Source organism: Paeniglutamicibacter sp. NPDC091659 (assembly GCF_044756805.1).
Taxonomy (GTDB): domain Bacteria; phylum Actinomycetota; class Actinomycetes; order Actinomycetales; family Micrococcaceae; genus Paeniglutamicibacter.
This window is the reverse complement of record NZ_JBIVTO010000014.1, coordinates 1-56,018: the sequence shown is the minus strand read 5'-3', so window position 1 is coordinate 56,018 and position 56,018 is coordinate 1. Positions and strand designations below refer to the sequence as shown.

At 64.8% G+C, this 56,018-nt stretch carries 54 protein-coding genes, 4 tRNA genes and 2 pseudogenes (1 of these 60 running past the window's edge); 38 read left to right on the top strand and 22 right to left on the bottom strand.

Features of this window, described 5'->3' with window-relative positions; translation table 11 throughout:
- The 4 genes from pstA to ACIQLF_RS19770 form a co-directional block, all read left to right on the top strand.
- Positions 1 to 860 carry the 3' portion of a phosphate ABC transporter permease PstA gene (pstA, locus tag ACIQLF_RS19785; protein WP_400302446.1) on the top strand. 256 nt of this gene lie to the left of the window's left edge, so 860 of the gene's 1,116 nt are visible here — the last part of the coding sequence; its start codon lies beyond the left edge, outside the window; it ends in the stop codon at positions 858 to 860.
- A 50-nt stretch (positions 861 to 910) separates the two neighbouring features.
- Positions 911 to 1,690, top strand: coding sequence for a phosphate ABC transporter ATP-binding protein PstB (gene pstB, locus ACIQLF_RS19780; RefSeq protein WP_400302341.1), 780 nt, complete (start codon positions 911 to 913; stop codon positions 1,688 to 1,690).
- A gap of 272 nt (positions 1,691 to 1,962) precedes the next feature.
- Positions 1,963 to 2,322, top strand: coding sequence for a PadR family transcriptional regulator (locus ACIQLF_RS19775; RefSeq protein WP_400302338.1), 360 nt, complete (start codon positions 1,963 to 1,965; stop codon positions 2,320 to 2,322).
- Positions 2,322 to 3,524: a hypothetical protein gene (locus ACIQLF_RS19770; RefSeq protein ID WP_400302336.1), complete on the top strand. Its 1,203-nt coding sequence runs from the start codon at positions 2,322 to 2,324 to the stop codon at positions 3,522 to 3,524. The genes ACIQLF_RS19775 and ACIQLF_RS19770 overlap by 1 nt, the downstream gene beginning before the upstream one ends.
- A gap of 40 nt (positions 3,525 to 3,564) precedes the next feature.
- On the opposite strand, the gene ACIQLF_RS19765 is transcribed toward ACIQLF_RS19770, so the two are convergent.
- From ACIQLF_RS19765 to ACIQLF_RS19745, 5 genes are all read right to left on the bottom strand, one after another.
- On the bottom strand, positions 3,565 to 4,587 hold the full coding sequence (locus tag ACIQLF_RS19765) for an anion permease (protein ID WP_400302334.1): 1,023 nt from the start codon (positions 4,585 to 4,587) through the stop codon (positions 3,565 to 3,567).
- Positions 4,588 to 4,595: 8 nt separating this feature from the next.
- Positions 4,596 to 5,210, bottom strand: coding sequence for a hypothetical protein (locus ACIQLF_RS19760; RefSeq protein ID WP_400302332.1), 615 nt, complete (start codon positions 5,208 to 5,210; stop codon positions 4,596 to 4,598).
- A 70-nt stretch (positions 5,211 to 5,280) separates the two neighbouring features.
- Positions 5,281 to 6,999, bottom strand: coding sequence for a zinc ribbon domain-containing protein (locus ACIQLF_RS19755; RefSeq protein ID WP_400302331.1), 1,719 nt, complete (start codon positions 6,997 to 6,999; stop codon positions 5,281 to 5,283).
- Positions 7,000 to 7,722: 723 nt separating this feature from the next.
- On the bottom strand, positions 7,723 to 8,382 hold the full coding sequence (locus ACIQLF_RS19750) for a hypothetical protein (protein WP_400302329.1): 660 nt from the start codon (positions 8,380 to 8,382) through the stop codon (positions 7,723 to 7,725).
- Positions 8,383 to 8,401: 19 nt separating this feature from the next.
- Positions 8,402 to 8,620 carry an ABC transporter permease gene (locus ACIQLF_RS19745; RefSeq protein WP_400302444.1) on the bottom strand — a complete coding sequence of 73 codons (219 nt, stop codon included), beginning with the start codon at positions 8,618 to 8,620 and terminating at the stop codon, positions 8,402 to 8,404.
- A gap of 424 nt (positions 8,621 to 9,044) precedes the next feature.
- Here ACIQLF_RS19745 and ACIQLF_RS19740 point away from each other — a divergent pair.
- A tRNA-Lys gene (locus ACIQLF_RS19740) sits at positions 9,045 to 9,117 on the top strand.
- Positions 9,118 to 9,426: 309 nt separating this feature from the next.
- Here ACIQLF_RS19740 and ACIQLF_RS19735 read toward each other — a convergent pair.
- The gene (locus tag ACIQLF_RS19735; protein ID WP_400302328.1) at positions 9,427 to 9,822 is read right to left on the bottom strand and encodes a hypothetical protein; all 396 of its coding nucleotides are present in this window, start codon (positions 9,820 to 9,822) and stop codon (positions 9,427 to 9,429) included.
- An 891-nt stretch (positions 9,823 to 10,713) separates the two neighbouring features.
- Between ACIQLF_RS19735 and ACIQLF_RS19730 the strand changes: the two are divergent.
- The 4 genes and pseudogenes from ACIQLF_RS19730 to ACIQLF_RS19715 all read left to right on the top strand — a co-directional run.
- Positions 10,714 to 10,830, top strand: a pseudogene (locus ACIQLF_RS19730) (hypothetical protein); the annotation flags it as partial.
- A pseudogene (locus tag ACIQLF_RS19725) lies at positions 10,808 to 12,055 on the top strand (IS3 family transposase). The pseudogenes ACIQLF_RS19730 and ACIQLF_RS19725, both read left to right, overlap by 23 nt.
- 651 nt (positions 12,056 to 12,706) lie before the next feature.
- Positions 12,707 to 12,892 carry a hypothetical protein gene (locus tag ACIQLF_RS19720; protein WP_400302325.1) on the top strand — a complete coding sequence of 62 codons (186 nt, stop codon included), beginning with the start codon at positions 12,707 to 12,709 and terminating at the stop codon, positions 12,890 to 12,892.
- A 24-nt stretch (positions 12,893 to 12,916) separates the two neighbouring features.
- Complete coding sequence (locus tag ACIQLF_RS19715) at positions 12,917 to 13,291, top strand: hypothetical protein (RefSeq protein WP_400302323.1); 375 nt, start codon at positions 12,917 to 12,919, stop codon at positions 13,289 to 13,291.
- Between the two features lie 127 nt (positions 13,292 to 13,418).
- Here the strand turns inward: ACIQLF_RS19715 and helR are convergent, their stop codons facing one another.
- Entirely contained in the window at positions 13,419 to 15,620 is a 2,202-nt protein-coding gene (gene helR, locus ACIQLF_RS19710) for an RNA polymerase recycling motor ATPase HelR (RefSeq protein WP_400302321.1), read from the bottom strand.
- Between the two features lie 542 nt (positions 15,621 to 16,162).
- On the opposite strand from helR, the gene ACIQLF_RS19705 reads away from it, so the two are divergent.
- Both ACIQLF_RS19705 and ACIQLF_RS19700 read left to right on the top strand, forming a co-directional pair.
- Positions 16,163 to 17,827, top strand: coding sequence for a thiamine pyrophosphate-binding protein (locus tag ACIQLF_RS19705; protein WP_400302318.1), 1,665 nt, complete (start codon positions 16,163 to 16,165; stop codon positions 17,825 to 17,827).
- A gap of 139 nt (positions 17,828 to 17,966) precedes the next feature.
- Entirely contained in the window at positions 17,967 to 19,172 is a 1,206-nt protein-coding gene (locus ACIQLF_RS19700) for an endonuclease/exonuclease/phosphatase family protein (RefSeq protein ID WP_400302316.1), read from the top strand.
- Between the two features lie 94 nt (positions 19,173 to 19,266).
- Here ACIQLF_RS19700 and ACIQLF_RS19695 read toward each other — a convergent pair whose 3' ends face one another.
- The 5 genes from ACIQLF_RS19695 to ACIQLF_RS19675 form a co-directional block, all read right to left on the bottom strand.
- Entirely contained in the window at positions 19,267 to 20,709 is a 1,443-nt protein-coding gene (locus tag ACIQLF_RS19695; protein ID WP_400302314.1) for an amino acid permease, read from the bottom strand.
- Positions 20,702 to 21,781, bottom strand: coding sequence for a histidinol-phosphate transaminase (gene hisC / locus ACIQLF_RS19690; RefSeq protein ID WP_400302311.1), 1,080 nt, complete (start codon positions 21,779 to 21,781; stop codon positions 20,702 to 20,704). Before hisC ends, ACIQLF_RS19695 begins: the two co-directional genes overlap by 8 nt.
- Before the next feature lie 138 nt (positions 21,782 to 21,919).
- Positions 21,920 to 22,492 carry an Lrp/AsnC family transcriptional regulator gene (locus ACIQLF_RS19685; RefSeq protein WP_400302308.1) on the bottom strand — a complete coding sequence of 191 codons (573 nt, stop codon included), beginning with the start codon at positions 22,490 to 22,492 and terminating at the stop codon, positions 21,920 to 21,922.
- A 75-nt stretch (positions 22,493 to 22,567) separates the two neighbouring features.
- Positions 22,568 to 23,902: a D-arabinono-1,4-lactone oxidase gene (locus tag ACIQLF_RS19680; RefSeq protein ID WP_400302305.1), complete on the bottom strand. Its 1,335-nt coding sequence runs from the start codon at positions 23,900 to 23,902 to the stop codon at positions 22,568 to 22,570.
- A complete protein-coding gene (locus tag ACIQLF_RS19675) occupies positions 23,899 to 25,131 on the bottom strand; it encodes an alanine racemase (protein ID WP_400302303.1) in 1,233 nt (410 codons plus the stop codon). The genes ACIQLF_RS19680 and ACIQLF_RS19675 overlap by 4 nt, the downstream gene beginning before the upstream one ends.
- Before the next feature lie 114 nt (positions 25,132 to 25,245).
- Here ACIQLF_RS19675 and ACIQLF_RS19670 point away from each other — a divergent pair, with 114 nt between their 5' ends.
- From ACIQLF_RS19670 to ACIQLF_RS19655, 4 genes are all read left to right on the top strand, one after another.
- Positions 25,246 to 25,869 (top strand): alpha/beta hydrolase, encoded by a 624-nt coding sequence (locus ACIQLF_RS19670; protein ID WP_400302300.1) that lies wholly within the window; start codon positions 25,246 to 25,248, stop codon positions 25,867 to 25,869.
- Positions 25,870 to 26,043: 174 nt separating this feature from the next.
- Positions 26,044 to 26,490: a DUF2871 family protein gene (locus ACIQLF_RS19665; RefSeq protein ID WP_400302297.1), complete on the top strand. Its 447-nt coding sequence runs from the start codon at positions 26,044 to 26,046 to the stop codon at positions 26,488 to 26,490.
- A gap of 110 nt (positions 26,491 to 26,600) precedes the next feature.
- Entirely contained in the window at positions 26,601 to 26,786 is a 186-nt protein-coding gene (locus ACIQLF_RS19660; RefSeq protein WP_400302295.1) for a hypothetical protein, read from the top strand.
- On the top strand, positions 26,783 to 27,631 hold the full coding sequence (locus ACIQLF_RS19655; RefSeq protein WP_400302292.1) for a hypothetical protein: 849 nt from the start codon (positions 26,783 to 26,785) through the stop codon (positions 27,629 to 27,631). Before ACIQLF_RS19660 ends, ACIQLF_RS19655 begins: the two co-directional genes overlap by 4 nt.
- A 12-nt stretch (positions 27,632 to 27,643) precedes the next feature.
- On the opposite strand, the gene ACIQLF_RS19650 is transcribed toward ACIQLF_RS19655, so the two are convergent.
- Positions 27,644 to 28,915 carry a DUF445 domain-containing protein gene (locus tag ACIQLF_RS19650; RefSeq protein WP_400302290.1) on the bottom strand — a complete coding sequence of 424 codons (1,272 nt, stop codon included), beginning with the start codon at positions 28,913 to 28,915 and terminating at the stop codon, positions 27,644 to 27,646.
- Between the two features lie 114 nt (positions 28,916 to 29,029).
- Between ACIQLF_RS19650 and ACIQLF_RS19645 the strand changes: the two genes are divergently transcribed.
- The gene (locus tag ACIQLF_RS19645; RefSeq protein WP_400302287.1) at positions 29,030 to 29,890 is read left to right on the top strand and encodes a glycerophosphodiester phosphodiesterase; all 861 of its coding nucleotides are present in this window, start codon (positions 29,030 to 29,032) and stop codon (positions 29,888 to 29,890) included.
- A 52-nt stretch (positions 29,891 to 29,942) separates the two neighbouring features.
- Positions 29,943 to 30,617, top strand: a complete 675-nt coding sequence (locus tag ACIQLF_RS19640) for a hypothetical protein (protein ID WP_400302284.1) — start codon at positions 29,943 to 29,945, stop codon at positions 30,615 to 30,617.
- Between the two features lie 49 nt (positions 30,618 to 30,666).
- On the opposite strand, the gene ACIQLF_RS19635 is transcribed toward ACIQLF_RS19640, so the two are convergent.
- Positions 30,667 to 31,221 carry an HdeD family acid-resistance protein gene (locus tag ACIQLF_RS19635; protein WP_400302281.1) on the bottom strand — a complete coding sequence of 185 codons (555 nt, stop codon included), beginning with the start codon at positions 31,219 to 31,221 and terminating at the stop codon, positions 30,667 to 30,669.
- Between the two features lie 135 nt (positions 31,222 to 31,356).
- Here ACIQLF_RS19635 and ACIQLF_RS19630 point away from each other — a divergent pair, with 135 nt between their 5' ends.
- Together ACIQLF_RS19630 and ACIQLF_RS19625 are read left to right on the top strand one after the other, a co-directional pair.
- Complete coding sequence (locus ACIQLF_RS19630) at positions 31,357 to 32,067, top strand: AzlC family ABC transporter permease (protein ID WP_400302441.1); 711 nt, start codon at positions 31,357 to 31,359, stop codon at positions 32,065 to 32,067.
- On the top strand, positions 32,064 to 32,378 hold the full coding sequence (locus ACIQLF_RS19625; protein WP_400302279.1) for an AzlD domain-containing protein: 315 nt from the start codon (positions 32,064 to 32,066) through the stop codon (positions 32,376 to 32,378). Before ACIQLF_RS19630 ends, ACIQLF_RS19625 begins: the two co-directional genes overlap by 4 nt.
- A 27-nt stretch (positions 32,379 to 32,405) precedes the next feature.
- Here the strand turns inward: ACIQLF_RS19625 and ACIQLF_RS19620 are convergent, their stop codons facing one another.
- Positions 32,406 to 32,951: a hypothetical protein gene (locus tag ACIQLF_RS19620; RefSeq protein ID WP_400302276.1), complete on the bottom strand. Its 546-nt coding sequence runs from the start codon at positions 32,949 to 32,951 to the stop codon at positions 32,406 to 32,408.
- A gap of 126 nt (positions 32,952 to 33,077) precedes the next feature.
- Between ACIQLF_RS19620 and ACIQLF_RS19615 the strand changes: the two genes are divergently transcribed.
- From ACIQLF_RS19615 to ACIQLF_RS19595, 5 genes are all read left to right on the top strand, one after another.
- Positions 33,078 to 33,383, top strand: a complete 306-nt coding sequence (locus ACIQLF_RS19615) for an MTH1187 family thiamine-binding protein (RefSeq protein WP_400302274.1) — start codon at positions 33,078 to 33,080, stop codon at positions 33,381 to 33,383.
- A gap of 5 nt (positions 33,384 to 33,388) precedes the next feature.
- Entirely contained in the window at positions 33,389 to 34,078 is a 690-nt protein-coding gene (locus ACIQLF_RS19610) for an O-methyltransferase (protein WP_400302271.1), read from the top strand.
- Between the two features lie 78 nt (positions 34,079 to 34,156).
- The gene (locus tag ACIQLF_RS19605) at positions 34,157 to 34,678 is read left to right on the top strand and encodes a GNAT family N-acetyltransferase (protein WP_400302268.1); all 522 of its coding nucleotides are present in this window, start codon (positions 34,157 to 34,159) and stop codon (positions 34,676 to 34,678) included.
- Positions 34,671 to 35,546 (top strand): spermidine synthase, encoded by an 876-nt coding sequence (locus tag ACIQLF_RS19600; protein ID WP_400302265.1) that lies wholly within the window; start codon positions 34,671 to 34,673, stop codon positions 35,544 to 35,546. Before ACIQLF_RS19605 ends, ACIQLF_RS19600 begins: the two co-directional genes overlap by 8 nt.
- Before the next feature lie 183 nt (positions 35,547 to 35,729).
- Entirely contained in the window at positions 35,730 to 36,866 is a 1,137-nt protein-coding gene (locus ACIQLF_RS19595) for a methyltransferase (RefSeq protein WP_400302262.1), read from the top strand.
- A gap of 90 nt (positions 36,867 to 36,956) precedes the next feature.
- Here the strand turns inward: ACIQLF_RS19595 and ACIQLF_RS19590 are convergent, their stop codons facing one another.
- Positions 36,957 to 38,429, bottom strand: coding sequence for an NCS2 family permease (locus ACIQLF_RS19590; protein ID WP_400302259.1), 1,473 nt, complete (start codon positions 38,427 to 38,429; stop codon positions 36,957 to 36,959).
- 169 nt (positions 38,430 to 38,598) lie between these two features.
- Here ACIQLF_RS19590 and ACIQLF_RS19585 point away from each other — a divergent pair, with 169 nt between their 5' ends.
- Entirely contained in the window at positions 38,599 to 39,570 is a 972-nt protein-coding gene (locus ACIQLF_RS19585; RefSeq protein WP_400302256.1) for a universal stress protein, read from the top strand.
- A gap of 135 nt (positions 39,571 to 39,705) precedes the next feature.
- On the opposite strand, the gene ACIQLF_RS19580 is transcribed toward ACIQLF_RS19585, so the two are convergent.
- The 3 genes from ACIQLF_RS19580 to ACIQLF_RS19570 form a co-directional block, all read right to left on the bottom strand.
- Entirely contained in the window at positions 39,706 to 41,283 is a 1,578-nt protein-coding gene (locus tag ACIQLF_RS19580) for an NlpC/P60 family protein (protein ID WP_400302255.1), read from the bottom strand.
- 299 nt (positions 41,284 to 41,582) lie between these two features.
- Positions 41,583 to 42,689: a C40 family peptidase gene (locus tag ACIQLF_RS19575; protein ID WP_400302253.1), complete on the bottom strand. Its 1,107-nt coding sequence runs from the start codon at positions 42,687 to 42,689 to the stop codon at positions 41,583 to 41,585.
- A 348-nt stretch (positions 42,690 to 43,037) separates the two neighbouring features.
- Positions 43,038 to 43,409 carry a metallopeptidase family protein gene (locus tag ACIQLF_RS19570; protein WP_400302250.1) on the bottom strand — a complete coding sequence of 124 codons (372 nt, stop codon included), beginning with the start codon at positions 43,407 to 43,409 and terminating at the stop codon, positions 43,038 to 43,040.
- A gap of 185 nt (positions 43,410 to 43,594) precedes the next feature.
- Here ACIQLF_RS19570 and ACIQLF_RS19565 point away from each other — a divergent pair.
- The 7 genes from ACIQLF_RS19565 to ACIQLF_RS19535 all read left to right on the top strand — a co-directional run bounded on the left by ACIQLF_RS19565 (position 43,595) and on the right by ACIQLF_RS19535 (position 46,435).
- A tRNA-Glu gene (locus ACIQLF_RS19565) sits at positions 43,595 to 43,667 on the top strand.
- An 80-nt stretch (positions 43,668 to 43,747) separates the two neighbouring features.
- Positions 43,748 to 43,821: transfer RNA gene (locus ACIQLF_RS19560), tRNA-Asp, on the top strand.
- Positions 43,822 to 43,875: 54 nt separating this feature from the next.
- Positions 43,876 to 43,951, top strand: a tRNA-Phe gene (locus tag ACIQLF_RS19555).
- 298 nt (positions 43,952 to 44,249) lie between these two features.
- Positions 44,250 to 44,699, top strand: coding sequence for an Asp23/Gls24 family envelope stress response protein (locus ACIQLF_RS19550; RefSeq protein WP_400302248.1), 450 nt, complete (start codon positions 44,250 to 44,252; stop codon positions 44,697 to 44,699).
- 184 nt (positions 44,700 to 44,883) lie between these two features.
- Positions 44,884 to 45,249, top strand: a complete 366-nt coding sequence (locus ACIQLF_RS19545) for a hypothetical protein (protein WP_400302246.1) — start codon at positions 44,884 to 44,886, stop codon at positions 45,247 to 45,249.
- On the top strand, positions 45,246 to 45,824 hold the full coding sequence (locus tag ACIQLF_RS19540; RefSeq protein WP_400302244.1) for a hypothetical protein: 579 nt from the start codon (positions 45,246 to 45,248) through the stop codon (positions 45,822 to 45,824). Before ACIQLF_RS19545 ends, ACIQLF_RS19540 begins: the two co-directional genes overlap by 4 nt.
- Complete coding sequence (locus ACIQLF_RS19535) at positions 45,821 to 46,435, top strand: hypothetical protein (protein ID WP_400302241.1); 615 nt, start codon at positions 45,821 to 45,823, stop codon at positions 46,433 to 46,435. The genes ACIQLF_RS19540 and ACIQLF_RS19535 overlap by 4 nt, the downstream gene beginning before the upstream one ends.
- 33 nt (positions 46,436 to 46,468) lie before the next feature.
- Here ACIQLF_RS19535 and ACIQLF_RS19530 read toward each other — a convergent pair whose 3' ends face one another.
- Genes ACIQLF_RS19530 through ACIQLF_RS19520 form a run of 3 tightly spaced genes read right to left on the bottom strand, consistent with a single transcriptional unit; the run spans position 46,469 to position 49,178 of the window.
- A complete protein-coding gene (locus ACIQLF_RS19530; protein ID WP_400302238.1) occupies positions 46,469 to 47,467 on the bottom strand; it encodes a YdcF family protein in 999 nt (332 codons plus the stop codon).
- A gap of 53 nt (positions 47,468 to 47,520) precedes the next feature.
- Positions 47,521 to 48,372, bottom strand: coding sequence for a hypothetical protein (locus ACIQLF_RS19525; protein ID WP_400302235.1), 852 nt, complete (start codon positions 48,370 to 48,372; stop codon positions 47,521 to 47,523).
- A 2-nt stretch (positions 48,373 to 48,374) separates the two neighbouring features.
- The gene (locus ACIQLF_RS19520; RefSeq protein ID WP_400302233.1) at positions 48,375 to 49,178 is read right to left on the bottom strand and encodes an exodeoxyribonuclease III; all 804 of its coding nucleotides are present in this window, start codon (positions 49,176 to 49,178) and stop codon (positions 48,375 to 48,377) included.
- Positions 49,179 to 49,410: 232 nt separating this feature from the next.
- On the opposite strand from ACIQLF_RS19520, the gene ACIQLF_RS19515 reads away from it, so the two are divergent.
- The 6 genes from ACIQLF_RS19515 (at position 49,411) to ACIQLF_RS19490 (ending at position 55,927) form a co-directional block, all read left to right on the top strand.
- On the top strand, positions 49,411 to 50,910 hold the full coding sequence (locus ACIQLF_RS19515; RefSeq protein ID WP_400302230.1) for a CoA-acylating methylmalonate-semialdehyde dehydrogenase: 1,500 nt from the start codon (positions 49,411 to 49,413) through the stop codon (positions 50,908 to 50,910).
- Between the two features lie 8 nt (positions 50,911 to 50,918).
- Complete coding sequence (locus ACIQLF_RS19510; protein ID WP_400302227.1) at positions 50,919 to 51,992, top strand: enoyl-CoA hydratase/isomerase family protein; 1,074 nt, start codon at positions 50,919 to 50,921, stop codon at positions 51,990 to 51,992.
- A 14-nt stretch (positions 51,993 to 52,006) separates the two neighbouring features.
- Positions 52,007 to 52,933, top strand: a complete 927-nt coding sequence (mmsB, locus tag ACIQLF_RS19505) for a 3-hydroxyisobutyrate dehydrogenase (RefSeq protein WP_400302225.1) — start codon at positions 52,007 to 52,009, stop codon at positions 52,931 to 52,933.
- 229 nt (positions 52,934 to 53,162) lie between these two features.
- Positions 53,163 to 53,882, top strand: coding sequence for a hydrolase (locus ACIQLF_RS19500; protein WP_400302223.1), 720 nt, complete (start codon positions 53,163 to 53,165; stop codon positions 53,880 to 53,882).
- Positions 53,883 to 54,005: 123 nt separating this feature from the next.
- Entirely contained in the window at positions 54,006 to 55,121 is a 1,116-nt protein-coding gene (locus tag ACIQLF_RS19495) for an ABC transporter permease (RefSeq protein ID WP_400302220.1), read from the top strand.
- 68 nt (positions 55,122 to 55,189) lie between these two features.
- Positions 55,190 to 55,927: an ABC transporter ATP-binding protein gene (locus tag ACIQLF_RS19490; protein ID WP_400302218.1), complete on the top strand. Its 738-nt coding sequence runs from the start codon at positions 55,190 to 55,192 to the stop codon at positions 55,925 to 55,927.
- Positions 55,928 to 56,018 lie beyond the last annotated feature (91 nt).

Below are 56,018 nucleotides of genomic sequence, written 5' to 3'. Positions count from 1 at the left end.
TCTACGGCGCGTTCCTGCTGGCGCTGATCCCGCTTGCAAGCGTGCTGTTCACGGTTCTGCAAAAGGGCCTGCCGGGCATCAACATGCACTTCCTGTTCCACTCCATGAACGGGATCACCGGCGCCGTCGACAACGCCAGCGTCGAGAACGGCACCCCGGTGCTGGGCGGCGCGTACCACGCGGTCATCGGCACCCTGCTGATCACCCTGTGGGCAACGGTCATCTCCGTGCCGGTCGGCATGCTGACCGCCATCTACCTGGTCGAATACGGCAAGAACGGCCCGCTGGCCCGCGCCATCACCTTCTTCGTGGACGTCATGACCGGCATCCCGTCGATCGTCGCCGGCCTGTTCGCCACCGCGCTCTTCGCGGTGCTGCTTGGCCCGACCGCCCGTATGGGCATCGTCGCGGCGGTCGCGTTGAGCGTGCTGATGATCCCGACTGTGGTTCGCTCCACCGAGGAAATGCTCAAGATCGTCCCGAACGAGCTGCGCGAGGCTGCCTACGCGCTGGGCGTGCGCAAATGGCGCACCGTGGTGAAGGTTGTCATCCCGACCGCGATCTCCGGCATCGCCTCCGGCGTCACGCTGGCGATCGCCCGAGTCATCGGCGAGACGGCGCCGATCCTGGTGACCGCAGGCCTGGCCAACAACATCAACGTGAACGTGTTCGGCAACTGGATGGCCACGCTGCCGACCTTCATCTACTACCAGATCCTTGCACCGACCTCCCCGACAAACGTCGACCCGTCGATCCAGCGCGCCTGGGCCGCGGCCCTGCTGCTGATCGCCATGGTCATGGTGCTGAACCTGGGCGCCCGGCTGGTTGCCGGACTGTTCGCCCCCAAGAAGGGCCGTTGAGCACCCCGCTCCGGACCCGACACACACAAACTTTCTAAGGAATAACCACAATGTCCAAGCGCATCGACGTCAAAGACCTCAACGTCTACTACTCCAAGTTCCTGGCCGTGGAAGACGTGAACATCGAAATCGAAGCCAAGTCCGTGACGGCGTTCATCGGCCCGTCCGGCTGCGGCAAGTCCACCTTCCTGCGCACGCTGAACCGCATGCACGAGGTCATCCCGGGCGGCCGCGTCGAGGGCGAGGTGCTGCTCGACGGCGACAACCTCTACGAATCCGGCGTCGACCCGGTGACCGTGCGCAGCCAGATCGGCATGGTCTTCCAGCGCCCGAACCCGTTCCCGACCATGTCCATCAAGGACAACGTGCTCGCCGGGGTGAAGCTCAACGGCAAGAAGATCTCCCGTTCCGACGCCGATGACCTGGTGGAGAAGTCGCTGCGCGGCGCCAACCTCTGGAACGAGGTCAAGGACCGCCTGGACAAGCCGGGATCGGGCCTCTCCGGCGGCCAGCAGCAGCGCCTGTGCATCGCCCGCACCATCGCGGTGAAGCCCGAGGTGATCCTCATGGACGAGCCGTGCTCGGCCCTGGACCCGATTTCCACCCTGGCCATCGAGGACCTGATCAACGAGCTCAAGAGCGAGTACACCGTGGTGATCGTGACCCACAATATGCAGCAGGCCGCGCGCGTGAGCGACAAGACCGCGTTCTTCAACATCGCCGGAACCGGCAAGCCGGGCAAGCTGATCGAGTACGCGGAAACCGCGACGATCTTCTCCAACCCGTCGGTCAAGGCCACCGAGGACTACGTCTCGGGCCGCTTCGGATAACCCCGAGGCAACACAACAGCAGAGCTTCGCCCCGGGTCCAAGGACCGGGGGCGGTACCGGAAGGGGGATCTTCCGGGGATCCTGGAGGGGATCACAGCGGCGGGGCACAACGCGGAAATCTTGCGTTGGGCCCCGCCGCTGCCGTGTTTAACGGGTGCGGCCGGACGTTGCTGTGGACGGCGACGCTCCGCGCGACACGCCGGGATGCTGCCGCAATATGCACACTACTGTGCAAAGCGTAATACTGTGGTGTGCGGAGAAGGGAGTGCCCGGTGGACACCACGCAATTGCTCAAGGGAGTGCTGGACGTCGCGGTATTGGCCGTGGTCCGGGAGGAAGACGGCTACGGATACGACATCGTCAGGCGCCTGCGCGCCGCGGGACTCGCGGAGATCGGCGACGCCTCGGTGTACGGGACGTTGCGCCGGCTCTACGCCGCGGGGGCGCTTTCGACGTACGTGGTGCCCTCCGAGGGTGGGCCCAATCGCAAGTACTACGCCATCAAGGCGGAGGGAATCGCCATGCTCGATGAGCAGCGGGAAACCTGGAACGGGTTTGCCGCGGTGTTCTCCGCCTTGATCAACCAACAACCATCATCGGCAGCTGCCGCGAGTTCGAACGGATCCCACTGATGAACACGAACCACCAGAACACCGTCGGCGAGTTCGCGCGCTCCGTACGGGCCCAGCTGTCCGACCTTCCAGCCCTCGACGTCGAGGAGCTTACCGAGGACCTCGAGGCGGACCTGGCCGAACGCCTTGCCGAGGACGGCTCGGACCTCGGCGACCCGGTTGCCTACGCCGCCGAGTTGCGCGCATCTGCCGGCCTCGAGGCCAAGGCGCCGCTCCCGGCCGCAGTTCCCCTGCATCGGTCGCTGGCCCTCAAGGCGCGCGAAACCGTGGAGGCCCTGCGGCGGCATCCGTCGACGGCCTCGCTGATCGATTTCCTGACCGCCCTGCGCCCGGTGTGGTGGGTGCTGCGTGGTTGGATCGTTTTTGGCCTGCTCATAGTTCTGCTGAAGCAGGAATGGCCGTTCTTCCCCCGCAGCTTCTTCGAGTTCATCTTGTGGGTTGCCCTGATTGCAGTGAGCGTCCAATGGGGCCGTGGGCGCTGGCTGGGCACTGGCCGGATTGGCACGGCCTTCAAAGCCACCGCGAGCGTTGTTGCGGCGCTGTTGCTGTTGCCGCTCACGGTCATCTCCTTCGACTCGGTAAACCGCGCCCTCTCCGACCAGTCCTACGACTACGCATCCTCGGTTTCGCCGGTCCAGGAGGGCGTCGCCGTCGACGGGGACAACGTGTCGAATGTTTTCGCCTACGACTGCTCCGGCAAGCCGCTGCGCAATGTACAGCTGTTCGACCAGGACGGCAGGAAACTCTCCGTCAATCCGTTTGGCGACGGCTACTCCTCGTACTACGACCAGGAACGCGGAGAAGAAATCTTCGGCATGCCCAACAGATTCGCTTCCAAGGGCGAGGGCTGGAATGTTTTCCCCTTGGATGTCACTGAGGAAAGTCCTGACCAGGCTGCCGGAACCGACCTCGGGCGCCTTCGGGCACCCCTGCCGTTCGCAACCGTCCAGCCGCTGCTCAATGAGTGCACTCCGGAAGCGCCGAAGCAGGACGACGCCAGCCTGCCCACCACCATGCCGACTGCGCCGACTCTCGATCCGGAGGGAGTGAAGGCCACCGACGCCAAGGGCAACGAAAGCACCACGCCAACCTCAAGCCCCGATCCGGCTTCGCCGGAGCCCGGGGAATCGAAAACTCCAAAGGAATTGGCAAAGCCTGTCGACCAGTCAGGAGAGCCGTCTCCGACCCCGTCCGGGGGATAGGGGAAGGGCCTGCGGCGGTTTCGGCGGACGGGACCGTGCGTCAGGCGAGCAGCGGGTGCATGGCCAGGAACAAGACCCCGGCCAGCAATGCACAGACCACGGGGGTCGCGACCCAGTGCCGCGCCACCCGGTTCACGTGCCGCCAAATCACCGATTCGAAACGCTGGTTGGCGCCGGCTCCCACGATGGAGCTGGTCACCGCCTGCGTGGTGGACAGCGGCAGGTGGAAGACCATGGCGCCAAGGAACAGCATGCTTGCGGACACCGATTGGGCGATCATTCCGCGCAAAGGGTCAAGGCTCACCAGCCGGTAGGCGATGGTGTGGGCGATGCGCCAGCCGCCACAAAGCACGCCGGCGGCCAGGCACGTGGCGCCCAGCAGCTGCGTGCCGAGCATGATTGACCCGGGCTGGGCCGCATGAGCGGTCACCAGGGTCAGGGTGAGCATGGCGCCGGTGCGCTGCCCGTCCTGGATGCCGTGCCCCAGCGCCACCGCACAGGCAGCGACGGCCTGGCCGGCGCGCGAGACACCGTTGACGTCCGCGGCGCTCGAATGCCGCACCAGCCAGGTGGCAGGAACCACCAGCAGGTAGGAAATGGCAAAGGCGACCAGCGGGGTGAAAACCAGCGGGATCAATACGCCACCGAGCAGCATGCGCAGGGCATCGTGCACCCCGTCATTGCCCAGAAGCGCAGAGGCGCCGCTGGCCCCGGCCAGCGCGGAGATCAGTGCGTGGGTGGATGAGATGGGAAGCCCCCGCCACCAGCACAGCAGGCCCCACGCCCCGGCCGCGATCAGCGCCGCAAGCAACAGGGCAAGCCCGGGTGTTCCCTCCGGGACGTTGAGTTCAACCGCGGAAATCAGGTAGACACCAAAGCTGGTGGAGAGCATGGTGCCGACAAAGGTGAAGAACGCCGCGACCGTAACTGCGTAGGCAGGGGTCAATGCCCTGGTGCGGACGGCCGCCGCAACCGAATTCGAGGCGTCGCGGAACCCGTTGAGGAACGCAAAGCCGCAGGTGCACGCAAGGACCAGGAACATCATGAGGGTTTGGCCAGTCATCGTCGGGCTCAGGATTCCTTGACCAGGACGCGTCCCAAGTGGTCGGCCACGGCGCGCAGCGATTGCGCCGAGGCAAGGAATTGTTCGGCCACCGACCGGTGCCGAATGATGGTGCCGGCCTTGCTCAGCTCCCCGATTTCCCCGATCCAGGTGCGGTGCGTGCGGTGGGCGCGCTTGGAAATCCTGACCAGTTCAAGCCACAGGTCTTCGAGGTCGTCCATGCGCTGCAACTTGCCCAGCGCCTCGGTGGTGAGCTCTGCCTGGCGGCCGATGAGCTCGAGCTGCTCTGCCGCCCGGTTGGAGAGCTGCCTGTTCCCCAGATGGGCGATGAGGTCGCCGGCGCCGCTGAGCTGTTCGACGGCTTCGTGCAGCAACCGGGAGAAGGTGTAAATGTCCTCGCGTGGCAACGGGTTCACGTAGCTGGTGCGAAGGTGGGTGAGCACCGCGTAGTGGAGATCCGTGGTTTTCACTTCGGAAGCGTTCAGTGCGTCCAGGTGCTGTTGGCGGTCCTCGTCGGATCCCAGCATTTCGGAAAGAATGCCGACGCATTGGTGGACTTCGGTGGCCAGCTCGCGCAACAGCTCGAGGCCACGCGTATCCGAAGGGAAAAATCTAAACTTCACGATGTACCACCGGGTGCGAATGTATGGAAACAGGTCGTGCCCAGTTTACGGGGCAAAGGTTAACAAGCGTCTACGGATCCCTGCCACTCCCCGGCACCGGGGCGCCGGGGGTAGAGGTCCGTCGTTCACGGGTGCCTGGGGGCTGGTCCGTGTCCCACACCGACGCTTGAGGTGCAGGATAAGTGGCATTCGACGTTTTCACCGGGACCGGAGCCACGGAGCGCCGGACGCGTTTGTGGCGGGCCCTTCGCGGGGTGGGGGCGTTTTTGGGCCGTGGGACGCGCTTTACTGGGCTATGGGCAACCTTCCCGATGTGCTTGCGCCGGGTCTGGCGGTCGGTCTTGAGGCTTCCCTGCCCGGCGATGGCGCGCTTGCCCACGTTCACCGAGGCGACCTGGTCCCGGTTCCCCTCCAGCCCGCAGGGTCGGCACCGGGCGTGGTGGTAGCCGCCGGGGCGGGCGAGCTCCGCATCGCAGCCGGGGCAGTGGGCGCTGGTTCCCCGGGCCGGGACCTCGATGACCTCCAGCCCGGTGCGGGCTCCCAGATGGGTGGTGGCGTCCACGGCCTTGCGGCGCGCCGATTGGGCCACCCGGTTGTTGTTCGCCCGCCCGATGCCGCCGGCCGTGAGGGTGGAGAGATCCTCGATGGCGATGCTGGTGGCGCCGACCCGGTGGGCGTATCCGGTGGCCCATCCGGCGAAGTGGAAGGCCAACTCCCGGTTGACCCGGGAACGCTTGGCCCCGAGTTGGGTGCGCAACTCCTTCCAGACCGCGATCTTGGCTTCCAGCGCCGCGCGCAGGGGCGAGGAATCCTCAAGCCCGTCGGCCAGATGCCCGGTGCGGGCGATCTTCCCGGTCAGGATTTCTCCTTCCTGCTGGAGCCGGAAGAGTCTGGTGCCGAGCCCGCGGTCGTCGTACCGGTGACCCTCGAACGCGGAGACCAGGTTTCCGTCCGGGGTGGCGCGGGTGTGGGAGATGACTCCGAGCCCGACCGGCGACCAGTCGATGCCCACCACGGAGGTGATCGGCGTTTTGGGGTTGCGCATGGGAGGATCCGGCTCGGTGTACGCGAGGTGGAACCTTGCGATGCCCGGCTTGGTCGGGTGGATGGTGATGGTGGGCAGGTGCCACTTGGCGACAGGCCGGCCCCGGAGGTGCCGCGGGACGGGCAGGGTGATCTCGGCTGCCACCCAGTGCTTGCGGCCGGTCGGCCTGTCCACCGTGGGCAGGCGCAGGGCCAGGATCAGCGAGGTGCCGGGCGCGTCCAGTTCCATGGTAGCCAGTTGCCTGTCCACCGCGCCGAGGATCAGCCGGCGTCCGGGCGCCGGGGTGTCCGGGAGCATCGGCAGGCGCAGGGAAGCGATGGCGGCGCCGGGATGGCGTTTCAGGTGCCGGGTCACCTGGCTGCCCAGGTTTTTGGCGGTTCCCGCGCGGACCTTGGGGTGGGAGGCTACCAGGCACCCGGTACCGGTGAGGTGCTGCAGGGCGGTGTCGCGGTCGGCGAGGGTCCGCAGGACGGCGACGACGTTGGCCTGGATGAGGCGATCCACCCGGCTGGTCACATAGACGCCCTTCCGGTGCGTGGGGTTCAGCCCGAGCCTGGCGGCGGCCACGTGGGCGCTGGCCGGCAGCCGCCGGCCGGTGGCGTCGGTCCCGGCGGCGAGGCGGTCCAGGGTGGCGTGGGTGAAGCCCCGCCGCATGAGCCCGGCCGCGGCGGTGTCGGTGAGGGCGAACAGGCGGGCCAGGCCCGGGGTCATCGGGACGTTCACGGTGACGCCGGAGACAGTCACGGGGCACCACCACTCCCGGCCGCCGCATCTGCAGCACCACGGCCCCGGCGCAGGCCGGTTCCCCGCCCGGCGGCCGGGGAACCGGGGCCCTGCGCGAACTCGTCCATACACTCATTCTGCTCCCGGCCACCGACACTTCGGGCCCGCCGGCGCGCAGGTGTGTGGACGCAATGCCCCGGACCCTGGAACAAAGACCCGGTCCCCGAGGCATCACCACCGGCAGGACGGCGGGCAATACCAAGCGATGCTTCCAGGGCCTTTCGTGGTTCCCGCAGCCCGGAGACCCGGTCCCTGCGCGAAGGACCTCGCCCGCGGCGGAATCCCGCAAGTCTCCCTCCCGATCCCCGGGTGGGAACCCAGGTCTTCCGTGCGGAAAATCCGCCGGGCGGAGGCGACCTTGCGCGCGCCGACGACCGGCATGCCCATGCACTTGGCCGCCACATGCCACTGTCAACAAATGCCAATGCGTGCAGGAAAAATTGCCAACTGTTGACCAGTCTGGTCTCGTAAGCGGGGGAGTGCCTGAGGCAGGAATCCTGGAGCCAGAATTGGGAAGTATAGTGGTGCCGAACCGGGAGCGCCTCTCGGCGGAAGGCCGCTCGTAGCGGCTGAAAGTTGGAGCCCGGGGCTGCCGCGATCCGGCACCATAAATCAATTTTTCTCGTATCGGACCCCTGCTGTCAACACGGAAGGGGTCAATACGCGCTCAGCGTGAAGGAGCTCTCAGTCAAGTTCCCCGCGTCGCCACAACTCAGCGCAGGCTTCAAGGTCTTCGGCCGTCTTCAGTAGCGAGTGGGCCCTGCGCGTCATAACCGAGGCGCGCGACTCGTGTGAAAGCTCTGCGGCATCCGCCTGTTCGGCTTGGCCCAGGGCAATGACCCTGCAATAGGCTGCGGTGCGCTCGAGTGCCACATCGAAGTCGCCCTCGAAGGCTCCGGTGAGGATGGAACTCGTCATTTCACGCAGTTCCTCCGCTCCCGGGGGCTCTGCGGCGCCGGCAATGGCACGGGCGACCTCGGCCTTCGGGGCGCCCGCGGCGAAGAAGGAAGCCATGGCCTCGGCATTGCCCAGCGTCGCGGCGCGAATCGCGTAAAGCCGCCAGAGCGCGCCGGGCAGCGAACGCGCCGGGGTCTTGGACCAAAGCTCGGCCACGATCTCCAGCCCTTCGTCCTCGGCAAGGGTCACGAGCCGTTCACGCACCTGGGGATCCGCGTTGACCTTTCCGGCGCGCACCAGCGCCTGGGCGGTCAGGTGCGCCGCCTCGGAAATCCGTGCGGGATCGGCCCCGCCCTCAAATGGATCAAAGTCCATGGGGGCGAAAGGTTTGGGTTTGTGGTGGCGGAACGTGGTTGCCGGGGGAGTTGTTGCTGGGTGGCCCTTCATGGCCTTGAGGATACTCTGTTCAGCTGAATGCTTGCTCATCGATCGGCAGCCGTGCCGACCCGGCAGCGATGTAGGTGGCGACCAATGCCGTCACGGTTCCGCCCAGGGCCAGGCCTGCGAGCACCACCAGTTGGAACTGGGCTGCTCCCAACGCGAGTACGCCGCCGAAGAGGGCGCCAACGAAGGCGCAGGGCAACGTGACAAGTCCTGTTGACTTGGTTTGGTCGAGGTTCGGGATCGGCGCTTAGCGCACGGCCATGCGCCGTGCGGATTGGGTGGATTCGCGGGGCCGGGCACCGAGAGCGAGCCAGCCTTCAACCTCGCCGCGCTATGCCCTCACGAGCGCCGAGGGGCAGGGAAGTCGCTCGCCGGGCAGTGGTGAACGATGCCGTCGAAAGCATGAGGACGACAAAGAGCGCGGCCGTCCACGGGGCCGACTCGACACCGCGTGATGGCGGCCGGTTGCACCCCGGCGCGATGGATCGCCACCAGCGGAAGCGGGCCGAGCCCTAGGCCCGCGCGTGCCAGCAGGGCCGTCGTTGCAAGGACCATCGCAAGGATGACAACGGCAAACCTGATGTATTCAAACACTTCATGAATTTACCAAGGTTGTCCGAAACCTGCCCGAATATCCGCTAATATAGGTCTTGGCCTTGTGCCATGCGCCTTTAGCTCAGTTGGTAGAGCACTGGACTTTTAATCCATTGGTCGCGGGTTCGACCCCCGCAGGGCGCACAGTAAAAGCGGCTCTGACTAGGAGAAATCCAAGTCAGAGCCGCTTTCTGTTTAAGTTGGCATGGCCGAATCCAACGGAAACCCAACGAATTGAAATCAACGGGGTTTCGGCGCGCCCGGCCGGCCGATCTACTTGATCAGGCCGGTCAGGGTGTCGGCAACCTCGGTGTGCACTGCCTTGCTGCCTATGTAAACGTCTTGGGTTGTGGATACCTGGGCATGGCCCAGCTGGTCGGCTCCGACGCTGGCAGAGAACCTCTCAGCGTCGATGAGGGTCGCCAGCGTCTTGCGGAACGTGTGCGAGGTGACCTAATCGAACTTGAGCCGGTCGCGGACCCGACGCCATTGCTTGGCGACAGCGGACGGATCCCGCCAGTTCCCGGTCAGGGCCGGGAATACCGCGTCACGAACGTTTCCGGCCGCGCTGACCTGCCGACGAAGCAGCATCGAGAGGGCAAAATTAGGCAGCGGCAAGATGCGTTCACCAGATTTGGTCTTGAGGTAGTCGTCACGAAGCATCCCCTTGGCCTTTGGCCCGGTTGACCTTCCCGTTGCCTCCAATGGCGCGGCCAGCTCGGAAACCTCATCGGCCAGAAGGTCGGCCCGGGCATTGAGCAGGCTCGTGGGTTCGTCGATGCGCCGCGCGATGGCTTCCCGCGTGAGCGCGACGGCTTGGGCCGCGGACTCGGCATCGAACAATTCCAAGGCGGCCGGATGCAGCTGCAGGAGGCCGGCCCCGGCGCACACGGGGCAGTCCAGGGCAACGACGCGCGCGATTCGGTGGGCGCATCCAGGGCGGAGCATTTTCACTTGGTCTCACCCGTCAGCATCTTGGCTAGGGCATCGGCCGACCGGCCCATCCGGTGTGCGATTTGGTCAATGCTGAGCCCCGGCTTTCGGAGGTAGTGAAAGTCGGCTGTTGTTGTCGCGTAGAGGGCTCCCATGGCTTCGAGTATCTTTCAGCCGGAGGGAGCAATGGGGGGTGTTTGCAGGGTGGGACGGGTCTACGGGTTCGCCGTTCCGGACCGACGCGCTGGTGTGGCGGGTCCAGGTAAGTCTTGGTGCAAGGTCTTCGGAACCGTTGACCTGGGAGCTGGTCCATTACTACCCCGCTGGTGGCTTGCGGGTTCGGGACGCGAGTCAGACGAATACTTGACGAGAAGATGGGCCCCGCTTCCCACGGCGGGGCCCATCCGTTTCGCAGATACCGCTTTGGGTCGGCATCTACAATCGCGGACACAGGCACTTGGGGGACGCCTGGGCCGCCGAAACCCTCCCGACATCTTCAGGGACCGAGTAATTGACTTACCTGAAAACGGGGTTCCACCGGAGGCTGGGGAGTGGTGACTCTCCCGGAGGCCGTTGGTGGGTTAGGGTTTCGCAACTATATCTAGTTGTCAGAGCGACGTTACGCCAGACATTGAACGCCGTCTATTAGACTTTTGGCCACTGTTTGGGGCGAGGGAAACCGCAGGTCCATGATCGCGATTGACGGCCCCTTCCTCCTGAAATGCAAAATGAGCCCCACCCGTGAGTGAACTGCTCCCCGGAAGTTGGACTGAATAATTCAGGTCCTTACTTCCGGGGAGTTTTTCCATGAATCCACAAAGTTCATTGACCGCCGAGCAGCGGTTGGCCGCAGTCGATCTTTTCGAGGAAGGGTTCCGGTCTCGCGCGGTATCCTCAAGACTTGGCGTTAGCCACGATGCGGTTCGCACGTTGGAGAAACGATTCAGGATATGGGGTAGGGCAGCGTTGGAAAGAAAACCAACCAAGCAGGTGTATTCCTTCGAGTTCAAGCTCGCGCTCGTCCGCCAGTTCCTCGACGGCGAGGGGACCGCGATGGACCTCGCCCTCAAGAACCAGCTGAATTCCCCGACCCAGCTCCGCAACTGGGCGAAAATCTACCGGGAACAGGGCGAGGACGGGCTGCGTCCCAAGGCCAAGGGCCGCCCGCGCACCGCGGATGGCCCCGAGCCGGCCGAGCCCACCGAACTCGAGAAGCTGCGCCGCGAGAACCAGCGCCTCCAGGCCGAGAACGCCTACCTAAAAAAGTACGGGCCTTGAGGAACCACCCACCGCGCTGAAGATCAGCGCAGTGATCGCCCTCAAGGCATCCCACCCCCTGCCCCTGCTCCTGGCTGCGGCGGGGCTTCCCCGTTCCACGTTCTTCCACCGCCAGGCAGCACTCAAGGCCCCGGACCGGCACGCGGAACTCCGCACCCGGATCCACGAGGTCTTCACCGAGGCCAAGGGCCGCTACGGGCACCGGCGCATCCATGCCGCCTTGGCGCGCGAGGGCCGGCACGTGGCACGCAAGACCGTGCTGAAGCTGATGCGCGAGGAGAACCTGGCCTGCAAGGTCCGCACCCGCCGCAGGTATGCCTCCTACCGGGGCCAGGTCGGCAAGGTCGCCGAGAACCTGCTGAAGCGCGAGTTCGACACGCCGGGGCCGAACCTGAAGTGGGTGACCGACGTGACCGAGTTCAAGGTCGCGGACCGCAAGGTCTACCTCTCCCCGGTCATGGACCTCTTTGACCGATCGATCATTTCCTACTCGGTGTCGGAGTCACCGACCGTCGCCTTCACCAACGAATCGCTCTCCGAAGCGATCGGCACCCTGGTGCCGGGCGAGGCGCCGATGGTGCACTCGGACCAGGGATTCCAGTACCAGCACGCCAGCTGGCAGAAGCTGCTCACCGATGCCGGCATGGCCCAGTCCATGTCGCGGAAGGCCAACTGCCTGGACAACGCGGTCATGGAGAACTTCTTCGGGCACCTGAAGGAAGAGATGTTCCACCACCACGAATTCACCGGCATCGAGGCGTTCACCACCGAGCTGAAGGACTACATCCGCTGGTACAACACCGACCGCATCTCGTTAACGCTCGCGTGCCTGAGCCCGATGGAATATCGGGCCCAGGCACTCGCTGCGTAGACTTTCACTTACCGAGTCCAACTTTCGGGGGCCAGTTCAGAGGGTGGGGCTCATTTGTTCGCAGATGCCATGACGGGCATGAGCGTCTACGAAAGGGTCCGCAGGTCCTTGGGGGTTACCTGCGAACGGTTGCGCAGGTACTGGGGATGTCCTGCGCAGCGACAACCATATCAGCGTTTGCGGGCTCTGGTGACTCGGGCTATCAAAGGGCAAAGCCCCGCCCTTTTCCTTTCGGATCGGGTGGGGCTTCGTTGTGTCTACTGCTGGTCGTATGGGACCAGCCCCCTGGGCCTACATCTCAGTGGTTAGAGATCCTGGGGTGGTGCATCACCCAACGAAAACTGGGCAATTCAACGCAAATCGGGTCTGTGTGTAGCAAAGTCCGAGGCCGCTAGTTGCCAATGATCTAGCGGGAAACCGTGTTCACAGCAAACTAGCGCAAAATTTAGACGGCAACTCCATTGGTCGCGGGTTCGACCCCCGCAGGGCGCACAGAACCACCCCCCGTTCCCATTATGGGAGCGGGGGTGGTTCTGTTTCTGCGGCAAACCGGCTTCGTCCTTCAATGACGAAAGGTTCAGGGTCCTCCTCTCTGGGAAATTCCGTTGAAAAACCGCTGGTGACCTGCCTGATCGTGTAGGTTTTTTGACCGTGAGCAACCCGAATTCTTCTGAAAAGCCGTCCATCGAAATCCGTCGCATGGTGGATTCAGATAAGCCAATGGTGATGGAACTTATCGGCGAAGCCCGAGTCGATCATCTTGAGCCTGAAGAACGGGCGGCTCGTGGGTTCATCCAAGCCACGGTCAACGAGGAACTTCTCGAGGTTGCCCTGTAGGGCCCCGGGATCTATTTGGCTGTCGTGGGCGGCGAGGCCGCCGGATTTGTCATGTCGTGGAGCCCGGAGCAAATCAGCGAGCAGAACCGCGTTGGCACGGAATCGATTCGGCAGGCGGCGGAAGCCTTCCCCGGATCCCGCGTCTTCATGTCAGGTCCCGTTGCGATTTCCGAGCGTTTCCAAGGGCTGGGGCTTTACCGAAAGATGACTTCGGCGCGTGATGCCGCAGTGCCCGATACATACCAGTGCGCCGTGCAGTTCGTAGACATGTCCAATGTGAAATCACTGGATGTGCACCGCCACATGGGCATGACGGAGTTGAGCCAGTTCGACGTCAACGGCAGCCAGTTCATTCCGTTCGCGTATCCGGTGCAAAGGCCGGAGAAAGCCCAGGCCTAGGCCTTTTGGGGCCAAGAAACGCGAAGCAATCGCGGTTTCGGCCCCGTACGGCATCCGGACCCCCGTTCTCCTTGCGAGGGCGGGGGTCCGTGTTTTTGCGGATTCGAATGCGCCGTGCAGGAGGCGCTTACCGGGCTCCCGTGAGGATCGCCAGCCGCTGGGTGGCCCGGGTCATCGAGACGTAGCGGTCGACGGCCCCCTCAATGCCGGTCCCGAATCCCTCGGGGTCGACGAGGACAACGAGGTCGAACTCGAGGCCCTTGGCCAGCTCCGGGGTCAGCGACCTGATGCGCGGGGTCGAATTGAACGAGGGATCCCCGATGACACAGGCAATGCCGTCGTCGTGCCCGGCCAGCCACCGCTGCAGGATCGAGTCCAGCTCCGAGACATGTCCGTGGACAACGGGGATGCCGCTGCTGCGCACCGAGGTCGGCACGTTGGCGTCGGGCAGGGCGGCCCGGATGACCGGTTCCGCCTCCGCCATGACCTCCAACGGCGTTCGGTAGTTGATGTTCAGTGAGGCCAGCGCGATGTCGCGGAACCCGACGCGTTCCAGGCGTTCATCCCACGACTCGGTGAAGCCGTGCCGTGCCTGGGCCCGGTCCCCGACGATGGTGAAGCTGCGCGACGGGCAGCGGCTCAGCAGCATGCGCCACTGGGCGTCTGTCAGTTCCTGCGCCTCGTCCACGACGATGTGCGCAAACGGGCCGGCCAGCAGGTCCGGGTCGTTCTCCGCCAGCGCGCCCTCATCGATGATGACCGGTTGCAGGTCCGTCTGGCGCAGCATGGTCACCAAGCCGGTTCCGTCGTCGTCCGCCGCGATCAGCTCGTCGACGACCCGGGCCATCTGTTCCCGCTCGGCGGCTACGGCCGCCCGGTGTGCAGCTCGGCGCCGGGAGGCCTGCGGGTCGCCGAGACGTTGCCGTGCCGCGTCCAGCAACGGCAGGTCCGACTCGGTCCAGACCCGGGGATCGGGGCGTTGCAGCAAGCGGACCTGATCATCGGTGAGCCAGGGGGCGCATGCGTGTAGGTACCCGGGCGCGGAGAAAAGGTTCGCGACAAGGATCGTCGCATCGAACAGCGGCCAGGCCCGGTTGAAGACCCCAGCCAGTTCCGTGTTCTGCAACAGGGCGCGGCGCAGCAGTTCGAGGGGAACGCCTCCGCCTTCGCCGTCAGCCCAACCGTCCCCGTCGTCACCGGCTTCGCCCTCGTTCGAGAGCTTCCCGGCCAGGATCGCGACCAGCGCCTCCCAGACCTGGTCGCGGGCCTCGTTGTGGGGCGTACCCGGTTCCCCGGCTCCGAATGCATCCGCCCAGTCGGCCGGGCCCAGCCAGAGTTCCGCCCAGGGGGTTTCCACCAGCAGCCCCTCGGCGGGCGGCTGCTCGTACATGGCAACGGCCGGTTCGATGGCCTTCACCATGGCGTCCAAGGACTTCAGCCGGGTGACCTCCGGGTCGAATTCGGTGGCGGCGGCATTTCCCTCGGCGACAAGGTCCCGCAGGGTGCAGGTCTGCACGCCCTCCTCGCCCAGGCTCGGCAGCACGTCCGCGACGTAGGCCAGGTAGGGCTGGTGCGGGCCGACGAACAGCACCGACCCGCGGCGCTCGCCGAGCCTGGGATCGGCGTAGAGCAGGTAGGCGGCCCGGTGCAGGGCCACGACCGTCTTGCCGGTGCCGGGGCCTCCGTCGACAACCAGGGCCCCGCGGGATCCGGCGCGGATGATTGCGTCCTGGTCCGCCTGGATGGTGCCGACAACGTCGCGCATCTTGGGCGACCTGCTGCCGCCGAGGCTCGCGATGAAGGCTGACTGGTCATCGAGCGCGGCGTTTGATTCCAGCCCCTCCGGGGTGAACACCTCGTCCCAGTAGTCGACGACCCGGCCGCGGGTCCAGCGATACCGCCGCCGGCTCGCCAAGCCCATGGTGTTGACGTGGGTCGCGGCGAAGAAAGGTTCCGCGGCGGGCGCCCGCCAGTCGACAAGAAGCCTGCGGCCGTCGCTGTCGGTCAGCCCGATGCGCCCGATGTACACGGGCTCAGGGTCGTCGGTCGTGACAAATCGGCCCAGGCAGAGGTCCATGCTGAAGCGCTGCAGAAGGCGCAGCCTGGAGCTGATCCGGCGGATTTCGGCGTCGCGTTCCACTCCCTCCTGGCCCTTGCCTCCCGGTGCCCTGCGGTGGGTGTCGAGGTGCCGGGCAAGGTCGGCGGTCTGCGCTTCCAGGCTCCGGGCGATCGCGGCGAAGTGCTGCTCGTCGCGGGCTATCAGCGTGGGGTCGGCCTTGGCTGCAAGGTGGGCGGGGAGGTTGAACGCGGTGGTGTTGACCTGGGTCATGGCATCATCTCCGGTAAGGATTTGGGGGCGCGTGAAGTGGCCGGACTGCATCGACGGCTGGGCGAGGGGATGCCTCGTGGAATGGTCAGGGTTTCGCTGTATGCGGGGCCAAGAGGACGGATCCGAACATCGATTATGCGCCTTGCCGGGGGCCTTGCGGCAAGACCCCTGTGCGTTATAAATTGGAAATGGAGAGGATTGTTTTCTCCTGCTTTTGCCGCATGATTCAATCCCCGTTTCCCACATTGGAACGGGGATTTTCCTTTTAGGTCCGCCGCATCGACGGATTGTCTGAGCTGAGCGGAAATGGATGGATGGCTCGGGGTGTGGCTGACGGGCGGTCAACCCCGCTGGCGGACACGCAAGGGCCACGCGAAATGCCAAATGTTGCGTGGCGCACATTTTTCCCATTATCTTTAACGGGTCAGGCGAAACACTTCTGAAGTTTTTGCCGTCGCTCTAAAAATGGGCGAGATCCGGGTTCATTGCCCGAAGACGAATATGGCCATCACAGTTGTTTGCTACATTCGAGAGTTCCAAAAATGCCTACAATTTCCGCCGCGGTTTCCCGCGCCCTTTTAACCTGCACCTCCGAAATTTTCGGGGTCATGGGAAATGGAAACGCACACTTCCTCGACGCCTCGGTTCGCACCGGATTCCGCTTCACCGCCGTCCGCCACGAATCGGCCGCAGTCACCGCAGCCGACGCCTACTTCAGGATCACCGGAAAGCCGGCGGTTGCCACCACCACCTACGGTGCAGGTTTCACCAACGCCGTCACACCGCTGGCCGAAGCCGCGGCGGCCGAGATCCCGATGATCCTGGTGACCGGCGACCAGCCAACCACCGGTGCCCGCCCCTGGGACGTGGACCAGGCGGCAATCAACACGGCTGTCGGCGCCAAGACCTTTGTCGTTGATGCGCAAAACCCCGTGGCGATAACCCTCGCGGCGGTGGCCCATGCACTGCGCGAACGCGTACCGGTGGTCATCTCCCTGCCCTACGACATCGTGGCAGACGAAGCGGCGGACGAGCCGGAACTGACGCTCGCCGACTTCAACCTCGATCCGGGATATCCGGTGGCTGCACCGGAATTGCTGGCTCAGGCCGCAACGGCACTGAGCACGGCCAAGCGCCCGCTGGTTCTCTATGGTCGCGGGGCGCGTCTTTCCAACGCAGCCGAGGCAATCGGTGCGCTCGCCGACAAGCTCGGCGCCTTGAGCTCGAGCACCGTGCTGGCCGCAAACCTTTTGTCCTCCCGCCATGGCGACCTGGGCATCACCGGCGGCTTCTCCTCCGAGGAGACCGCGGCGCTGATCCACGAGGCTGACACCGTCCTGGTGCTCGGTGCAAGGCTGAACCAGTTCACCACGCGATTCGGGGACCTCTTCAACGATTCGGCGCAGGTCATCCAGGTGGACATTGCGCCGGCGGCAACGAACCCGCGCGTCGACGCCTTCATACGCGCCGACGCAACCTCCGTTGCGGTGGCACTCGTCGGCATGGTCGGGGAGCGGAACGCTGAAGGGTCCTGGCTCGGCCAGGTCGGCGACCGCCTCGCAAGGATCAGCGAGCACGCCGAGGGCGACGAAACCGCGCCCGACGGGCTGCTGGACCCGCGCTCGGTGGCTAGGGCGCTCAACTCGGTCCTTCCGGAGCGGCGCCTGGTGGTCCAGGACGGCGGACACTTCATCGGCTGGGGCCCCATGTACTGGGACATCCCGGGCCCGCAGGCGCTGAACCTCGTCGGAACCGCCTACCAGAGCATCGGCATGGGCCTGGCTTCCGCAGTCGGCGCGGGTGCCGCGGCCGGGGAAGACGAGACAGTGGTGCTCGCCTCCGGCGACGGGGGATTCCTCATGGGCCTTGCAGACCTGGAATCCGTGGTCCGCTCGGTGCGCAGCGGCGTGATCGTGGTCTACAACGATGCCGGCTACGGGGCCGAGGTCCACCAGTACGGCTCGATCGGCCTGCACGAGGAACCGATGCTCATACCCGAGGTCGATTTCGCTGCGGTGGCCCGCGGCCTCGGCGCCAGGAGCACCAAGGTTCGGTCGCTGGAGGACTTCGCCGAATTGCGCCAATGGGTTGCGGAGGGCGCCAGTGGGGTGTTCCTTGTTGACTGCCGCATCAGCCCGGCGGTCAGGGCCCCGTACATGGAGGAAGTGCTCGAGGCCAACCGCAAGGCCGCTCTGGCCCGCGGCTAGCGAACAATTTATTGGGGGAGGGCGTCCGCGTCGGTGCATGCATTTGCACTGGCCCGGACGCCCTTTTTGTTTCACGTGAAAACTTTTGGGCTGCACCGAAGAAGACCTACCAAAAGGTAGGTTCGGGGCCTACTGTTGGATGGTGCGATACCTGAACCTGCTGGCGCTTGGCGCGGCAACCCTCACCGCGGCGGCGGCAATCGGGATTGCCCCGGTCCAGGCGCAATCCATCTCCGCAGTGAAAGCAACCCACGTGAGCCAGGGGTCCACCATGCCAGTGCCGTACCCCGAGTCGCTCGAGACCCCCGCTCACGGCCTGCGCGTCGCCACCTTCAACGCCTCGCTGAACCGAAGCGAGCCGGGACGGCTGAAGCAGGACCTGTCCGGCCCCGACGACCCGCAGGCGCAGGCAGTGGCGGAGATCGTGCAACGCAACGCCCCCGACATCCTGCTGCTCAACGAATTCGACTACGACGCGGCGGGCAACGCGGCCGGCCTGTTCAAGAAGAACTACCTGTCGGTTTCCCAGCGAGGCCAGGCCGCCATCGACTACCCCTATGTCTACCTGGCGCCGTCCAACACCGGGGTTCCCAGCGGCGCAGATCTGGACGGGGACGGCGTCGTGGGCGGCGCGGCCGACGCATTTGGCTACGGCGACTTCGAGGGCCAGTTCGCCATGGTGCTCTATTCGAAGTACCCCATCGACACGGCCAATGCCCGGACCTTCCAGGAGTTCCTCTGGAAGGACATGCCCCACTCGCAACTGCCGGCCACGTACTACGACAAGGTGGTGCAGGGCGTGCTGCGGCTGCCCAGCAAGTCGATGTGGGACGTGCCCGTGAGCGTCGGGAAGGACACCATCCACATCATCGCCGCGCACCCCACGCCACCGGTCTTCGACGGCCCGGAGAAGCGCAACAAGCGCCGTAACCACGACGAGATCCGGCTCCTCAACGACTACATCGGCGGGGGGGAAGCGGCCGCGTACATCTACGACGACGCGGGCGTGCGCGGACCGTTGAAGCCAGGAAGCAGGTTCGTGGTGGTGGGCGACCTGAATTCGGATCCCGCCGCCGGCGACTCGGACCCGTCGTCGATCAACGCGCTGCGGAAAAACCCGCTGCTCGTTGATCCCCTGCCGGCCCTGGGCACCGCCGACTTCGGCCGCGGAGCCGAGGGCATCATGCGCGTCGACTATGTGCTGCCCTCGGCGGTGCTGCAGGTGGGCGACGCCGGGGTCTACTGGCCAGGGCCCGGCCAAAGCGGCTCGGACCTGGTCGAGGGGTGGCCCCCGCCGAGCAGCGACCACCGGCTTGTCTGGGTCGACCTGGACATTCCAGAATAGGCGGCCCGCCTCAGGGGAGGACGCCGCCATGAAACGCCAGAGGGGCGGCCGGTGTTTGGCCGCCCCTCTGGCGTGTGCGTTGGTGTCCGCGGTGTCAGGAGCGCTGTCCGGCCTCGGCGGGCAGCGAAGCCTCGTCGGCAGGCAGGCCGCCGTCGGACTCCGGGTCGCCGCCCTCCAGCCTCTTGCGCCGGCGCTGGGCCAGGGCGTTGAGCACGGCAATGGCGAGGATCAATCCGGCGGTGGCAATCAGCTGGGTGCGGCTGGCCGGGTCGAAGAGCGACAGGACCACGATGCCCGTAAGCATGACCAGCGCCAGGATCGACAAGTATGGGAATCCGGGCATGCGAACCGGAAGAACCACGCTCGGGTCCTTGTCGGCACGCAGGCGCAGCACCAGCTGCGACACCGCGATGAAGCCCCAGGTGACCAGCAGGGTGGAGCCCACCGCGTTGAGCAGCATCGGCATGACCAGGTCGGGCGCCAGGTAGTTCATGACAACCGCCACGATGCACAGGATGACCGAGCCGAGCACGGCAATGTACGGGGTCTTGTTCTTGTTCCGCACCATCACCACGCGCGGGGCGAGCTTGCGCTCGGAGAGCGAAAGAAGCATGCGCGACGCGGCATATATGTTCGCGTTCATCGCCGAAAGCAGGGCGACGACGACCACCAGCGCCATGATCGAGTCGATCCACGGGATGTGCGCGGCGCCAAGCACGGCAACGAACGGGCCCGCGGCAAGCTCCGGCGAGTCCCACGGCAGCACGGCGACCATGACCAGTGCAGAGCCGATGTAGAAGACCAGCACGCGCACCAGCACGCCGCGAACGGCCTTGCGGATGCTCTTGCGCGGGTCGTTGCTCTCGGCCGCGGCAATGGCGACGATCTCGATGCCGCCGAAGGCGAAGACGACCATCAGCAGGCCCGCGCACAGGCCCACGATGCCGGTGGGCATGAACCCTCCGTGGGCCACGAGGTTGCTCAGTCCCTTGGCCTCGACGCCCGGCACCAGGCCGAGGACCAGGGCCGCGCCGACGGCAAGGAAGACGACGATCGCGGCGACCTTCATGAAGGAGAACCAGAACTCGAACTGGCCGAACTTGGACACATGGGCCAGGTTGATGGCAGTCAGCAACCCCACGAAGATCAGCGACCAGGTTCCCTGCGAAACCCCGGGTATCCAGCCGCCGATGATCGCCGCGGCGCCGGTGGCCTCCGCGGAAATGACGATGACCGCCTGGATCCAGTACAGCCAGCCGATCACCGCCCCGGCGTTCGGGCCCAGCGCCTTGGTGGCGTAGACGGAAAACGAGCCGGACGACGGGTTGGCCGCGGCCATCTCGCCGAGCATGTTCATGATCAGGATGACCAGGAAGCCGGCCAGCGCGAAGGCCAGGATGACGCTGGGTCCGGCCACCGCGACGGCCTGTCCCGAGCCGATGAACAGGCCGGCGCCGATGGCGCCGCCGATGCCCATCATGGTGATCTGCCGGGTGGTGAGGTTGTTGCCGGAACCCGTGGTGGTGCTGTTAGACATGCGCGGGGGACTCCTGCAATGCGGCGATGACGGCGCGTGCGATCAGCGCATTCGCCTCCGGCGAGCCGATCGAGATGCGGATGCCTTCGCCGGCGAAGGCGCGGGCCCAGATGCCCGCCGCGCGCAACGAGGCATCGACGGCGGTGGTCCGCTCGCCGGTGTTGAGCCAGATGAAGTTCGCGTGCGAATCCTCAAGCTCCACGCCCGCCTCGCGGAGGGCGTTGACCAGCCTGGTGCGCTCGTCGACCAGCTCGTCGATGCGCACCTGCAGCTCGGGTTCTTTTTCCAGGCTCAGCACCGCTGCGCGCTGGGCCAGGGCCGTCACGCCGAACGGGACTGCGGTCTTGCGCAGGTTTGCGGCCACGGCGGCAGGCGCGATGGCGTATCCGATGCGCAGTCCGGCCAGGCCGTAGGCCTTGGAGAAGGTGTGCAGCACAGCAACGTTGGGGTAGCGGCGGAAGAAGTCCAGTCCGATCGCGGATTCGCCGTGCACGTTGAAGTGCACGTAGGCCTCGTCGATGACCACCAGCACGCGGGCCGGGACCTTGGCCATGAAGGCGTCGACTGCGGCGGCATCCACCACGGTGCCGGTCGGGTTGTTGGGGTTGCAGATGAAGATCAGCGCGGTGCGGTCGGTGATCGCCGCGGCCATGGCCTCGAGGTCGTGGGCGCCCGCGGCGTCCAGCGGAACCATCACGGGGGTTGCCCCGGCCACGTGGGTCAGGATGGGGTAGGCCTCGAAGGAGCGCCAGGCGAACATGACTTCGTCGCCGGGGTTTGTCGTCGCGTGGATCAGCTGTCCAGCTACCTCCACGGATCCGGCGCCCAGGGCGATGGTCCCCGGGTCCACGCCGAAGCGCTCGGCCAGCATGCCGACCAGTTCGGGGGCAGCGGCGTTGGGGTATTCGTTGATGCTTCCCAGTTCGGCTGCCAGGGCGGTCGTGACTGCGGCCAGCGGGGGGAACGGGTTCTCGTTCGACGAGAGCTTGAACGCCTGTTCGTGCTCGCCGGGGGTGGCCCCCTGCTTGTATGCAGGGATCGCTTGGAGTGAAGTGCGCTGGGCGATTGTCATCGTGCCTCCGTGGAATTTACCGGGGGCGCGTCATCGGTGACGCGCCTCACATAAACTACGAAGCTGGTGTCCGCCGGTCAACTGCCCAGCGAAAGACCATACAAGATGTACACGAAGAGTAGCGATGGCAGTTAAATGCTAGGCATTGTGCCCAGCATTTTTCGTAGCCGAACTTAGCCTACCGCCATTGCGGGCCGACGCTTCACGCACGGCCGCCGGTGCTTCCTCGTCGTCCCCGGAGTTTTGCCGGACGGCCTCCCACGCCAGCGGAAGGGTCCGGTTTTCAAAGTGCGTTTCCAGCACGATCGAGGACGAGGACCTGCTCATTCCCTCGGTCACCGAAATCGCGTCCAGCACCCGTTGCAGGTCCTTGGTCGACCGTGCCACGATCTTCACCAGCATGTCGCTCGACCCGGACACCGTGTGCATGTCCAGGATCTCGGGGATCTTGGCCAGCTCCGCGGCGACCCCGACCTGCCCGCGCCTCTGCTGGATCTTCAGCGAGCAGAAGGCGATCACCGGGTACCCCATGGCCGTGGGGTCGATGTGCGGTGCTATGCGGGTGATGACCCCCGACTCGTGGAGCCTGTTCAGGCGGTTCTGCACCGTTCCGCGGGCCACGCCGAGCCGCTTGGAGCACTCCATGACCCCGAGGCCTGGCTCGTCGGTGAGCAGCTCGATCAAGGATGCGTCCAGCGAATCGATTCTCATGCGCCCAGTATGGGTCGTTTCGCGCCGTTGGCGCGAATTCGATCCGAGGGCTCGCGTGTTTTGGCGCCTCTCGTCTCAGCGCCCCAGGAGGTGTCGCAAGTGCTCGTTGAGCATGGTCCCCTGCGGATCCGCGGCATCGCGCTGGGCCAGGAACTCGTTGAAGTGCGGGTAGACGGAGGCGAGGTAGGAAGAATCCCGGGTGTGCAGCTTGCCCCAGTGGGGCCGCCCGCCGTAGTGCACGAAGACCTCCTCCATCGCCCCAAAGAATTCACGCGAGGGCTCGCCCGCGTAGCGATGCACGGCAATGTAGGCGCTTTGCCTGCCCGATGCGGTGCCCAGCCAGGTGTCGTCGGCGCCGGTGGCCCGAACCTCCAGCGGGAAGGAAATCTTTTGCGGGTGGGCCTCGAGGGCCGTGCGCACGGCCGCGAACACCTCGGGCAGCGCGGCCAGCTCCACCGAGTACTCCATTTCGCGGAAGCGCACGCGGCGGGGAGCGACGAAGACCCGCTCGGACTGGTCGGTGTAGCTGCGCACGGCCAACGCCTTGGCGGCGAGTTTGTTGATCGGCGGAACCGTTGCGGGGATCCGGGCGCCCACCTGGCACAGCGCGGCGAATGCCACGTTGCCCACCAGCTCGTCGCTGATGAGGCGGCCGTGCCACGGCACGGGGTCCAGCGGAGCGTCGTCGGGCAGCCGCGTATTGGTCTTGGCCAGGGCCGTGTCCGTGTAGGGGAACCAGTAGAACTCCAGGTGGTCGCTCAGCACCACGCGGTCGACAAAGGATTCAAGCATCCCGGCAAGCGGCTCGGGTTCCTCGCGGGCGTGGAGCTTGAAGCGCGGCACGCATTGGAGCGTGATCTCCGTGAGCACGCCCAGGGCGCCCAGGCCCACCCGGGCGGCCTGGAAAAGCCCGGGGTTCAGGGTGGGGGAGCACTCGCGGGCCTCGCCGTCCGGCAGGATGATCCGCAGGGCGGTGACGGCCCCGGAGAAACCGGTGAAGGCGAGCCCCGTTCCGTGGGTCGAGGTGTTGATCGCCCCGGCAAGCGACTGGTGGTCGATGTCGCCCATGTTGGCAAGGGCCAAGCCGTACGGCTCCAGGAGGCGCCCGATGTCGCGCAGCCTGGTTCCGGCCCGAAAGCGGACCTGGTTGGTGAGCGGGTCGACGCGGAGGATGCCGCTGAAGTGGTCAAGCGAGAGCAGCGTCCCGCTGGTTGCCGCGATCGGCGTGAACGAGTGCGCGCCGCCAACCACCTTCAGGGTGGAACCCGCGTCGACTGCGGCACCCATGGCGGCGGTGATTTCGGATTCGTCCCGCGGCATGGCGACGGCGTCCGGGGTGGCCACCGCGCTTGAGGCCCAATTGCGCCAGGTCCCGGATTTCGACAGCCCCGGAATGCGTGGGTTCTTCACAGGAACGCCTTCCCCTCTGCCCGGTAGGTCGGCCAGGAATCAACGATGTGCCCCTGGGAATACACGGCGATTTCCTTTAGGCGTTCGGCAACCTCGCCGGCCTTGGCGTGCCGGAAGTACACGGTGTCGCCAAGTGCCAGGTTGCGGGCGGCATCGCCAACCAGGGGTGTCTGCACTTCGCCCGGACCCTCGGTGCCGCGGTACTTCAAGCCGTGCGGCCATGCAATGGTGGGAAGCCGGTCCTGGCCGGCGGGACCCGATGCCACCCAGCCGCCCCCGAGCACCGTGACGGTGGACGGGTTCGGCCGTCTGGCCACGTTGAGCCCGAAGTAGAGTGCGGGCTTCGGCCGGAAATGCCGGTACCCGTCGAACAGCCCGGGGCCGACGAGCCCGGAACCCGCGGCAACCTCCGTCACCGCGGATTCCCGGGCCGTCGATTCCAGCGAACCCGTGCCGCCGCCATTGACGAATTCGAGGTCCACGAGCGTTCCCAGCGCGGCGACGGTCTCCGCGCGACGGGCGAGGATTTCTGCGGCCGACGCCCGTTGCATGGTGCGCACTGCCGAACCCCTGGCCCCCGCTTCGCCGTTGCCCACGCCGGCTATCTGGCCCTCGTAGGCCATGAGCCCGACGAGCCGGAGGTTCTTGCGTCGCAGGAGTTGAACGGCGAGTTTCGTGACATCCGCGGCGCTGCGCAAGGGGGATCGGGCGGCGCCGATGGTGACGCCGCGGACCGGTCTGTAGGAGGCATCCATGTCGATGGCGACCCGGACCGGCGGGTGGCCGGGTGCCACCCGTTCCAACAGGTCGATCTGTTCGATGTCGTCGACCATGAGCGTGACGGCCTCGCGCGCCGCGTCGCTGGCGGCCAGCGCCCGAAGCGCCGAGGCGTCCGCGCATGGATATCCCACCACCACGTCGCGGGTCCCGGACTCGGCAAGCCAGATGGCCTCGGGAAGGGTGAACGCCAGGACGCCGGCGAAACCGGGCTTTCCCAAGGTGTGTTCGAGGGCGCGGCGGATGCGCAGCGACTTGGAGGCGACCCGGATCGGCTTGCCCGCGGCGCGCCGCACCAGGTCCTTGGCGTTGGCCTCGAAATGTTCCAGGTCCAGCAGCCCCACCGGCCGCGCGACGAGGTTGGCCTCGGCCAGCGCCTCGTCGTACGCCGTGAAGCGGGCCGCCGACGCCAGCTCGCTGGCCCGGCTCCCTGCTGGTTTTGCGTTGAACACGAACTGCCCCCTTCGGCAACCACGCACAAGTGATCCCCGTCACTGCGGGTTGACCTCAACTTACATCATGACCGGAACGAATTGGCGAAGTGAAGCAGCGGTTACGCTGGGTCCATGGACGAGGCGATCTATTCCCGGGAGGCCGACCAGCGGGGCAACACCGACCTGGTGATCCTGCTGCACGGTTACGGGTCGAACCCCCAACGCATGCTGCCGTGGTTTTCCGCGCTTCCCGCCGGCGTTACCGGCGCCGCGCTCCGCGGACCGCTGGATGTCGGGGGAGACCGGGGCTGGTTCCTGCTGGACTATTTCCTGGCAAACGACTTCGCCGAAGTGGTCTCCGCCGCCCAGCAGGTCTTCGACTGGCAGGACACGCACGCAATCGGCTACCGCTCGATCAGCCTGCTGGGCCATTCCCAGGGAATGGCCATGGCAACCACGCTGCACAGGCTGCGTCCGGGAACCTACAAGTCGATCGTCGGGCTCAGCGGGTTTGTGCTGTCCAACGAACTGTTGAACCTCACCGACAGCGAGCCTGCCCCGGGGCGGGGCATCCCGTTCTTCTGGGGGCGCGATCCGCAAGACCTGGTGATCAACACCGATGCGGTGGACTTCACCCGGGACTGGTTGGAGCGGAACACTGCCCTGACGGCACGCAGCTACCCGGGAATGGGGCATGGTTTCGGGGCGGACGAGAACCGGGACGTGGCGAGTTTCCTCAAGCACTATCTCCGGTAGACGGAGGGCATTGGCCGATTCGTGCCAACAATCAACCGGATGGTTGATTCGCCTGCCGTCGTTCCACGGAAAGGTGGAGGGTGAGACGGTTGTGCTTGAGGCCCGAGAGCCCAACCCGTTGTTTGTTCATCCTGTCGGGCGCCACCGATTGGGAGTGTCACCAAGATGATGCGCATGTTGTACACGGCTTTTGCCTTCGGGATCACCGGGGTTCTCTCCGGTCTCTACTACCGGGAACTGACTAAGAGCCATGACTTTGTGGACCGCTCGGCATCCCAGCTTCCGCTGGTGCACACGCACCTCTTGATCCTGGGATTCATTTTCCTGCTGATCATCATGGCGCTTGAGAAGATCTTCAGCATTTCCTCCATCGCGCCCCGCGCATTCACCTGGTTCTACTGGCTGTGGACCGTGGGCGTGGCGTTGACCGGCGGCATGATGCTGGTGAAGGGAACCCTGGTCGTTGTTGGTGCCGACGCGAGTTCTGCGGCGTTCGCAGGAATCGCCGGTCTGGGGCACATCGCCCTCACCGTCGCCATCGTGCTGCTCTTCGTGGCGATGCGTGCGGCCGTCAAGAAGAGCGTTTCCGTTGAAGCGAAAAGGGCTGCACAGGTCGCGTAGGTTTCAGCCGATCGGATAGGGCGGGGCTGGGTGTTGAACTGCACCGATCCCCGCCCTGTGTGGCGTTGAGGGCTCGGGGAAGCCTTCGGCCAAAGTGCTAGACCGGGAACTTGGACTTCAACGTGGCCAATTCCCCGGCGGTGGTGGAATCGTCATCGAGAAATGCCGTGGCGTCCGCGAACCTGCTGTCGGGAAACCTGTTGATTGTTCCCGCAAAGGCTTGTCCGCGCTTTCGCCCTGCGAATAACACCCGTGCCCACAAGGCGCTGCTGCCCCTAGAGTTGATTCCAGAATGAAAAAGAACCCGATCACCTCCAGCGTTATTGGCCCCGACGGCAAGCCCGTGGCAGGAATCCAGGGTGCCATCATGAGGGCCGTGGGTGTTCAGCGGCCACTCGTTCTGGCCTATCTGCGCCGTTTGCGCCGCAGGCACCCCGACTACACCGCAGCGGAACTCGCAAAGCTGGTGGAGCGCGACTATCTGTTGGCAATCACTGGTTCTGGCGCGGCCGTGGGAGCCACCGCGGCACTCCCCGTGGTGGGGACCGCCGCAGCCTTGGGGTTTTCCGCCGCTGCGACCGTCGGGTTCCTCGAAGCCAGCGCCCTCTACGGGCAGTCACTGGCCGAGCTCCACGGAATCACCACCGAGAACCCTGACAAGGCGCGCTTGCTCGTCATGGCGATCCTGCTGGGCGACGAGGGCAGCTCCATGATTTCAGCGCTGACCCACCAAGCAGCCGGGCGCGGTGCAGGCCCCGTCAAGGGGTGGGCCGCCATGTTTGGCGCCAACAAGCCCGCCAGCCTGTGGAGCACCATGCAGGGGGCCATGCAAAAAACCTTCATGAAGAAGATGTTGGCAACCCAGGGAGCCTCGATGCTGGGCCGCATCGTGCCTTTCGGAATTGGTGCTGCCATCGGCGGGGTGGGCAACCGCTACCTCGGCAAACGGGTGGTTGAGGCCGCAGGTCTTGCGTTCGGGACGTTGCCCACCACGATTCCCGGCCAGTTGCTTGCCGTGCCCGGGGCAAAATACGCGTCCACCGAGGTGGCCGCCCGGGCAACAAGCGCCGAAATGGATGCCGCGTCGGAGGTCGAGGCGCAGATCGAGGCCGAACGGGCGCGCCGCAACAGCGCCGGCTGAGTGCAGCCCGATTTAGCGCAACAGGGTGTTTGCCAAGGCGAAAATTGCCAGCCCGGCCAGTGATCCGACGACGGTGCCGTTGATGCGGATGAATTGCAGGTCCCTGCCGACCTGCAGCTCGATCTTGTCGCTGGTTTCCTTGCCGTCCCAGCGTGCCACCGTGTCGGTGATCAGCGACGTGATCTGTCCGCGGTAGTTGTCGATGACATAGCCTGCCGCGTTGGAAACCCACAGATTCACCTTGGCCGCAAGCTGTTCGTCCCCACTGAGCCTTCGGCCGAGGTCGCGGATCCCTGCAACCATTGACCTGCGCAATTCAGACTCGGGGTTGTTCATCGCATCCACCAGGGCGGCCTTTACCGAGGACCAGCTCGTGGCTGCCAACTCGCGCAGCTGCGGATCTCCCAAGAGCGAATGCTTCAGCGCTTCGACCTTCTCGACCATCAACGGATCGTTTTGCATGTCCGTGGCGAAGGTCTTGAGCCAGGCGTCGATGCTCAAGCGCATGGGATGGGTCGGATTGGCGCGGACTCCCGCGACGAACTTGGTCAGTTCCCTGTGGATCTTTTCGCCGAGCAGCGCATCCACCAGCGAGGGAACCCACGACGGCGAATGCTGGGACACCGTGGAGATGATCATGCCGCGGTTGACCGCGACCCACTTTTCCGCGCGCTCTGCCAACAGGTCGATGGCGGGTTTGTGGTGACCGTCCTCGATGACGCGTTGCATGATCCGCCCCAAGGTGGACGACCATTCCGGGGCGAGCATATGTTTCTTGGCCAGGGATTCAATCAGCACCAGGACGTCCCGGTCATCAAGCACCTCAAGGACCGCGCCGATCACGGTTGCCGCTTCCTGGGCGACCCGCGTGGCCGACTTTTCCTTCTCCAACCAACGGCCGACGCTGCCTGCGACGTCAAGCTGCTGCAGTTTGACGTCGACGACCTCCCTCGACAGGAAATTCTCCTGGACGAATTCGCCGAGGCTTTCGCCGATCTGGTCTTTTTTGCGCTCAATGATTGCCGTGTGGGGAATCTTCAGGCCCATGGGGTGGCGGAACAGGGCGGTGACGGCGAACCAGTCGGCCAATGCGCCGACCATTCCACCTTCGGCGGCGGCGCGCACATACTCCAACCACGGGTACCGGTGCTGCAGTGCGAAGGCCACGGCAAAGATGACTGCCATGATGAAGAGCAGCCCGGTGGCCAGTCGTTTCATGTAGCGCAGTGACGCGGCCTTGGCCGCATTGTTTTCCGCTGCAAGGGACGGTCGGGTGGATGACATTGGACGTGGCTCCCGCGCCTGAAAGATGGATGGAACAGGACTCCACGCTACAACCTGCTCCCGGTTGTGCGGCCGGGTACGCGCCAACCGGGGGCAGGTTGTAGCGTGAATGTCATGCGTACCCTCGTCTATGCCCATCGCGGATCATCGAAGGCCTATGCCGAAAACACCCGGGCGGCCTACATGCAGGCGCTGGTCGACGGCGCCGACGGAATCGAATGCGATGTGCACCTGAGTGCGGACGGGTTTGTGGTGTGCCACCACGACCCCACCGTCGACCGCACCTCCAATTCCACCGGCAGGGTCGGCGAAAAATCGCTGGACCAACTGCGCAATCTGGATTTTTCGTCCTGGAAGAACCCTGCGATCCCTGCGGAATTCGGGACGATCAACGAACAGCTCGTCACCCTGCGGGAGCTCGTGCTGCTCATGCAGGAGTCGGATCGGGCCATTGGGTTGGCCGTGGAAATCAAGCATCCCAGCCCCTTCGGGCGGAGGCTTGAGGACGCAACGCTGGCCGAGCTCACTGACCTGGGCTGGAACGCCGAGGACTCGATGCTCGGAAAAATCTATGTCACGTTCATGAGTTTTGATCCGGGGTCGGTGCGTTACCTGCTGGAACGGGTTCCCGCGCGGCACCTGTGCCAGTTGGTCACCGAAGTCGACGAGGAATGGATCGACGAACTGGTGCTCGCGGGTGAAGCCGACCGCGCCGGGGTCGCGGCGGTCCTGGCGCAGGCAATGACCCAGGGCGTTGAGCTGCTGGATTCCGGTGTCCCCGAGCTGGCCGGACCCGGCGTCGCCTACGTGCGCAAGCATCCTTCGCTTGTCACGGCCTGGATGCGCCGGGGCGCGACATTCCGGGTTTGGACCGTCGACGATCCGGAGGATGCGACTTTCCTTGTAAACCTTGGGGTCGGCCAGCTCACCAGCAACGTTCCGGCGTACATCAAGTCGCATCTGGGACTTTCCTGAACACACAGCGGGTCGGCAATTCCGGGCCTGCCCGAACGCGTAGAATCGCCGGGTGAAAGAGCAACTGAACGCCTATTACCAAGACACCTACCTCTTCGAAATCGAGGCGCAGGTCATCGCCAGCGGAAGGGATGGCGAAGGTGCGCCGTGGATTGCGCTGAGCCCCAATATTTTCCATCCGCGGGGTGGTGGACAGCTTGAAGATGCGGGGACCGTCAACGGCCTCGAGGTGAGTGTCTCGCGCAACGAGGACGGGCTGGTGGTCCTTGGCGGCACCGGCGCCATTCCGGTGGGTGCCACGGTAACCTCGGCGGTGGACCCCGAGACCAGGCTTCTGCACGCGGCGCTGCACACCGCCGGACACCTTGTTGGCTTTATCGGCGAGGCACGCAGCTGGGAACACAGCGGCCACAGCCATTTCCCGGGACAGGCCCGGCTGGATTTCCATCCGGAAAGCCTCACGCAGGACTTCTCAACCCCGGAGACCCGTGCGGTTGCCGTCAAGGAACTCCAGACGGAGCTGGACAAGCTCATCGCAACGTCGGCAAGCGTCTCCACCACGACGGATTCACAGGGGGTCCGGACCGTCGCCATTGCCGGTGTAAATGCGGAACCGTGCGGCGGCACCCACGTCAGGGACCTGTCCTGCCTCAAAGACAGCAAGATTCTCGAGGCGAAGGTCAAGCGCGGGGCGCTCAAGGTTCGCTACGAGGCTCTCCACGCTTAAGGTTGGGCGTAATTCCGGGGGAGCCGGGTTTGCCGGCTCCTTGCGGTGACTAGGCTGAAGCCGAGCGAAGCGTCTTGAAGCCCTCGAACAACATGGCGAGGCCGGCAAGGATCAGGAACGTCGCAATGACCACGAGCATCGCCAAGATGCCCGCGCCCGGTGCAAGCACCAGCCACAGCCCGAGCGCCAGGGTGATGCCGCCGCTGACCAGCCCCACCCACCAGAACGGGAACATCTTGCGGGCTGCAAGAGCCGAAACCAGCTGGACGACGCCAAGGGCCAAGGCCCACCAGCCGATGATCAGCACGACAATGATTGCCGTCTTGTTGGGCCAAATCATGGCCACAAGGCCCGCGACGATCGAAACGATGCCCAGTGCCAGCAGCCATGGGTTCTTGGTGCCCTTGCCGGAAGCGAACCACAGGCCAAGGCTTAGTGCCCCGTCCAGCAGGGTGAAGAGCCCGAAGGTGAAGACCGTCGCGGCGACGGTGATGTCGGCCCACACAAGGATGGCCACGGCAAAAATTACGGCAAGTGCTCCACGGAGGATCAGGGACCAACCGGTCGGTTTTGCCGGGACAACCACAATCGTTCCTTCAAGCATTGGCATTCCTTAGTCTTGGGTCGTATCCGGTACGGGCTTCGGTTTTCCAGTCTATGACCGGTGAACGCCCTCGTGTTGCGTCCGTGCCTAATGAAACGCGTTTTCCATGGCTAAGCTTGGTCTGTGCTTCCCAAAATGACCCCCGCGACCAAGGTCGGCTTGTCCATCGCCGTCGCCACGGGCCTCTACGCCATTTCCTATGGTGCATTGGGTGTTGCTGCGGGGCTCAGTGTTTGGCAGGTGGCCGCCCTGAGCCTGCTGATGTTCACCGGCGGTTCGCAGTTCGCCTTCATTGGTGTTGTTGCGGGGGGCGGCGCTCCCGGCGCGGCCTTTGGTGCTGCCACACTGCTCGGGGTGCGCAATGCCGTGTATGGAATGCAGATCAAGTCGATGATCAAGCCCCGCGGCTGGCGCAGGCTTGTTGCGGCGCATGTCACCATCGATGAATCGGTGGCCACGGCCGCAGGACAGACCGATCCGGCGGAGCAAAAGCGCGGATTCTGGGTTGCCGGCGTTGGCATATACGTGATGTGGAATATCTTTACCATCGTGGGTGCACTCCTCGGCGATGCGCTGGGAGATCCCAAGGTGTGGGGTCTTGACGGGGCTGCCGTCGCGGCATTTCTGGGCCTGCTGTGGCCGCGGCTGAAGTCGGCCGAGCCCATCGCCATCGCCTCGGTTTGCGCACTGGCAACGATCCTTGTGGTTCCCCTGGTACCGCCGGGCGTGCCTATTTTGGTTGCCGCGGTCATCGCGGGCGTCTGGGGTTACTTCGGCAGAGGACCCTCGAATGAAGGCCTGGAACCGGACGTTGAACCGCACGCCAGTGAAGGGAAAGCATCATGAACGAGATGTGGTGGTGGATCCTTGCCGGCTGCGCCGCGGCCTACGGGATCAAGATGCTCGGGTTCCTGGTCCCCGAGAAGTTGCTGGAGAACGAAAAGATGACGAGGGCCGCGGGCGCGCTGACCATCGGGCTGTTGGCCTCACTCACAACGGTGAACGCCGTGGCCAGCGGGGGCAGCGTGGAGTTTGATGCGCGGATTGGGGCTCTGGTCGCCGCGGGCATTGCATTGCTTCTGCGTGCGCCGTTCCTGGTGGTTGTAATCTCCGGCGCCGCTGCAGCGGCCTTGTTGCGGTGGTTGGGCTGGGGCTAAACGCCGAGGCCGGACGGCTCGACATCTCTAGTCGGCGATGGTCTGGGAGCCCGGCTCTTGATAGGCGGCAACGGAGAACGAGGTGCCTGGCGAAACCGTCAGTTTGATTTTCAATGACCTGGTGGCCTCATCGATCACAAATGAAAACGCCTGTGAGGACCCGTCGCAGGGGGTGCCCATGCCGCCGAGTTCGTCACTGTCGATGTTGATTTCCCCGTCGACACATACAAACTGAACAGTCAATGTGCCGCCCTCGACCGGTTTTGGCAATCGCAGGGAGCGTTGTGTCTTGGATGCCTCAAGGTCGCCCAATGTAACCGCATTGGTGATCCCTTCGGGGACAAGCCCGGCCGGATCCGGCAACGATTCCTTGGTGAGCGGTTCGGGGGTCGCCTCGGGAATGCCGAAGCCAATTTCCGCCGAGGTTTCCGGCCACCCGCTGTCGGTCGGGGTTGGCGTCGCTGCGGGAACCGGCGTGGGGGTGGACCCGTCCGCATTGGTCAGTTGGGTGCATCCCGTGAGCGCGAGCAACAGGACCGGCACGGCAGCCCACCGAATTAAGCGTTGCGTCATGGCCATCATCCTATGAAGCCGACGGGCCCCGGGTCGCCCGCGACATGGCCGAATCCCTTATGGGCAGGGTGCGTCATTCTGGCGGGCCACCGTGACATGCGGGGTGCGCAGTGGCACAGTTGAACCATGATCGTTGCCTTCTCTCTTGCCCCCAGTTCCGACAACGCCGACGGTTCGGTCCACACCGCTGTGGCCGCGGCCGTCAAGGTCGTCCGTGATTCGGGACTGCCGAACTCCACCTCCTCGATGTTCACCGAAATCGAAGGGGAATGGGATGAGGTCATGGACGTCATCAAGCGCGCGACGGAGGCCGTCGCGGCATACGGATCGCGGGTCTCCCTCGTGCTCAAGGCGGATATCCGCCCCGGCTACAGCGGGGAATTGACAGGAAAAATCGAGCGCCTGGAAAGGGCTCTTGACGCGCAGGAGTAGTTCCCATGGACAGTTCAGCCGATCCGGTCACGCCAGCCGAAGTGGACGCGTATTTCGTTGAGAAGCTCCTTGAACCGGAGCCCGAGATGGATGCCGCCCGCCGGCGGGCGCACGAGGCGGGACTGCCCCGCATAGAAGTCAGCGAAGTCCAGGGCAAATTCCTGATGCTGCTGGCCCAAATTGCCTCGGCCAAGCGAGTCCTGGAAATCGGCACCCTCGGCGGCTACTCAACCACCTGGCTGGCCCGCGGTGTGGGTGCCGATGGGCACGTGGTGACCTGCGAGTTCGAACCCCTGCACGCCAGGGTTGCCGCGGACAACCTTGCCGCGGCCGGGGTTGAAGACCGCGTGGATATCCGGATCGGGGCCGCGCTCGATACCCTCGATGCCCTGCTGGCCGAGGGCGGGGAACCCTTTGACCTGATATTCATCGATGCCGACAAGGAAAACAACGCGCACTACATCCAATCCGCAATCACTCTGGGCCACCCCGGCAGCGTCATCGTGGTGGACAACGTGGTGCGCGACGGCGGGGTGCTGCGTCCCGGGGAGCCCGAGGACGAGGCCGGCCGCATGCTCAAGGGAGTCCGCGACGGGATCGACATGCTGGGCAGCAACCCCCGGCTGGATGCCACGGCCTTGCAGACGGTGGGCGTCAAGGGCTGGGACGGTTTCGCCCTCGCCGTGGTGCGCTGAAGCGGCTGCTGAAGCAGCGATTGGCGGCCCAACGTGCCGCGTTGGGCCGGTTGGAGCAACAGCACATAGGCTTGCAGCGTGACTACCGAGACCTACGAGATCCGCCTTGCCACCCCCGAAGACATCAAAGCGACCCTGGGCATGAAGCTCCAAGCCTGGCGTGAAGCCTACAAGGAGCAGCGCCCAGAGCCTTTCTTTGCCGATGCCGAAGCGCGCCTGGAAACGGAAGCAGACTGGTGGGCCCGCGGTTTGGCGCAGGGCGCCGAGCTCTGGATCGCCACGGACGGGCAGTCCAACGTCATCGGTGTGGCAGGCGGCGGCCCGGTGGCAGATGACGACTCGGACACCGGCGTGGGCATCGAGTTGCAGGTCCTGTATGTCCTCGCCGGGCACCACGGCACCGGCGTCGGCGAAAAGCTCCTCGAAACCGTGCTCGACGGACGCGACGCAGTGCTCTGGGTGCTGGAAGACAACCCGCGCGCCCAGGCGTTCTACGCCAAGCACGGCTTTGCCGCGGACGGCCGCATCGAGCCGCTCGCGGACGCCTGGGCAGGCCTGAACGAAATCCGCATGGTCCGCCGGGGCACCAGCCGTGGCTAAGGGCCGCGGCAAACGCACCAAAAACACGACCGATCAACCCGCCGCCGCCGAGGCCTCCGACACCGGACCCCTCGAGGGAAACTACCCGATCGACACCGGCACGGCCACGCTGGAACGCGACCACTATTCGCCCGAGGGCTGGATCCTCAAGGTCAACGGCGTTCCCTCTTCCCACGTGGACCTCGCCGCACCCGAACGGCTGGACTTCGAGTACATGCGCTGGATCGCCGCGCTGATCCGTTCGCGCTTCGCCCCGGCGGTCTTCGACGGGAACGAGTCCAAGCTGCGTGCGCTGCACCTTGGCGGGGGAGCCTGCTCGATGGCCCGCTGGGCCGCGGCGACCTACCCGAACGCGCGCCAGGTGGTGGTGGAACTCGACGGAAAGCTCGCCGAACTGGTCCGCGCCTGGTTCGACCTGCCGCGCGCCCCCTTGCTGCGGTTGCGCGTGGGGGAGGCGGGGGAAGTGCTGCGAAGCCTGACCGATGCCACCCGCGACCTGGTCATCCGCGACGTGTTCGCCGGAGACCAGACGCCCAAGGACCTGACCACCCTGGAATTCACGGCGCACGCGGCCCGGGTGCTGGACACCGACGGCCTCTATGTCGTCAATTGCGGTGACACCCCGGCGCTGGACAACGCCAAGCGCGAGGCCGCAACCATCGGCTCCGTCTTCAAGTACGTGGCGATCATCGCCGACCCGCCCATGCTCAAGGGCCGGCGCTACGGCAACGTCATCATCGCCGGGTCCAACGCACCGATCCCGACGGGCCCGGACTTCACCCGGGAGCTGCTCGGCGGCGGGGTTCCGGCCCAGCACTGGGAGGACGCCACGGTCCGTGCCTTCGCCCGCCACGCGACCGCCGTATAGCGCGCGTTCTCCCCGGGGCCGATTCGGGGGTGGAGGGCGTCCGGAGCCGGCGCACCTATAGGCTTGGAGTGCGTCGAACATTCCTGTTCGATGCGGCCGACCGGTCCGGCGGATCCGCAACAGGATTCCGCGGGGTCCGGGAGCAGGGCAGATTTTTCAACAGCAGGAGCACCCCCGAACCCCATGCAGACACCAACACTTGTTTCCTGGGAACAGGACGGCCAAACCCGAACCGCGCTCTGGTCCTCCTCCAACGGGGCCAAGCCGCCGGCGCGCATCGTCCCGGTCGATGACACCCTCACGGCCGACGAGGCCCACAAGATGGCCGCGCAGGGCGTCGGAATGCTCTGGACCGGCGACTACCACAATGCCCGCCAGCTGCTCAGCGCCATGGGTCGCCGCGCGCCCGATGCCGGCAAGCCCAAGCGCAAGGCCGCGGCGGCAACCACCGCCGAACGCTTCTACAAGTACAGGCAGGCCCGCACGCAGCGCTCCCGCATGCTTTCGATGCTGCTGGTCCCCGTTGAGCCCGGGCCAGCGGTCGCGCTGCGCCGGGCACCTGACGTGGCCGAGGCCTGGCTGAACGCCTTCGGCGAGGTCGCCGAAACGACGCTTGTCACCCTGCAGGAACTGCTCGGCGCCATCGGCGCGCAGCAGTGGCGGTCCACCGGCCTGCACGTGCCGGCGCTCGGCGCAAAGATCCACCCGCACTACGGCACCTTCGCCCCGGTGCGCGGGGAGTACCTGGACCTGGTCGCCGAGGCGGAGCTGCCCGGCACCGACCGCGCCTTCGACATCGGCACCGGAACCGGCGTGCTGGCGGCGATCCTGGCCAAGCGCGGGGTGGCCGAGGTCATCGGCACCGACTCGCAGGAGCGAGCCGTCGAATGCGCCACGGCGACCTTTGCCGAGCTGGGCCTGGACGACCGGGCCAAGGCCGTCGTGTGCGACATGTTCCCGGAAGGGCGCGCCTCGCTGGTCGTCTGCAACCCGCCGTGGCTGCCCGGCACGCCGCAGACGCTGCTCGACTACGCGGTCTACGACCCCAAGTCGCGCATGTTGCGCGAATTCCTCAACGGGCTGCCAGCCCACCTGAGCCCGGACGGCGAGGGCTGGCTTGTCATCTCCGACCTGGCCGAGCGCCTCGGCCTGCGCAGCCGCGAGGAGCTACTGGGCTGGATCGACGCCGCTGGGCTGGAAATCGCCGGGCGTGCGGAGACCGTCCCGACACACGGCCGCAGCGCGGACACCAGCGACCCGTTCCACGCCGAACGCTCGTCGGAGATCACCTCGCTGTGGAAGCTGCGCGTGCGCACCTAGGCCGGTTTCCGGGTCCCGGAACACCCTCACGTATGGCAAAAGCCGGGGAACACCTTGCGGTGTTCCCCGGCTTTTTGGGTCCGTAAGAGGCTACATTCCCATGGCCTGTTCAATGACGCCGATGCCGAAGAAGAGCACAAACGCCCCGGCGACGGCCCACATCAGCGGGTGCACCTCGCGGGCACGGCCCTGGATCGCGCGGATGAAGACGAAGGCAATGAAGCCGGCGCCGATGCCGTTGGCGATCGAGTAGGTGAACGGCATCAGGACGAAGGTGAGGAACGACGGAATGGCGACACCCCAGTCGTTCCAGTCGATCTTGCCGACCTGGGAGATCATCATGAAGCCGACGACCACCAGGGCCGGGGCGACCGCCTCGAACGGCACCAGGTAGATCAGCGGGGTCAGGAACATCGCGGCGATGAACAGCAGGCCGGTCACGATCGAGGCCAGGCCCGTGCGCGCGCCCTCGCCGATGCCGGCGCCTGACTCGACGTAGATCTGGTTGGAGGACGCCGAGGCGCCGCCGCCGACGATGGCGCCCAGGGCGTCCACCAGCAGGACCTTGTCCACGTCCGGGATGTTGCCGTCCTTGTCAACGGTGCCGGCCTCGTTGGCCAGACCCACCATGGTGCCCATGGCGTCGAAGAAGATCGAGAGCAGGATGACGAAGGCCAGCAGCAGGGCGGCCGTCACGCCGAGGTGCTCGAAGGCGCCGAAGACGTTGACCTGGCCCAGCAGGGAAAGGTCGGGCGCGGCCCACTCGGGCATCGACGGGACGACCAGCGACCAGCCCTGGGGGTTGAGGTTTCCGGTGGCGGCATCGAAGGACGGGCCGATCTTGAAAGCAACTTCAAGGATGTTTGCCAGGATCGCCGAGGCCACGATGCCGATGAGGATTGCTCCCTTGGTCTTGCGAACCACCAGCGCGATGGTGAGCAACAGGCCGAAGATGAACACCAGGATCGGCCATCCGGACAGCGTGCCGTCGAAGCCCAGGCCCACGGGGACGGTGGTGCCCGCGGCATCCGGGATGCGCCGCACGAACCCGGCGTTTACCAAGCCGATCAGTGCGATGAACATGCCGATGCCGACCACGATTGCCGTCTTGAGGCTCGCCGGAACTGCGTTGAAGACCGCCGTTCGGAATCCGGTCAACACCAGAACCAACATCGTGATACCGGAAACCACGACAAGCCCCATCACGTCAGGCCAGGTGAGCTCAGGGTTCGTTGCAACGGTGATCGCCACGAACGCGTTGACGCCGAGGCCGGTTGCCATGGCGAACGGGTGCCGGGCCCAGGCGCCCATCAGGATTGTCATGATGCCTGCCACCAGGGCCGTCACGGCGGCCACGCGGGAGAAGCCGAGCTCGTCGCCGTTGGCGTCGGCGCCCGCCAGGATTAGCGGGTTGAGCACCACGATGTAGCTCATGGCAAAGAACGTGGCAAAGCCGCCACGGATTTCTCGCGAGTAGTTTGAGCCACGTTCGGTGACTTTGAAGTATCGGTCAAGACGTGAAACTTCCGTCTTGTCTGGGAGGGCGTGATCCTGTTTGGGCATGGGGGAATTATAGTTCGATATTAAGCCTTTAGGCGAAAGTTCTGTCGAGAATTGCACCACGCACAATTGTGGATAGACCCACGTCACACTGTGGTGAACAATGGAAGATACGGGCCCCGTACGGGAAAACCCGTGTTGCCTCAGACCGTGACACGTAGGAGTGAAGACGATGAGCGAAAAATCCGCGCCTCAAGAAGACACCGAGGCCATCGAAGGAATCGTCGTGGGTGTTGACGGTTCGGACCAGGGCCTGTGCGCACTGAAGTGGGCGGCCCAGGAAGCCAAGCGTCGTGGCAGCATCCTGAACATCGTCACCGCATACACGATCCCGGTATTCGCCGCTTCCTCCATGGATGCCGGCTATGCCACGTTGGACGACCAGCTGATTCGCAACGGTGCGGAAGAAGTGGTCCGCCAGGCCCGGGCAACCATCACCGAGGAAGGCCTGACGGTTCGTACATACATCGAATCGGGCGATCCATCGGGTGTCCTGTTGGATCTAAGCCGCCAAGCCGAACTTATTGTGGTCGGCACCCGCGGCCGCGGCGGATTCGTCGGGCGTCTGCTCGGATCGGTTTCCAGTGCGCTTCCGGCCCACTCCAAATGCCCAACGGTGGTTGTGCCGCTTTGTGTTGCCAAGCGCCCCGATGACGACCCGGAAATCCAGGACAGGATCGTCGTGGGCGTGGACGGTTCCGACCGTGCCCGCCTGGCCGTGTTGGTTGCAGCCGAAATGGCAGCTGCCCGGGGGTTGTCCATGCGCATTGTTTGCGCCTTGGCCCCTGTCAGCGGCGCCTTGGCCTGGATGCCTGCAACGGTCGACCAAGAGGCCGTCACCGCGGATGTGCGCCACCAAATGAACATCGGCAAGGCCTGGCTGCAGAGCTACTTCCCCGAGCTGAAGATCGAAACCGACGTCATCGAGGGCGCTCCGGTCGAGGTCCTGATTCGCGAGTCGCAGACCGCGCGATTGCTGGTGACCGGTTCGCGTGGCCGTGGCGGGTTCGCCGGCATGCTGCTGGGCTCCACCAGCCAAGGCGTACTGCACCACTCGAAGGGCCCGGTGATGGTCGTTCCGGACGGGAAAGACCCCCGTCTGGAAACCCGCCAGCAATTCGAGGACAAGGCCAACGGGAACTAGACCACGCGGGGTCGGCGGCTCCGGGATCTGGCGGGCCGCAACGATACTGCCATTAAAAGCAAAAGTGAAGTTGGCTGCACCGGTAAGTTCCGGTGCAGCCAACTTCACTTAAGCCAACGGCCGGCGGCGAGATGCCTAGTAGCGGCCTGCGTACGGATGCAGGTTGTTGACCCACGACAACGGGGTCACCGAAATTCCACTGTTGGGGTTGCGCGCATGGATGACCTGGCCATTCCCAAGGTAGATTGCCACATGGTAGAACGAGCTTCCGCCATTGCTGGAGGAGAACACCAGGTCGCCGCGGCGAAGCTGGCTCAAAGGCACCTTCTTGGGCGCTGCGGCATACTGTTGCGACGAGGTCCGAGGCAGGTAAACGCCGGATTTGGCGAAGGCTGCACCCGTATAGCTCGAACAATCGTAGAGGTCCGGTCCGTTCGCGCCCAACTTGTAGCCCTTGGAATCGTCGGTTGCGATCATGTTTGCCCAGGAAATGGCGGCGTTGAAACTGTTCGACGAAGGGGAAACCACCTCATTAACCGGTGGCTTGGGCTTCTCTGGCTTCGGGGTCGGGGTCGGGGATGGCTTGGGCTTTTCCGGTGTGGGTGTTGGCTTAGGCTTTTCCGGTTTTGGCTTTTCCGGAGTCGGCTTTGGCGCTTCCGGTGTGGGTGTTGGCTCCGGCGCTTCCGGAGTCGGTTCGGGTTTTACCGGCGGTTCTTCCGGTTCGGGGGTAACGGCGATGTTCTCGGGCGGCTTGGGCCTTGATGGCTTGGGAACCAGCGAATTGCCCTGTGGCTGTTCCGTGGGAACCTTCGGGGGAGTGGCCAGGGGCTTGATAGCTGCAGGTCCGCTGGATTTTTCCACGACAGGAGGGGTTGCCGGGGTGTTGTCGATCAGCTCTTGCAGTCGCGCCGACTCTGCTGCCGCCTCCTTGGCCTCGATTCGTGCCGCTTCTTCCTTGGCATCGACATCGCGGAGGAATGCCAGCTGGCCGATGAGCTCGGAACGGAGCTTTTCCTGAGGGGCGATCGATGCCTCGTAGCTAGACATGGTGGAGGAAGCTTTGCTTGCGGCGGCCAACTGGGCGGCAGTGGCTTCGTTCGCAGCGGTTTCCGCCGCATCTGCGTAGTCCTGCCACGCCTTCCACAGGGCGACGGCTTCCTCCGCGGTACTTACGGTGCGCGCACGGTTTGCGCTCAAGGCGCCCATGGTTGATGCCTTGTAAAGGACGTCGCTGTCGGCATCGCTGTCGAGCAGATTGACGACTCCGGGGTTGATTCCGCCATTGCGGTAGAGGTCGGAGGCCAACGCGCCCACGTTCTTCTTGCTTGAAGCGAGGTAGGCCGTGGCCTTTTCGGCTTCGGAGCGGGCATCCTTGGCGCTCCGGGAGCGTTCCTGAAGCAATTCATCGGCGGCCAGTAGGCCGTCTTGTGCATCGAGCGCCTGGGCCTCGGCGTTTACGAGCCTCGAGCGTTCTTGCTCGATGGTGGCCTCAAGGTGGTGCACCATTGCTTGGAGCTGTTCGGGATTGGATTTGGCGGCATTCAGCTCGGCTTGAGTCGGCAGGGGTGTTGCGGCCGAGCCCGGTTCCAAGGGAAGCAAGACGCTGCTCACAGGCGAAGCCGCTGCCGCTGTCGCTGGAATTGCACCAGTGAGGCAGGTGACAGTCAACGCAATTGCGCAGGCGGCCACGCCCAGGGATTCCCGGAAAACCATGCCGTGTGTTCCTTACCGCAGCGATCCGCTGAAGAATTTCCCGGCATACGCGGGAAAAACGGCCTGAAATACGACCTGATCGCTGCTTCCTTTAGCACCATATGGGATATCTATTCCCACTGGCAACATCAGTCTCACAGGTAACAGCAATTACAGCTATGTAATTATTCGAGGTCCGGATAACGAATTTTGGACACCATTCCGGGTATGCGAAGGCCGCCCTGACACGGAAGACCCGGTGTCAGAGCGGCCTTGGCTCTGCCACACGGAGTTGCGGCAGAGGCATAGGGAAGAACTACTTAGTAACGTCCCGCGTACTTGTAGATGTTTCGCATGCCTGCGTAGTTCAGGTTGGTTACCGAAATGCCGGCGCTTGGGTTGCGCGCATGAGCAATCTTTCCACCGCCAACGTAGATGGCAACGTGGTAGAAGGAACGACCGCCGTTGGAGCTCCAGAAGACCAGGTCACCCTTCTGCATTTTTGAGAGCTTGACCTTCTTGGGTGCTGCCTTGTACTGGGAGCCAGAGGTGCGCTGCAGCTTCTTGCCGCCAGTGGAAAATGCCTTGCCGGTATATCCGGAGCAATCGAAGTACGTCGGGCCGGTGGCGCCGTAGCGGTATTTGTACTTATTGTTGCCAGCCACCTTCTTGGCCCACCTAATTGAGGTATCGATGCGCTTTGCGCGGGAAACCGCGGTTGGGAGCTGGACGGTTCCTCCAGCTATGGACGCCGAGCCCAGGGAGGCTGTCGACATCCCGACCATATCAATGGTTTCCGGGTCGAGGCTTGGGTCATTGACGGGATCGGCAACCGTCGATTCGGACTCCGCCAACGCGGCCATGAGCTCTGCTTCGCTGCGACTTTCCGTTTCCTTCTTAAGCCGAGCTGTTTCAACGGCCACGGAAGTGTGGCGGGCCTTTGCTGAGGCGGATATCAGTTCCGTTCGCTTGGCCCCCAGTTGCTTATCCGCCTGTGCGTACATCGCTTGTGCAGTGGCGGCGAGGTCGATGACCTTTTGGCGTTCGATTTCGGCCGAACTGGTAACGAACTTGGAAAGCGAGGTGCCGGAGAGCGATGCGGTGTTGGTCCTCGCCGCCCCCTCGCCAGCAACAACAACATTTCCCGCGGCTTCAAGTGCGGCGGCTTCGGCGTCCTGAAGCGCAAGGTCGATCCGGGCTATTTGGGAGTCTAGAGATTTTGCGGATTTGGCTGGCGAAATTGAGGCAACAGCCAAACTTGCGGCGATGTTTTCGATCAATTTCGGGTTCAGCGCTGAATCGATCGAAGTTTCCGTGGGTGACGCGGAAAATGTTGGTGCGGGGGCCGCTGTTGCAGCGGATGCCAGTACGGAACTGGCTACAAGTGCGGTGCTGGTCGCAATGACCATTTGTCGAAGAATAGACATGGATTTCCCTAACTGCCATGCAACGCAACCAGGTTTTGGAATCGTGGCCGGGCGAACCCTATTGCAGGACGGGCCTGCAGAGTCGCCGATCGTTCTTGGTCACGGGTTGAGTTACTTCCCCAAGAAGTAGGAGTGGTGGGGTGGCTAATGCAACGAATGCATAACGATCATGCAGGACAGATCGAGGCCTTGTCGAGGCTAAAATCTCGAAAAGGTCACGAATAGTGCAAATTTCGTGACCTTTTCGTGACCTGAAAGATTTCGGAAATCAAGCTCTCATCTGGAGATACCCGAAGATCCGCCTGGTGGGGTGCGGATCACAAAGATTTTTTTGGAATTTGATGCGTTTTAGCCCCAGCCGAGCTCGTGGAGGCGCCGATCGTCGATTCCAAAGTGGTGGGCAATTTCGTGGACAACGGTGATTCCCACTTCTTCGACAACCTGCTTTTCGGATGAGCAGATCTCCAGGATCGCATTCTTGTAAATGGTGATTCGATCGGGAAGAGCGCCGGCGTCCCATCCTCCATCCCGTTCCGTCAGGGAAGTTCCTTCGTAAAGGCCCAGCAATTTGGTGTCCGGGGCTTCGCCGGGCATCGGGGTGTAGGAATCCTCGATAAAAATGACAACGTTGTCCATCAAGGCCAAAAGGTCGGACGGAATCTCGTCAAGGGCCCTTTCTGAGAGCCGTTCAAATTCATCATCAGTCATTTCGAAAGCCATGAATTGAACTCTATCCGCAGGCGCTCGGGTGGCGTTGTGGGGTCGGCCGACGTGAAAAACCTTGATTTTTCGGGATTTTTACGGATTTTCTGCCCGGGTCGAACTCTCGTTTTGCACGATCTGATTTTTACCTCTATAGTTATTGGAGTCCACTGCGGCGGAGAAATTCAACGCAGAGGTTCCTGGCCCCCATCGTCTAGCGGCCTAGGACACTGCCCTTTCACGGCAGCGGCACGGGTTCGAATCCCGTTGGGGGTACGCATGAAATGCGGATTTTACAAGAGCGAAAAGCTCTGGTAGAGTTCTTGTCTTGTGAGCGAGGGAGACTTCGCAAGTAAGGCCCTGTAGCGCAGTTGGTTAGCGCGCCGCCCTGTCACGGCGGAGGTCGCGGGTTCAAGTCCCGTCAGGGTCGCTTTGATTTTCTGGTTCGCCGGAAGATCGGGTGATCATCTAGCCTGATGATCCAGGCTCTGTAGCTCAGTTGGTAGAGCGTTCGACTGAAAATCGAAAGGTCACCGGATCGACGCCGGTCGGAGCCACCATCTAAAGCCCCCTTGGAAACAAGGGGGTTTTTGCTTTAACAAATCACCCTCAGAATTTAGAGACCTGCGTTTGCAGCGCCGACGTTCGTCTTGACCCACCCAGGAAACGCTCGCGTGGGAGACTGGTTTTGCGCCGGCCACAAGACGCGCTGCCGACCTTTGCGATACCGCACCCCGTTTTCGCTCCTATATATAGGTATCAACGGGACTTTTTCTCGCCAGGCTCCAATCTTAAGACGCAGATCACATTCGGTTGTAGGCTGGGAAGAGGCAATCGGATGACCGTGAGGAGCGCGACATGGTTGAACCACTCGACCACGAGGCCCCGCTGCAGGTGACACATGCGGCGGGAGCTAGTGGAACAACCAAATTAACGGATTTGGCGATCGCCAAGGTCGCGGCAGGAGCCGCGCGCGACATTCCCGGTGTGCATGCGTTGGGGCTTGGAACCTCACGTGCGTTGGGCGCAATCCGCGGCGCCGTAGGTTCGACCTATGAACCTGCCCACGGAGTCAGTGTGGAAGTCGGAACAACCCAAGTGGCCATAGATATTGTGCTTACCGCCAGCTTCGGCGTTCCGTTGCACGAGCTGGCCTCGAAAGTACGTGACGCGGTTTTCGCCGCGGTGCAGGAACTCACCGGGTTACAGGTCATTGAAGTGAACATCGAGATTGGCGACGTGCACATCCCCGTCCCGGACGAGCGCACGGCAAAGCAAACCGAGCCACGGAGGGGAGAAGCGGAATGAAACCGACAATCGTTGGTGCACTTCTAGGCGCGATCCTCGCGTGGGCCGCACTTTCATTTGGTTTTGGCGGGTTCCTGCTCATGGCGTTGTTCATGGCGGCAGGGGCGCTGGTCGCACGCGTGTTGGAAGGGCGTGTGGACTTTCGGGCACTGAGGGACGCGCTGACCGGTCGGCGATCTTCGTCATGAGCGCCCATGTCGAAGAAGCAACGCCGAGGCAAGACGCCGAACAGCATCACGGCTACACCAGGGTGAGCGCACAGGCATTGAACAGTACCGCCAGGGCAGTGGCAGGCGGCTTGTTCGGCGTAGACCCCTACATGGTTCGGGTGTTCCTCAGAGATGATGCGGGATTCTTGGCGTTGGGGATCAACTTGCCCTTGCCCATCGCGGGGGGTGTCGGCTTGCCCGCCGGTTCACTGTTGGACAGGGTGCGGGCGCAGCGAACATTGCTGGGTGAAAAATTCACGGAACTGACCGGAGCCATGGTGAGCAGGGTGGACGTTCGTATTACCGGTGTGGCGAATGCGCACCCCAAGGAATCTCCATGACTCTAGAAGAACTTGAGAAAATCCGTGAACGGGAACTGACTAGCGGCCGTTCACCGCTGGCAATAGTGCTTGCCAGCCTGATCATCCTGGGTTGCATCTACGCACTTTTTGAAGCGGTGCTCAAGGCCATCGGCCAGAAGCCCCTTCTGGCCATGCCCGAAACATGGTGGCGCTGGATCTCGACGCTGCCCGGAAACGCGGATCCGGTCATTCTGGCGTTGGCGGGTCTGGCAAGTGTGCTGCTCGGTGTGCTTTTTATTGCGCATGCATTCAGAAGGGGGCGCCTGGCGAAGCACTCCATGAGGTGCGAAGATGCCGTGTTGGTCATGGACGACCAGGTGCTTGCCGCGACGTTGGTGCGCAGGGCCCGACGGGAAGCCGCAGTGGGCCCGGGACAGGTGCTGGTGGTGGTCAACCGCGAACAAATTGACGTGGAACTGCGCCCGACTTCCGGCACCCCGCTGGATCCATCGACGATCTTGGCGGGCCTGGAAGATGAATTGCGCATCAATGCAGTCGAACCGATGCCGCACATCAGGGTGCGGGTTGCCGAAAGCGGGGTGATCGGACAGTGAACCAGACGCCGCGACTTCTTAACCGGATCATGATCGGGATCTTCGGAGCGGTTTTTCTTGCCCTGGGCACCCAGCTGATGCTCATCGCAATGGTGCCGGAGTACGCCCTCGGATGGCACGGACTGGCCGACGCGGTGGACGGCGGTGCCCGGCAGATTCTGCTGGCCACCACGCTTCCAGGGCAGAAGGAATCCTGGCTGTGGATCATCGTGTCCGCGCTGTTGGTTGCCGTCATCCTACTCATGATCTGGTGGATTTCGGTCCAGGGCCGGGGACGCACCAATGAATACGTCAGCGCCTACTTCGACGACCAGCCGATGCCAGGCCGGGTGGAAATTTCGGGCGAGGCGGTGGAACAGGCAATCCGCGCCATGCTGGGCCACCGCGCCGACATCGTCTCCATCAACGTAAGCGTCTGGGAGAAGGCTCCCGTTCCCGGCCTGAAAATCAAGGTGCAGCCGCGCAAGGGCGTGGAGCCGGGGCGTCTAGGGCGAGAAATCGTCGAAGCGGCGCGGGAGACGCAAGACTTGATGGGGGCACGGGGACCGGTGGTCGTCTATCTCGCGGCCGGGGCAAGGTCCCGGTTTGCGCGCAGCGAACGGGTCCAATGACCGCTGGCCGTCGGCCGGGGAATGTCCGGCGGCTCAGCCCTGGGCCAGCATGGCCGTGATGAGAATAGCGGTGAAGCCGACAAAGGGGATGCAGAGGAACAGGTGCAGCCATTTGTGCTCAACCAGCACCGCAACGAATTCCCGCAGGAACGCGCTCGGAAGGTAGTACCTAGCGGTCGGGGCGCCGACCACTTCCGCATCCAGTTTCAGGCTCCGGGCCAAGAGCGCGGCGCGCAGCACATGGTAGTTGTTCGTGACGGCGACGAGTGCCCCGGAACGGCCCGAGGCGGCAAACAGGTCGGATGACAACCGCAGGTTCTCCTCGGTGTTCACTGCCTTGTCCTCGACCAGGATGTCGGCAGGGTCGACTCCGGCCCCGCGCAGGTATTCGGCCATGGCCGTGCCCTCCGGGCGGGATTCGTCGTTCCCCTGGCCGCCGGAGGGAATCATCACCGGCCTCGGCGCGGTCGACCCGTAGATCTCGACGGCGCGGTCCAAGCGGCTGCGCAGCAACGGTGGAACCTGGCCGTCGATCAGGCGTGAACCCAGCACCACGATCGCCGCAGGTTTTTGCAGGCCCGGCATCCGGCCGTAGGCGACGGCGTAGGAAAGGAAAATGACAAAGACGACGCCGAAGTAGCTGCACAGGAAGAAGAGCAGGGCGGCCAGCCCGATCGCCCAGGCATTCATGCTGAAGACCAGGACCGCGGCGAAAGCGGGCAGCGCGATCAGCAGGATCCCCAAGGCGAACGACATGAGATTGCCCATGCTGCGGCCCTCCGAGCGCATCATCACGGTGCCGTTGCGGATCAACGTCGCCGCCAGCACCAGGATGGCCAGCGGGACCAGGGCCAGCAGCACCAGGAACACCATCGAGAACCCCGGGATCCATGCTGCCACCAGATTGCTGAGGGCGGTCAGGGTGAAATAGCACGCGGCAACCAGCACCACCCCGTTGCGCAGCATCCGCCGGTCCTTGCGACGCAGGTAAAAGTACAGGGCAAAGAGAAGGGCAGCTGGAATCAATGACACGCCTCGAGCCTACCAATGCGGGCGGCCTGCCCGGCGGCGAGCGGCGGGGCTACCTAGTTGGCGCGTGCGAGTTGCCGCACCGCAAGCCAGCGGTTTGAAAGGCGGCGGTAGGCGGCCGCGGCGCCGGCCATGTCTGAATCGGCCAGCGACTCGATGCCCAGACGCAGGTCATGCGGGGAATCGTCGGGCCATACAAGTGCGGCGATGCGACCGTAGTCGAGCTCGACCATTGAATCCTTGTCGAAGAGCATCAGCCATTCGCTCAGGGCGGTGAGCTCATCGAGCAAGTCCATCTCCGGCGCGTGGATCGCCAAGGTCGCCGCCGCATAGCGCGCCCGATTCAGGGCCTGGTGCAACGGCGTATAGATCCTGCTGGAAAGCAGCTCGTCCTCGTCCTCGACGACCTCGTACTCGTCGTCCTCGTGCACCAGGACAAACCAGCCAAACGGGATGCCCCAGGTGGCGGTGCGGGTGTGCAGGTGCGCAAGGTCGTCCGTGAACTGCTGCTCGTCGATGCGCAGCGCGTTGGCCGCGCGCGCAGCGTTGGGCACCAGCAGCTCGAGCAATTGCGGGCGCATCGAGCCGTCGAGCTGTTCCGACGCCAGCACGGCGCGGGTTGCCAGCTGATCGGGGCAATACAGAGTGTGCGGGGCCCCGTCCCAGCCGGTGATGCTCAGCTTGCGGAACACCTCGTGGTGCTGGTGCGGGAAGGGATCGGAAAGCTGCCGGGTGAGTCGCTTGAGCGCATCGGCGGCCGTTTCATCCTCCAGCGTTTCGCGGTCGCCGTGCCGGGTGCCGGTGATCAGCAGCTGGTCTTCGTCGGAGAATGCGCTCAGCGGTTCGAAGACGCGCAAGTATGAGGTCGGCGGAAGAGCCCGTCTGTTTTCCCCATTGGCGCGCTGCATCCCTAGTCCAGTTCCACTATGACGGGGGTGTGGTCCGATGCGCCCTTGCCCTTGCGCTCCTCGCGGTCGATGCTCGCTCCGGTGACCCGTGCGGCCAGTGCGGGGGAGGCCAAGGTGAAGTCGATGCGCATGCCCTCGTTCTTGGGGAAGCGAAGCTGGGTGTAGTCCCAGTAGGTGTAGGTCTTGGGCGTATCGGTGAACGGGCGCACCACGTCCGTGAACCCGGTCTCGACGAAGGCCTCGAAGGCGGCGCGTTCAGGGGCCGAAACGTGGGTCATGTTGTTGTCGCGGAAGAAATCGATGTCCCAGACGTCCTCGTCGCGCGGGGCAATGTTCCAGTCGCCCATCAGCGCGACCTGGGCCTCGGGGTTCTCGGAAATCCAGCCGGCGGCCTGCTTGTTCAGGGTGTCGAGCCATTCCAGCTTGTAGGGCATGTGCTCGTCATCCAGCGCGCGGCCGTTCGGGACGTAGAGGCTCCAGATGCGTATCCCGCCGCATGTCGCGGCGATGGCGCGGGCTTCCTGGACGGGATCCTTGCCGCCCTTGCCGAAGGCGGGCTGGTCGGTGAAGGTGCGCTGCACGTCATCGAGTCCCACGCGGGATGCGATGGCCACGCCGTTCCACTGGCTGAGGCCGAAGTGGGCAACCTCGTAGTCGTTGTTTTCAAACAATTCCCACGGAAAATTCTCGTCCTTGCATTTGGTTTCCTGGATGGCCAGGACATCGACGTCGGAGCGGCGGAGCCAGTCCTCGACGCGATCGGCACGGGCTCGAAGGGAATTCACGTTCCAAGTAGCAATCTTCACCTCCCCAACCTATCAACTCTGGCTCCCTCGGTCAGGTTTGCCGGCCAGATTCCCGGGCGGGCCGTTGCCGCGAGGCGGATTGCCCCGATTCGAAATGCGACGGAGGGGACGCGCCACCGGCGGGCAACACCTAGCAATTTAGTAGGAAGTCCGAGTACATTTTTGGTTATCGAGTGGCGCGCATCACAGGGCGCGGCTGTGGCTAGGCGTTTTGCGAAGGAGCAACAACCTCATGACCCGTGAACTTACTCATTACGTGGGCGGTGCCCACGTAACCGGTGCCTCGGGGCGTTTCTCGGACGTCTACAACCCGTCGATCGGCACCGTGCAGTCGCGTCTTCCCCTCGCCTCCGCGCAGGAGGTGCACGACGCGGTCGCGGTGGCCGAGGCCGCGCAGGTCGAGTGGGGGAACACCAATCCGCAACGCAGGGCGCGCATCCTGAACAAGTTCGTGGACCTGGTCTACGAAAACATGGATGAGCTCGCCGCCCTGCTCACCAGCGAACACGGCAAGACCTTCGCCGATTCCAAGGGCGACATCCAGCGCGGGCTCGAGGTCATCGAATTCTGTGCCGCAGCCCCGCACCTGCTCAAGGGCGAATTCTCCGACAGCGCCGGCGCCGGGATCGACATTCACTCCATGCGCCAGCCGCTCGGCGTGGTCGCCGGGATCACCCCGTTCAACTTCCCCGCGATGATCCCGCTGTGGAAGGCCGGGCCGGCCATCGCCGCCGGCAACGCCTTCATCCTCAAGCCATCCGAGCGCGACCCCTCCGTCCCGCTGCGCCTGGCCGAGCTCTTCACCGAGGCGGGCCTGCCCGACGGCATCTTCAACGTCGTCAACGGCGACAAGGAGGCCGTCGACGCGCTGCTGGAAGACCCGCGCGTCAAGGCCATCGGCTTCGTGGGATCCACGCCCATCGCCCAGAGCATCTACGCCACCGCGGCGGCCCACGGCAAGCGCGCCCAGTGCTTCGGCGGCGCCAAGAACCACATGGTCATCATGCCCGACGCGGACCTGGAGATGGTTGCCGACGCCCTGATGGGCGCGGGCTACGGGTCCGCGGGCGAACGCTGCATGGCGATCTCGGTGGCCATCCCGGTCGGTGACGAAACCGCGGACGCACTGGTCGCCAAGCTCACCGAGCGCATCGCGCACCTGAAGGTGGGCGACGGCATGGACGAAAACGCCGACTTCGGCCCGGTCGTGGCGCAAAGCGCCAAGGAACGCATCGAGAACTACATCCAGACGGGCGTCGACGAGGGCGCCTCGCTGCTGGTCGACGGCCGCGGGCTGAGCGTGCCGGGCCACGAGGGCGGCTACTGGGTTGGCCCGACCCTGTTCGACCACGTCACGGACGACATGCGGATCTACAAGGAGGAGATCTTCGGCCCCGTGCTGTGCGTGGTCCGGGCGAAGGACTACGAGGAGGCGCTGCGGCTCCCCTCCGAGCACGAGTTCGGCAACGGCGTCTCGATCTTCACCCGCGACGGGGACACCGCGCAGAACTTCTCCTCCCGGGTGCAGGTGGGAATGGTCGGGGTCAACGTCCCGATCCCCGTTCCCATCGCCTACTACACGTTCGGCGGCTGGAAGGCCTCCGGCTTCGGGGACCTGAACCAGCACGGCGCGGACGCCTTCCGTTTCTACACCAAGACCAAGACGGTCACGACGCGCTGGCCCTCGGGCATCCGCGAGGGCGCCAGCTTCATCATGCCGGCGGGAAGCTGACCGACTCCATGACTGAACCTGAGGTCATCTTCGAGGTCCGCGGCAGCCTGGGCATTGTCACGCTGAACCGGCCCCGGGCGGTGAACGCCCTGAACAGGCCCATGGTCGATGCCATGCTCGAGCGGCTCACGGGCTGGGCGACCGACCCGTCGGTCTCCCAGGTGCTGGTGCGCGGCGCGGGGGAGCGCGGTCTGTGCGCCGGCGGGGACATCGTCGCGATCTACCGCGACCTGCTCGCCGGCGGCGGCGAAACCGCGGGCTTCTGGGAGGCCGAGTACCGGCTCAACGCGCTGATCCATTCCTACCCCAAGCCCTACATCGGGTACATGGACGGGCTGGTGCTCGGCGGGGGAGTGGGGATCTCGGCCCACGGCAGCCACCGCCTGGTCACCGAGCGGACCCGCAGCGGCATGCCGGAAACGACGATCGGCTTTGTCCCTGACGTAGGGGGAACCTACCTGCTCTCCCGGGCGCCGGGCCAAAGCGGCGTCCATGCCGCGCTCACCGGCGCGCACCTGGGTCCCGCCGAGGCCATCTACCTGGGGCTGGCGGACCACCTCATCGATTCGGGCAGCTCCGCCGAGCTCTTCGATGCCCTCGAAACCACCCCCGTCGACCGGGCGCTTCCGGACTTCATCCGTCCCGCGCCGGAATCGGAACTGGCCGCCTGGCGGCCCTGGCTCGACGACGCCTACGGCCGACCGCGGGTGCCGGACATCGTGGCCCGGCTTCGGGAGTTGGCCGCGGACGGCAACATCGATGCTGCACGTACTGCCGAAACCCTGGCCGGGAAGTCGCCCACGGCCCTGGCCGTCACCCTCGAATCGCTGCGCCGAGCCGGCGGGCTGGGTTCGCTGGAGGCCGCACTTGAACAGGAATACCGAGTGGGCCTGCGCCTCCTGGAATCCGCGGACTTCCCCGAGGGAATCAGGGCCCAGGTCATCGACAAGGACTGCGCGCCGGCGTGGCAACCGGCAGCGCTGGCGGAGGTCGGCGACGACCTCGTCGCGGGGTTCTTTGCACCGCTCGGCGAACGTGAATTGAAGCTCGGCCCAAGCGCCCTCAGCGACGCGATCGAATGAAAGTGGAGGACACCATGACAGAGACAAGCCCCTCGGATTCCGGCCGCATCGCCTTCCTGGGCCTCGGCCACATGGGCGAGCCGATGGCCGTGAACCTCATCAAGGCAGGATTCGACGTCGTCGGTTTCGACGTGGTGCCCGCGGCCGTGGAGGCCGCGCGTGGCGCCGGGGTTCCGTGCGTTGACACGGCGGTCGAGGCGGTCACCGGGGCCGACATTGTGCTGACGATGTTCCCCTCCGGGGAGATCCTGCTGGATGCCTACCGCGGGGTCGGCGGCCCCGGGCTGCTGGAAAGCGCACCGGCAAACACCATGTTCCTGGATTGCTCGACGATCGACGTTGCCCAGGCCCGCGAGGCCGCGGAAATCGCGCTGGCGGCCGGGCACCGCTCCGCCGACGCCCCGGTGTCCGGTGGCGTGGTCGGCGCCGAGGCGGGGACCCTGACGTTCATGATCGGCGCCGAGGAGGCCGAGCTTCCCCACATCATGCCGCTGCTTGAGGTCATGGGCAGGAAGCTCGTCCACTGCGGCGGGCATGGTGCGGGGCAGGCGGCCAAGGTCTGCAACAACATGCTGCTGGGTATCTCCATGATCGGTGCGGCGGAGGCGTTCGTGCTCGGCGAGAAGCTTGGATTGAGCCACCAGGCACTCTTCGACGTGATCTCCACGGCGTCGGGACAGTGCTGGTCGGTGACCACCAACTGCCCGGTGCCCGGACCTGTTCCGACCTCCCCGGCCAACCGCGACTACACCCCGGGCTTCGCCGGGGCGCTCATGGCCAAGGACCTCGGGCTGGCGCTCAACGCGCTTGAGCATGCGGGCGTCGCCGCCCAGCTTGGCCCGCTGGCCGCACAGATCTACCGGAAGTTCGCCGACGAGGGCGGTGCCGGGCGGGACTTCTCCGGCATCATCACGGACATCAGGGAGCGTTCGGAGGGCTAGGCCTGCCGCAAAGTGCCAAGTCGCACCCGGTGTCAGCGTTTGTGACGAGAGTGTCGGGTGCGGCTTGACCTCAAGCATTGTTGAGGTTTGTAGGATGTGGCTGACCGCCGCACTCCGACAGAACGGATCCCCGTGACCATCTTCAGCTGTTCCGCCTGCGCCATCGAGCACGCGGACTCACCGACGCCGCCAAAAAAGCTGCGCCATCTGCAGCGACGAACGCCAGTTCGTGCCCCGAAGCGGACAATCCTGGACTACCCGCGACGAACTCGAAGCACGCGGATACCGTTTGGTGGTCGCGGAACTGGAACCCGACCTCTACGCCATCACCACGGAACCGGAACTGGGCATCGGACAACGCGGGCTGCTGGTCCGCACGCCCCACGGCAACGTGCTTTTCGAGCCACCGGGATTCATCGACGAGGCCGGCGCCCGGCGCATCCAGGAACTCGGCGGGATCGCCGCCATCGCCTCGAGCCACCCGCACCTCACCGGCTCCTCGATCCAGTACAGCCACCGCTTCGGGCGGGTGCCCGTCTACGTGGCACGCGCGGACAGAGAATGGATACGCCGACCGGATGAGGTGGTCCGCCTCTGGGAAGGCGACATTGAATTGCTGCCGGGGCTGGTGATGTACCAGTGCGGCGGGCACTTTGCCGGAAGCAGCGTGCTCCACTGGCCCGCGGGAAATGCCGGCAAGGGGGCTCTGCTGACCGGGGACACGATCGCGGTCGGGGCGGACAGGAAGTCGGTGAACTCCATGCGCAGCTACGTGAACAACATTCCGCTGCCGGAGCGGGCCATCCGTCGCATCCTGGACACGGTGCTGCCCCTGGGATTCGAGCGCCTGTATTCCGCGTTCGGGGAACTGCCCGCGGATGCGCATTCGATCGTGGAACGGTCGCTGCGGCGCTACATGTCCTGGGTGCGCGGGGACCAGCCGGAATAGTTGACTCCAATCGACCAAATGGTTGATGTGCGCAAGAGCCCCAAAACGGAGGATGGGAGATAAGAAGGGGGATCGTGCCATCGGCAGGAGCCCCGATCATCCACCGAAAGTGAAACTCTCCCCGTGTTTCTTGCCATCCGTGACATCCGCTTCGCCAAGGGCCGTTTTGCCCTCATGGGCGGGGTCGTCGCCCTCATCTCCCTCCTGCTCGTCATGCTTTCGGGGTTGACCGCCGGCCTCGGTGACCAGTCCACTTCGGCCCTGAAGAACCTGGGCTCCAGCACCCGCCTGGTCGACAACGTCGCCTTCGGCGCGGCCACGGGCAACGCCCCCAAGGCCTCCTTCACCGAGAGCCAGGTGACCAACGCACAGGTCGACGCCTGGAAGAAGCGGCCGGGCGTGGCCTCGGCCGAGCCGCTGGGTATCACCCAGACCCGCTTCCAGGGCGGCGCCGCTGGTTCCGACACCAGCACCGGCACCACCAACGTGGCGGTCTTCGGCGTTCCGGCTGGCAGCGAACTTGCTCCGCTGCCGGTGGCCGAGGGCGAGGCCGTCATCGGCGAATCCGTGGCCAAGGACCTGTCTTTGAGGGTCGGCGACACCGTTTCCATGGCCGGCGTCGACCTCAAGGTCGGCGGGATCGCCCCGGATGCCTGGTACTCGCACACCTCGGTCGTCTACACCGCGCTGGACTCCTGGGCGAAGCTCGCCCACCTGGGTGAAACCAGCCAGGTCGGCACCGTCATCGCCGTGACCAACGAGCCGGGCGCAACGGTCGACCAGGACGCGGCCAACGCCGCGGCCAACACCGTGAGCACCACCCGCACCGGATCCTTCGCCGCGCTGGGCTCCTACAAGAGCGAAAACGGGTCGCTGCTGATGATGCAGGCCTTCCTCTACGGCATCTCCGCCCTGGTGATCGTGGCGTTCCTGACGGTATGGACCGTGCAGCGCACCCGCGACATCGCGGTGCTCAAGGCCCTGGGCGCCTCCGGGAACTACGTGCTCCGCGACGCCATGACCCAGGCCGGCATCGTGCTGCTGCTGGGCGCCGGCGTCGGCGGCGGCATCGGCTTCATCGGCGGCAGCTTCGCAGCCAAGGCAGCGCCGTTCATGATCAGCCCGGCCACCACGCTGGTGCCGGTCATCGGCGTCGTGGTGCTGGGCCTGGCCGGTGCCGCGCTCGCCGTCTCCCGAGTGACCAAGGTCGATGCGCTCATCGCCCTCGGCGGAAACTGATCTCCGCGTCTCGTTCCCGGCCCCAAGGCCCTCCCCATTTCTGCCCGTCTGAAAGGACACAGCGCACCATGACCTCCTACCCCAGCGACACCGCCACCCACTCGACCGGCACCGGCACCAAGGCCCTGCAGCTGATCGACGTGACACTCGAATACCCGGACGGCCAGGAAACTATCAAGGCGCTGGACTCCGTGAACCTCGCCGTGGGCGCGGGCGAGATGCTCTCGCTCATCGGCCCGTCGGGCTCCGGCAAGTCCTCGCTGCTGGCTGCGGCCGCGACGCTCATCCGCCCCACGCACGGCCTGGTCATCATCGACGGCACTACCGCCAGCGACCTGAACGACAAGGAAATGACCACGCTGCGCCGCGACAAGGTCGGCATCATTTTCCAGCAGCCGAACCTGCTGGCCTCGCTCACCTCCGCCGAGCAGCTCATGATCTCCGACCACCTGCGCGGCAAGCCGCTGAAGGCGGCCAAAGCCCGAGCCCTGGAACTGCTGGACGTGGTCGGGCTCGCCGACAGCGCCAAGAAGCGCCCGCACCAGCTCTCCGGCGGCCAGCGCCAGCGCGTGAACATCGCCCGCGCGCTGATGGGCCAGCCCAAGGTGCTGCTGGTCGACGAGCCGACGGCCGCCCTCGACCACGAACGCAGCGAATCGATCGTGCGCCTGCTGGCCGAGGTCACCCGGGAGTTCTCCGTGGCCACCGTGATGGTCACCCACGACACCGAGTTCATCTCGCTCACTGACCAAGTCGCCACCATGCGCGACGGCGTGCTGGGTGCCTCCGAGCTCGTCTCCGCCTAGATGATTGATTCCAAGGGCTCAGTGGTCATAGGCGGTCAGTGAGCGCAGCGGATGACGGCCGGTGTTCAGGTTGTGCCAGATCGCCGCGGTC

Coding starts and splice junctions, on each gene's coding strand:
- ACIQLF_RS19580 (WP_400302255.1), bottom strand. CDS start 41,283: ATGGTTTTCCGGGAATCCCTGGGCGTGGCCGCCTGCGCAATTGCGTTG.
- ACIQLF_RS19540 (WP_400302244.1), top strand. CDS start 45,246: ATGACTCTAGAAGAACTTGAGAAAATCCGTGAACGGGAACTGACTAGC.
- ACIQLF_RS19765 (WP_400302334.1), bottom strand. CDS start 4,587: ATGACTGGCCAAACCCTCATGATGTTCCTGGTCCTTGCGTGCACCTGC.
- ACIQLF_RS19525 (WP_400302235.1), bottom strand. CDS start 48,372: ATGCAGCGCGCCAATGGGGAAAACAGACGGGCTCTTCCGCCGACCTCA.
- ACIQLF_RS19705 (WP_400302318.1), top strand. CDS start 16,163: ATGCCTACAATTTCCGCCGCGGTTTCCCGCGCCCTTTTAACCTGCACC.
- mmsB (WP_400302225.1), top strand. CDS start 52,007: ATGACAGAGACAAGCCCCTCGGATTCCGGCCGCATCGCCTTCCTGGGC.
- ACIQLF_RS19595 (WP_400302262.1), top strand. CDS start 35,730: ATGCAGACACCAACACTTGTTTCCTGGGAACAGGACGGCCAAACCCGA.
- ACIQLF_RS19665 (WP_400302297.1), top strand. CDS start 26,044: ATGTTGTACACGGCTTTTGCCTTCGGGATCACCGGGGTTCTCTCCGGT.
- ACIQLF_RS19700 (WP_400302316.1), top strand. CDS start 17,967: ATGGTGCGATACCTGAACCTGCTGGCGCTTGGCGCGGCAACCCTCACC.
- ACIQLF_RS19670 (WP_400302300.1), top strand. CDS start 25,246: ATGGACGAGGCGATCTATTCCCGGGAGGCCGACCAGCGGGGCAACACC.
- ACIQLF_RS19770 (WP_400302336.1), top strand. CDS start 2,322: ATGAACACGAACCACCAGAACACCGTCGGCGAGTTCGCGCGCTCCGTA.
- ACIQLF_RS19550 (WP_400302248.1), top strand. CDS start 44,250: ATGGTTGAACCACTCGACCACGAGGCCCCGCTGCAGGTGACACATGCG.
- ACIQLF_RS19590 (WP_400302259.1), bottom strand. CDS start 38,429: ATGCCCAAACAGGATCACGCCCTCCCAGACAAGACGGAAGTTTCACGT.
- helR (WP_400302321.1), bottom strand. CDS start 15,620: ATGACCCAGGTCAACACCACCGCGTTCAACCTCCCCGCCCACCTTGCA.
- ACIQLF_RS19650 (WP_400302290.1), bottom strand. CDS start 28,915: ATGTCATCCACCCGACCGTCCCTTGCAGCGGAAAACAATGCGGCCAAG.
- ACIQLF_RS19515 (WP_400302230.1), top strand. CDS start 49,411: ATGACCCGTGAACTTACTCATTACGTGGGCGGTGCCCACGTAACCGGT.
- ACIQLF_RS19645 (WP_400302287.1), top strand. CDS start 29,030: ATGCGTACCCTCGTCTATGCCCATCGCGGATCATCGAAGGCCTATGCC.
- ACIQLF_RS19620 (WP_400302276.1), bottom strand. CDS start 32,951: ATGACGCAACGCTTAATTCGGTGGGCTGCCGTGCCGGTCCTGTTGCTC.
- pstB (WP_400302341.1), top strand. CDS start 911: ATGTCCAAGCGCATCGACGTCAAAGACCTCAACGTCTACTACTCCAAG.
- ACIQLF_RS19545 (WP_400302246.1), top strand. CDS start 44,884: ATGAGCGCCCATGTCGAAGAAGCAACGCCGAGGCAAGACGCCGAACAG.
- ACIQLF_RS19570 (WP_400302250.1), bottom strand. CDS start 43,409: ATGGCTTTCGAAATGACTGATGATGAATTTGAACGGCTCTCAGAAAGG.
- ACIQLF_RS19750 (WP_400302329.1), bottom strand. CDS start 8,382: ATGAAGGGCCACCCAGCAACAACTCCCCCGGCAACCACGTTCCGCCAC.
- ACIQLF_RS19575 (WP_400302253.1), bottom strand. CDS start 42,689: ATGTCTATTCTTCGACAAATGGTCATTGCGACCAGCACCGCACTTGTA.
- ACIQLF_RS19510 (WP_400302227.1), top strand. CDS start 50,919: ATGACTGAACCTGAGGTCATCTTCGAGGTCCGCGGCAGCCTGGGCATT.
- hisC (WP_400302311.1), bottom strand. CDS start 21,781: ATGACAATCGCCCAGCGCACTTCACTCCAAGCGATCCCTGCATACAAG.
- ACIQLF_RS19625 (WP_400302279.1), top strand. CDS start 32,064: ATGAACGAGATGTGGTGGTGGATCCTTGCCGGCTGCGCCGCGGCCTAC.
- ACIQLF_RS19615 (WP_400302274.1), top strand. CDS start 33,078: ATGATCGTTGCCTTCTCTCTTGCCCCCAGTTCCGACAACGCCGACGGT.
- ACIQLF_RS19685 (WP_400302308.1), bottom strand. CDS start 22,492: ATGAGAATCGATTCGCTGGACGCATCCTTGATCGAGCTGCTCACCGAC.
- ACIQLF_RS19695 (WP_400302314.1), bottom strand. CDS start 20,709: ATGTCTAACAGCACCACCACGGGTTCCGGCAACAACCTCACCACCCGG.
- ACIQLF_RS19585 (WP_400302256.1), top strand. CDS start 38,599: ATGAGCGAAAAATCCGCGCCTCAAGAAGACACCGAGGCCATCGAAGGA.
- ACIQLF_RS19655 (WP_400302292.1), top strand. CDS start 26,783: ATGAAAAAGAACCCGATCACCTCCAGCGTTATTGGCCCCGACGGCAAG.
- ACIQLF_RS19610 (WP_400302271.1), top strand. CDS start 33,389: ATGGACAGTTCAGCCGATCCGGTCACGCCAGCCGAAGTGGACGCGTAT.
- ACIQLF_RS19630 (WP_400302441.1), top strand. CDS start 31,357: ATGACCCCCGCGACCAAGGTCGGCTTGTCCATCGCCGTCGCCACGGGC.
- ACIQLF_RS19490 (WP_400302218.1), top strand. CDS start 55,190: ATGACCTCCTACCCCAGCGACACCGCCACCCACTCGACCGGCACCGGC.
- ACIQLF_RS19635 (WP_400302281.1), bottom strand. CDS start 31,221: ATGCTTGAAGGAACGATTGTGGTTGTCCCGGCAAAACCGACCGGTTGG.